This window comes from Janthinobacterium sp. HH106, from assembly GCF_001758725.1.
Taxonomy (GTDB): Bacteria; Pseudomonadota; Gammaproteobacteria; order Burkholderiales; family Burkholderiaceae_D; genus Janthinobacterium.
Window position 1 is genome coordinate 1 of the sequence record NZ_LRIC01000058.1, and the last position, 56,973, is coordinate 56,973.

General features: G+C 65.3%; 50 protein-coding genes (1 of these 50 only partly in view). 15 read left to right on the plus strand and 35 right to left on the minus strand.

The genetic code is table 11. The annotated features are described in order from the left end of the window. Window positions 1–132 precede the first annotated feature (132 nt). Window positions 133–885 carry a class II aldolase/adducin family protein gene (locus JAB8_RS22085; RefSeq protein WP_083287859.1) on the minus strand — a complete coding sequence of 251 codons (753 nt, stop codon included), beginning with the start codon at window positions 883–885 and terminating at the stop codon, window positions 133–135. A 263-nt stretch (window positions 886–1,148) separates the two neighbouring features. On the opposite strand from JAB8_RS22085, the gene JAB8_RS22090 reads away from it, so the two are divergent. Continuing rightward, on the plus strand, window positions 1,149–2,201 hold the full coding sequence (locus JAB8_RS22090) for an ABC transporter substrate-binding protein (protein WP_070291424.1): 1,053 nt from the start codon (window positions 1,149–1,151) through the stop codon (window positions 2,199–2,201). Between the two features lie 114 nt (window positions 2,202–2,315). Here JAB8_RS22090 and JAB8_RS22095 read toward each other — a convergent pair whose 3' ends face one another. The 4 genes from JAB8_RS22095 to JAB8_RS22110 all read right to left on the minus strand — a co-directional run bounded on the left by JAB8_RS22095 (window position 2,316) and on the right by JAB8_RS22110 (window position 8,598). Continuing rightward, entirely contained in the window at window positions 2,316–4,688 is a 2,373-nt protein-coding gene (locus JAB8_RS22095; protein ID WP_070291425.1) for a TonB-dependent receptor, read from the minus strand. 222 nt (window positions 4,689–4,910) lie between these two features. Continuing rightward, on the minus strand, window positions 4,911–6,065 hold the full coding sequence (locus tag JAB8_RS22100) for an LLM class flavin-dependent oxidoreductase (protein ID WP_070291426.1): 1,155 nt from the start codon (window positions 6,063–6,065) through the stop codon (window positions 4,911–4,913). A gap of 26 nt (window positions 6,066–6,091) precedes the next feature. Next, window positions 6,092–7,174 carry an LLM class flavin-dependent oxidoreductase gene (locus tag JAB8_RS22105; protein WP_070291427.1) on the minus strand — a complete coding sequence of 361 codons (1,083 nt, stop codon included), beginning with the start codon at window positions 7,172–7,174 and terminating at the stop codon, window positions 6,092–6,094. Between the two features lie 233 nt (window positions 7,175–7,407). Further along, window positions 7,408–8,598 (minus strand): sigma 54-interacting transcriptional regulator, encoded by a 1,191-nt coding sequence (locus tag JAB8_RS22110; RefSeq protein WP_083287860.1) that lies wholly within the window; start codon window positions 8,596–8,598, stop codon window positions 7,408–7,410. Between the two features lie 160 nt (window positions 8,599–8,758). Between JAB8_RS22110 and JAB8_RS22115 the strand changes: the two genes are divergently transcribed. Continuing rightward, window positions 8,759–10,090 (plus strand): LLM class flavin-dependent oxidoreductase, encoded by a 1,332-nt coding sequence (locus JAB8_RS22115; RefSeq protein WP_070291428.1) that lies wholly within the window; start codon window positions 8,759–8,761, stop codon window positions 10,088–10,090. On the opposite strand, the gene hmgA is transcribed toward JAB8_RS22115, so the two are convergent. From hmgA to JAB8_RS22175, 12 genes are all read right to left on the minus strand, one after another. Continuing rightward, window positions 10,091–11,395, minus strand: a complete 1,305-nt coding sequence (gene hmgA, locus JAB8_RS22120; RefSeq protein WP_070291429.1) for a homogentisate 1,2-dioxygenase — start codon at window positions 11,393–11,395, stop codon at window positions 10,091–10,093. It abuts the gene before it with no gap. Further along, window positions 11,392–11,577: a DUF2783 domain-containing protein gene (locus JAB8_RS22125; protein ID WP_070218444.1), complete on the minus strand. Its 186-nt coding sequence runs from the start codon at window positions 11,575–11,577 to the stop codon at window positions 11,392–11,394. Before JAB8_RS22125 ends, hmgA begins: the two co-directional genes overlap by 4 nt. 118 nt (window positions 11,578–11,695) lie before the next feature. Continuing rightward, on the minus strand, window positions 11,696–13,363 hold the full coding sequence (locus JAB8_RS22130) for an FAD-dependent oxidoreductase (protein ID WP_070291430.1): 1,668 nt from the start codon (window positions 13,361–13,363) through the stop codon (window positions 11,696–11,698). A gap of 21 nt (window positions 13,364–13,384) precedes the next feature. Beyond that, window positions 13,385–14,728 carry an MFS transporter gene (locus tag JAB8_RS22135; RefSeq protein ID WP_254679568.1) on the minus strand — a complete coding sequence of 448 codons (1,344 nt, stop codon included), beginning with the start codon at window positions 14,726–14,728 and terminating at the stop codon, window positions 13,385–13,387. Between the two features lie 175 nt (window positions 14,729–14,903). After that, window positions 14,904–15,722 (minus strand): helix-turn-helix transcriptional regulator, encoded by an 819-nt coding sequence (locus JAB8_RS22140; RefSeq protein ID WP_070291432.1) that lies wholly within the window; start codon window positions 15,720–15,722, stop codon window positions 14,904–14,906. 18 nt (window positions 15,723–15,740) lie between these two features. Beyond that, window positions 15,741–16,250 (minus strand): peptide-methionine (S)-S-oxide reductase MsrA, encoded by a 510-nt coding sequence (gene msrA, locus JAB8_RS22145; protein WP_070291433.1) that lies wholly within the window; start codon window positions 16,248–16,250, stop codon window positions 15,741–15,743. 56 nt (window positions 16,251–16,306) lie between these two features. Further along, entirely contained in the window at window positions 16,307–17,650 is a 1,344-nt protein-coding gene (locus JAB8_RS22150; protein WP_070291434.1) for an MBL fold metallo-hydrolase, read from the minus strand. A 107-nt stretch (window positions 17,651–17,757) separates the two neighbouring features. Then, window positions 17,758–18,732: a porphobilinogen synthase gene (gene hemB / locus JAB8_RS22155; RefSeq protein ID WP_070218449.1), complete on the minus strand. Its 975-nt coding sequence runs from the start codon at window positions 18,730–18,732 to the stop codon at window positions 17,758–17,760. A gap of 112 nt (window positions 18,733–18,844) precedes the next feature. Then, window positions 18,845–19,741: a DUF535 family protein gene (locus JAB8_RS22160; protein ID WP_070291435.1), complete on the minus strand. Its 897-nt coding sequence runs from the start codon at window positions 19,739–19,741 to the stop codon at window positions 18,845–18,847. A 165-nt stretch (window positions 19,742–19,906) separates the two neighbouring features. Beyond that, window positions 19,907–21,259, minus strand: a complete 1,353-nt coding sequence (locus tag JAB8_RS22165; protein WP_070291436.1) for a HAMP domain-containing sensor histidine kinase — start codon at window positions 21,257–21,259, stop codon at window positions 19,907–19,909. Beyond that, window positions 21,252–21,938, minus strand: a complete 687-nt coding sequence (locus tag JAB8_RS22170) for a winged helix-turn-helix domain-containing protein (RefSeq protein ID WP_070291437.1) — start codon at window positions 21,936–21,938, stop codon at window positions 21,252–21,254. Before JAB8_RS22170 ends, JAB8_RS22165 begins: the two co-directional genes overlap by 8 nt. 96 nt (window positions 21,939–22,034) lie before the next feature. Continuing rightward, on the minus strand, window positions 22,035–22,436 hold the full coding sequence (locus tag JAB8_RS22175) for a hypothetical protein (RefSeq protein WP_139143137.1): 402 nt from the start codon (window positions 22,434–22,436) through the stop codon (window positions 22,035–22,037). A 238-nt stretch (window positions 22,437–22,674) separates the two neighbouring features. On the opposite strand from JAB8_RS22175, the gene JAB8_RS22180 reads away from it, so the two are divergent. From JAB8_RS22180 to JAB8_RS22195, 4 genes are all read left to right on the plus strand, one after another. Next, the gene (locus JAB8_RS22180; RefSeq protein ID WP_070218454.1) at window positions 22,675–23,451 is read left to right on the plus strand and encodes a DUF481 domain-containing protein; all 777 of its coding nucleotides are present in this window, start codon (window positions 22,675–22,677) and stop codon (window positions 23,449–23,451) included. 1 nt (window position 23,452) lies between these two features. Next, window positions 23,453–25,330: an alpha/beta hydrolase gene (locus tag JAB8_RS22185; RefSeq protein WP_083287862.1), complete on the plus strand. Its 1,878-nt coding sequence runs from the start codon at window positions 23,453–23,455 to the stop codon at window positions 25,328–25,330. Window positions 25,331–25,438: 108 nt separating this feature from the next. Continuing rightward, window positions 25,439–26,083 (plus strand): hypothetical protein, encoded by a 645-nt coding sequence (locus JAB8_RS29990; protein WP_227741975.1) that lies wholly within the window; start codon window positions 25,439–25,441, stop codon window positions 26,081–26,083. Window positions 26,084–26,089: 6 nt separating this feature from the next. After that, complete coding sequence (locus JAB8_RS22195; protein ID WP_139143138.1) at window positions 26,090–26,770, plus strand: RES family NAD+ phosphorylase; 681 nt, start codon at window positions 26,090–26,092, stop codon at window positions 26,768–26,770. A gap of 11 nt (window positions 26,771–26,781) precedes the next feature. Here JAB8_RS22195 and JAB8_RS22200 read toward each other — a convergent pair whose 3' ends face one another. Continuing rightward, complete coding sequence (locus JAB8_RS22200) at window positions 26,782–27,777, minus strand: HD domain-containing phosphohydrolase (RefSeq protein ID WP_070291440.1); 996 nt, start codon at window positions 27,775–27,777, stop codon at window positions 26,782–26,784. Between the two features lie 13 nt (window positions 27,778–27,790). Beyond that, window positions 27,791–31,498, minus strand: coding sequence for a PAS domain S-box protein (locus JAB8_RS22205; RefSeq protein WP_070291441.1), 3,708 nt, complete (start codon window positions 31,496–31,498; stop codon window positions 27,791–27,793). A gap of 27 nt (window positions 31,499–31,525) precedes the next feature. On the opposite strand from JAB8_RS22205, the gene JAB8_RS29240 reads away from it, so the two are divergent. Further along, window positions 31,526–31,750 carry a hypothetical protein gene (locus JAB8_RS29240; RefSeq protein ID WP_139143139.1) on the plus strand — a complete coding sequence of 75 codons (225 nt, stop codon included), beginning with the start codon at window positions 31,526–31,528 and terminating at the stop codon, window positions 31,748–31,750. Between the two features lie 105 nt (window positions 31,751–31,855). Here the strand turns inward: JAB8_RS29240 and JAB8_RS22210 are convergent, their stop codons facing one another. From JAB8_RS22210 to ppc, 10 genes are all read right to left on the minus strand, one after another. Beyond that, complete coding sequence (locus JAB8_RS22210) at window positions 31,856–32,074, minus strand: hypothetical protein (RefSeq protein WP_070291442.1); 219 nt, start codon at window positions 32,072–32,074, stop codon at window positions 31,856–31,858. A gap of 23 nt (window positions 32,075–32,097) precedes the next feature. Further along, window positions 32,098–32,511, minus strand: a complete 414-nt coding sequence (locus tag JAB8_RS22215) for a hypothetical protein (protein ID WP_139143140.1) — start codon at window positions 32,509–32,511, stop codon at window positions 32,098–32,100. Continuing rightward, window positions 32,508–32,876 carry a hypothetical protein gene (locus JAB8_RS22220; protein WP_070291444.1) on the minus strand — a complete coding sequence of 123 codons (369 nt, stop codon included), beginning with the start codon at window positions 32,874–32,876 and terminating at the stop codon, window positions 32,508–32,510. Before JAB8_RS22220 ends, JAB8_RS22215 begins: the two co-directional genes overlap by 4 nt. Before the next feature lie 75 nt (window positions 32,877–32,951). Beyond that, the gene (locus tag JAB8_RS22225) at window positions 32,952–35,411 is read right to left on the minus strand and encodes a TonB-dependent receptor (protein WP_083287863.1); all 2,460 of its coding nucleotides are present in this window, start codon (window positions 35,409–35,411) and stop codon (window positions 32,952–32,954) included. A 221-nt stretch (window positions 35,412–35,632) separates the two neighbouring features. Further along, complete coding sequence (locus JAB8_RS22230) at window positions 35,633–36,610, minus strand: FecR family protein (RefSeq protein WP_070291446.1); 978 nt, start codon at window positions 36,608–36,610, stop codon at window positions 35,633–35,635. Next, window positions 36,607–37,113, minus strand: a complete 507-nt coding sequence (locus tag JAB8_RS22235) for a sigma-70 family RNA polymerase sigma factor (protein WP_070291447.1) — start codon at window positions 37,111–37,113, stop codon at window positions 36,607–36,609. Before JAB8_RS22235 ends, JAB8_RS22230 begins: the two co-directional genes overlap by 4 nt. A gap of 135 nt (window positions 37,114–37,248) precedes the next feature. Next, the gene (locus tag JAB8_RS22240; protein WP_070291448.1) at window positions 37,249–37,731 is read right to left on the minus strand and encodes a DUF3617 family protein; all 483 of its coding nucleotides are present in this window, start codon (window positions 37,729–37,731) and stop codon (window positions 37,249–37,251) included. A 391-nt stretch (window positions 37,732–38,122) separates the two neighbouring features. Beyond that, window positions 38,123–39,583: a pyruvate kinase gene (gene pyk / locus JAB8_RS22250; protein WP_083287864.1), complete on the minus strand. Its 1,461-nt coding sequence runs from the start codon at window positions 39,581–39,583 to the stop codon at window positions 38,123–38,125. Between the two features lie 90 nt (window positions 39,584–39,673). Next, window positions 39,674–40,684: a type I glyceraldehyde-3-phosphate dehydrogenase gene (gene gap, locus JAB8_RS22255; RefSeq protein WP_070291450.1), complete on the minus strand. Its 1,011-nt coding sequence runs from the start codon at window positions 40,682–40,684 to the stop codon at window positions 39,674–39,676. A 126-nt stretch (window positions 40,685–40,810) separates the two neighbouring features. Next, on the minus strand, window positions 40,811–43,564 hold the full coding sequence (gene ppc, locus JAB8_RS22260; protein WP_217494238.1) for a phosphoenolpyruvate carboxylase: 2,754 nt from the start codon (window positions 43,562–43,564) through the stop codon (window positions 40,811–40,813). A 341-nt stretch (window positions 43,565–43,905) separates the two neighbouring features. Between ppc and JAB8_RS22265 the strand changes: the two genes are divergently transcribed. Then, on the plus strand, window positions 43,906–44,361 hold the full coding sequence (locus tag JAB8_RS22265; RefSeq protein ID WP_070291511.1) for an Rrf2 family transcriptional regulator: 456 nt from the start codon (window positions 43,906–43,908) through the stop codon (window positions 44,359–44,361). A gap of 66 nt (window positions 44,362–44,427) precedes the next feature. On the opposite strand, the gene JAB8_RS22270 is transcribed toward JAB8_RS22265, so the two are convergent. From JAB8_RS22270 to JAB8_RS22285, 4 genes are all read right to left on the minus strand, one after another. Beyond that, entirely contained in the window at window positions 44,428–46,110 is a 1,683-nt protein-coding gene (locus tag JAB8_RS22270) for a cation acetate symporter (RefSeq protein ID WP_070291451.1), read from the minus strand. Beyond that, the gene (locus JAB8_RS22275) at window positions 46,107–46,415 is read right to left on the minus strand and encodes a DUF485 domain-containing protein (protein ID WP_070291452.1); all 309 of its coding nucleotides are present in this window, start codon (window positions 46,413–46,415) and stop codon (window positions 46,107–46,109) included. The genes JAB8_RS22270 and JAB8_RS22275 overlap by 4 nt, the downstream gene beginning before the upstream one ends. A 128-nt stretch (window positions 46,416–46,543) precedes the next feature. Then, window positions 46,544–47,725: an NO-inducible flavohemoprotein gene (hmpA, locus tag JAB8_RS22280; protein ID WP_070291453.1), complete on the minus strand. Its 1,182-nt coding sequence runs from the start codon at window positions 47,723–47,725 to the stop codon at window positions 46,544–46,546. Window positions 47,726–47,759: 34 nt separating this feature from the next. Then, entirely contained in the window at window positions 47,760–48,173 is a 414-nt protein-coding gene (locus tag JAB8_RS22285) for a hemerythrin domain-containing protein (RefSeq protein ID WP_070291454.1), read from the minus strand. A gap of 227 nt (window positions 48,174–48,400) precedes the next feature. Between JAB8_RS22285 and JAB8_RS22290 the strand changes: the two genes are divergently transcribed. The 7 genes from JAB8_RS22290 (at window position 48,401) to JAB8_RS22320 (ending at window position 55,743) form a co-directional block, all read left to right on the plus strand. Continuing rightward, the gene (locus tag JAB8_RS22290; RefSeq protein ID WP_070291455.1) at window positions 48,401–49,279 is read left to right on the plus strand and encodes an STAS domain-containing protein; all 879 of its coding nucleotides are present in this window, start codon (window positions 48,401–48,403) and stop codon (window positions 49,277–49,279) included. Window positions 49,280–49,286: 7 nt separating this feature from the next. Continuing rightward, on the plus strand, window positions 49,287–49,649 hold the full coding sequence (locus JAB8_RS22295; RefSeq protein ID WP_034785745.1) for an STAS domain-containing protein: 363 nt from the start codon (window positions 49,287–49,289) through the stop codon (window positions 49,647–49,649). A 10-nt stretch (window positions 49,650–49,659) separates the two neighbouring features. After that, on the plus strand, window positions 49,660–50,097 hold the full coding sequence (locus JAB8_RS22300; protein ID WP_070291456.1) for an ATP-binding protein: 438 nt from the start codon (window positions 49,660–49,662) through the stop codon (window positions 50,095–50,097). After that, complete coding sequence (locus tag JAB8_RS22305) at window positions 50,094–51,179, plus strand: ATP-binding SpoIIE family protein phosphatase (RefSeq protein ID WP_254679569.1); 1,086 nt, start codon at window positions 50,094–50,096, stop codon at window positions 51,177–51,179. Before JAB8_RS22300 ends, JAB8_RS22305 begins: the two co-directional genes overlap by 4 nt. Continuing rightward, a complete protein-coding gene (locus tag JAB8_RS22310; RefSeq protein ID WP_083287865.1) occupies window positions 51,176–52,999 on the plus strand; it encodes an ATP-binding protein in 1,824 nt (607 codons plus the stop codon). Before JAB8_RS22305 ends, JAB8_RS22310 begins: the two co-directional genes overlap by 4 nt. Continuing rightward, window positions 52,986–54,503: a response regulator gene (locus JAB8_RS22315; RefSeq protein WP_083287872.1), complete on the plus strand. Its 1,518-nt coding sequence runs from the start codon at window positions 52,986–52,988 to the stop codon at window positions 54,501–54,503. Before JAB8_RS22310 ends, JAB8_RS22315 begins: the two co-directional genes overlap by 14 nt. 118 nt (window positions 54,504–54,621) lie before the next feature. Further along, on the plus strand, window positions 54,622–55,743 hold the full coding sequence (locus tag JAB8_RS22320) for a metallophosphoesterase (protein WP_070291459.1): 1,122 nt from the start codon (window positions 54,622–54,624) through the stop codon (window positions 55,741–55,743). A 3-nt stretch (window positions 55,744–55,746) separates the two neighbouring features. Here JAB8_RS22320 and JAB8_RS22325 read toward each other — a convergent pair whose 3' ends face one another. Together JAB8_RS22325 and JAB8_RS22330 are read right to left on the minus strand one after the other, a co-directional pair. Further along, complete coding sequence (locus tag JAB8_RS22325; protein ID WP_083287866.1) at window positions 55,747–56,499, minus strand: DUF4303 domain-containing protein; 753 nt, start codon at window positions 56,497–56,499, stop codon at window positions 55,747–55,749. Between the two features lie 16 nt (window positions 56,500–56,515). Next, on the minus strand, window positions 56,516–56,973 hold the end of the coding sequence (locus JAB8_RS22330) for a LysR family transcriptional regulator (protein ID WP_070291460.1). It continues 466 nt past the right edge of the window; the window shows 458 of its 924 coding nt (coding positions 467–924); its start codon lies off the right edge, out of view; its stop codon occupies window positions 56,516–56,518.

Consider the following 56,973-nt stretch of genomic DNA (forward strand, 5'->3'; position numbering starts at 1 on the left):
AATTGCGCATGAAAGACGTTTTGTTGCGCCAGGGCTGGCGCCAGCAGGCTGGCCGCCATTACGGCGACAGACAGCTTGCGCCAGCTCAAACCTAAGAATTTCAATGACATTGCGGGCCTGTTCTAGTAAGGGTTACACCAGGTCGGTGGCAGGCAATAATGACAAGGCGCGCGCCGTGTCGATCAGCTTGCTCATCTTCCATTGCTGCAGCAGCACGCCGGGACCGAAGTCGCGCGAACCGCCGATGGCTTCGGCCGCGATCTGGATCTGCGCGCCCTCTTCCAGCAGCAGGATGAATTCGGCCAGCTTCAGCAAGCCCTGCTTGCCCCACACGGTGGCGCCGCCATTCGCTTCCAGGATGGCCGTCGCATGCGTATTGCGCGCGATTTCGCCGAGGATGAAATCGACTTCGGGCTGGCGGCGGTCGATATAGATGGGAATTTCACGGATCAGCTGGAAGCGCTGCACGGGCACATAGCGGATCGGCAGGGTGCGGTGCGTCTGCGCCCACGCACCCAGCGACGGCGAGTGCACGTGCGAGATCGACGTGACCTCGGGCCGCTCGCGGAACAGTTTCAGGTAACGCGCGCCGCCGTTGTTGGCGTCGCCCACGAGCACCGTGCCGTCCAGCGCCAGCACGGCCGCCTTCAGGGGCTGGCCGCGGCGGAACGGACCCGGGTCGTTGACCACCACGACCTTGTCGCCGCCAGGGGTACGTTCGACAAAGCCCACCGTGCCATTGGCCGTCAGGCTGCCCGTCTCGCGCAAGCCATCGAAGGCGATCTGCGCATCGCGCCGCACCTGTTCCACGAAGGCCAGTTCGGCCGCCGTCAACTCCTGGGTTTGTACTTGCTCTGGTGCTTGTGCTTGTGCCACGTCCGTCATGTCATGCTCCATTCGGTAAAGAGGTTGAGACCAGGTTTCGTCTACCGTCTACTTCCGCAAGACGCGTGCCAGCGCCGGGGCCGTACAAATGACGGAGCGCTGCTGCCTGTGCAACAGCGGCTGCTGGCATGGCAGCAGTGGTACGGATATGCACTGTCTACCAGCCAGCAAGCGCGGTTCGGGGTCTGACCCGGCGGGTCAGACCCCGGCAGCAGGCATGTTTCGTGCAGCGTTCGGTCTTCCTCACCTTACCAAGGAATCCCATGACCACCGCAACCGCCCCCGCCGTCGATACCGTCTGGTTCACCCGCTGCCCCGTGCCCACGGCCACGGGCCTGGCCTATAAACTGGGCTGGCTGGACGAAGAATTCGCCCGCGACGGCATCGCCTTGAAGACGCTGCAGGAAGTGGGCGGCGAGCTGGCGCGCCACCATTACGACCATGGCCTGTCCACGCTCGTGCGCGAAGGGGGCAACCTGCTGGCCTTGCCCGCGCGCGCGCAAGGAGCGCCCACGCGCCTGATCGGCCTGACGTGGATCGATGAATGGCAAGCCATCCTCGTGCGCCCCGGTTCCGGCATCGCCACGCCCGCGCAGCTGCAGGGCAAGCGGCTGGCGCTGCCCGTGTTCCGCGCTGAAGACTTGCGCGAGAACCGGCGCGGGCGCAGCATCGCGCGCGGCATGAGCCTGGCCGGCTACAAGGGCGTGCTGGCGTCGGCCGGCCTCACGCTCGACGATGTGCGGCTGGTGGAAGTGGGTGCCGACGCCCAGGCATCGGCCAATCTGGGCGCGGGCCTGTGGCAAGGCATAGGCCCGCTCTTGCGCGGCGAAGTCGACGCCGTCTACGTGAAAGGCGCGGCGGCGGCCGAAGCGGCGCGCGCGGCGGGGCTGGAAGTGGCCATCGACATCGACGCCCTGCCCGACCGGCGCTTCCGCGTCAACAACGGCACGCCGCGCCCGATCACCGTGCATGCAACCATGCTGGAACAGCATTTCGAGCTGGTCGTGCGCTTTTTGACGCAGACCTTGCGCGCCGCGCACTGGGCGCGCAGCCACAAAGAAGAGGTGCTGGCCATCCTGCAGGGCGAGACGCGGGCCGGCGCCGACGCCGTGGCCGAAGCCTACCGCGACGGTTTTCACCTGACCCTGGCGCCCGACCTGTCCGACGACAAGGTGGCGCTGTTCCGCCAGCAGAAGGATTTTCAATTGCAGCACGGTTTTCTCGACCGCGACGTCGATATCGACAGCTGGATCGACCGCCGGCCATTGGAAGAGGCCCAGCGGCGGCTGGAGGCGCTGCTGCGGGTGGCGGCGTAGTGGTGTTGTCGGCTTACGCTGCGCTAAGCCGACCTACCGCTGCGCTGAGCCGACCTACTGGAAGAAAAAATGGCCGGCGAGTTTGCCGGCCTTTTTTACCTCAGGCAGTCACGCTCAGAACTGCACCGTGTACGACGCGCCCACCGTGCGGCCCTGGCCGATGATGACGGTGTCGCCGTTGACGGCGCCCGGCACGAAGCTGGTCAAGGTGTGGTTGCGGTAGACCTTGTCGGCCAGGTTGTTCGCATATGCCGTGATCCGCTGCTTACCGCCCGGGAGCACGTACGACAGGCGCGCATTGGCCAGGGCGAAGCCGCCCTGATTCAGCAGGCCGCGCGCGTCGCTTTGCGGGTCGACATAGTAGTACTGCTTCGACGTGTAGCGCACGTCGCCGCTGAAGACCAGCTGCGCGCCATTGCCCAGCGGGTAGCGGTAGTCGGCCGCCAGCAGCGCCGTCACGTGGGGCGAGCGCACGAATTCGTTGCCGGAGCGGTCGCCGCCATTGTTCTGGATGGCGAAATCGTCGAATTCCGTGCGCAGCAGGCCCAGGTTGGCGTTGATGTGCAGGTTGTCCGTCGGCTGCGCCTCGATCTCGAATTCCGCGCCGTTCACGTGGGCCTTGCGCACGTTTTGCAGGTAATTGACGCTTTGCGTGGGGTCGCCGTTGTACACGCCCGTGATATTGACCTGCACGTTCTTGTAATCATAGTGAAAAACGTTGGCGTTGAAATTCAAACGCCCGTCCAGCCATTCGGACTTGATGCCCGCCTCGAACGAGTTCAGGGTTTCCGGCTTCACCGTATTGAGCGCCCGCACGTCCGTGGCGCTCGTGTTGTAGCCGCCCGACTTGATGCCGTGCGCGTATTTCAGGTAGCCGCGCAGGGTGCGGCTGAAGCGGTATTCGGGCGTCACGTCATACGTCAGCGCATTCCACGTGGTCGATGGATTCGACGTGAAATTGTTGTTGGCCACGGAGGCGGCCGTGTAATTGCCGCCCCGGACCGTGTTCCACCAGCTGGCCGCGTCGCCGAACGTCACCGTGTTCGATGCGGCCTGCACGCGCTGCAAGTCCAGGTCCTTGGTTTCCGTGGTCCAGCGCAAGCCAAACGTGGACAGCAGCTGCTCGCTGAAGTTGACGGTGGTGCTGCCGAAGATGGCCGCGCTGCGCGCCTTGTGCTGGTAAATGGTACGGTTGTAGCCAACGGGCTGGGTGCTGCCCGCCAGCGCCGGCACGGTACCGTTGGGCAGGCGCGCGCCGGCCGCATCGGCATCGATCTTTTCATTGAAGTAGAACAGACCCGCCACCCAGCTCACGGCGCCGTTCTGCGGCGACGTCAGGCGCAGCTCCTGCGACACTTGTCGGCTGCTGGCCTTGGAACGGCTGCGGCCCACTTCCAGCGGCGTATTGTCGCTGTCGCCCGTGGCTTCGTTCCTGAAATTTTCATAGCCCGTGATGGAAGTGAGGGTCAGTTCGCCCAGCGCATATTCGAGGTTCAGCTGGGCGCCGCCCTGTTTCACGTCGCTGTCGGCCGGCGCATTCGTGCTCACGTCGTCGGGATTGGTGCTGGGGACGTAGCCGTTGCGGTACATGCCATTGGCGCCATAGCTGGCCACGGTGGTGGTGGCGCCCTTGGTCGTGTAGTCGCGGTAATGCAGGTTCAGATTCGCCGTCAGGTCGCGCCCGATCAGGGCCTTGAGCTGGCCGCGGATGGCGCTGTCCTTGAGTTTTCCATCGCGTTCGCCCGTAAACTGGTTGCGGAAGCGGCCCCTGTCCTGCTGCTCCGTATGGAAGGACAGCCGCCCCGCCAGCACCTCGTCGACCAGCGCGCCGCCGATGGCGCCTTCGGCCACGGTGGTGTCGTAGCTGCCGTAGTCGAGCTTGGCGTAGCCGCTGGACTTGAACGAGGGTTTGCGCGAGATCACGTTGATGGCGCCGCCCGTCGTGTTCTTGCCCCACAGGGTGCCTTGCGGGCCGCGCAGCACTTCCACCCGGTCCAGGTCGAACAGGGGAAAGCCCGTGGCGCTGGAATTGCTGATGTAGACGTCATCGAGGTAGAAGCCGACGGGATTCGGAAAGTCCACCTGCTGCTGGCCCGCACCCACGCCGCGTATCCACCAGCGCGGGCGGCCGTGCTGCTGCGTGCCGGCCGAGGCGTTCGGTACGTAATTGAGGATTTCGCTGGCCGAGCGGCCGATGCCCGTGTCGAGCAGCTCCTTGCCACCCAGGACCGTGATCGCGCTGGGCACCTTCTGCGCCGATTCTTCGCGCTTTTGCGCCGTCACCGTCACCGATTGCAGCGAGGCGCCCTCGCCGGTGCCATTCGCGTCAGCCGCAGCGATGACATCGGCGCCAGGCGTTTCCGCATGGGCCAACCCTGGGGCGAGCATCAGGCCGCCGATGGCGAAGGCCGAGCGCAGCGCGCGGCGCACTGGCGTCAAATGAAGAGGAGATGGGGAGAAGGCGGCAGGGGCAGTCGAACGGCGCATGGGTGATTATCCTTGAGTAAAGTCAAAACGCGAGATGGTGATGACCTATATTGCAAGTGGCGTGCCCGCTGCCGCAGCGCAGCAAAATGGAAGTTAAGTGCTTGATTTCAAAGGGAGACTATCATCATGGTAGTGCTGTTGATTTGGCAGCAGCGCCGCCGCCGCGTGCTGCCTGCGCGACAGCAGTCGGTGGCGCTGCTGTCGCGGCAACAGGGGAAAGGATCAGGCGGCGCGCAGCAGTGCCGCCGTGTGGCCGCGCACGAGCGGCAGCACTTCCTCGCCCACCCTGTACGCTTCTTCCAGGTGCGGCGTGCTGGCCAGGATGAAGGCGTCGGCGCCCAGCTGCACCAGCTCGTCCAGGCGTTCGGCCACCTGCTGGTAGCTGCCGACGATGCCCTGCGTCTGCCCGCCGCGCAGCAGATTGAAGCCGGACCAGATATTCGGCGCCGTGATCAAGTCCTTGTAGCTGTTCAAGGTGGTCGGGCGGTTGCCCCGCTGGCGCGCCGCGCCCACGGAATCGCCGCCATCGGTGCCGAGGAACTGGCGCAGGGTGGCCGCATCGACGGCCTCAAAGCCCTTGCGCACCTCGTCCCACGCTTCTTCTTCCGTGGCGCGGGCGACGATGTCGACGCGCACGGCGCACTTGATCTTGCGCCCCAGCAGCGCCGTCTTTTCCTGCACGCGGGCGAATTTCTCGCGCAGCTGCTCGAACGGTTCCAGCCACGTCAGGTAGTAATCGGCGTGCTTCGAGGCCGAACCGAGGGCCGCGTCGGACGAGCCGGAAAAATAGATCTCGGGGAAGTCCTGTTCGGACAACGGCGTGGCCAGGCCCGCGTCTTCCACCTGGTAGAACTTGCCCTGGTAGGAAAACGGTCCGCCGCGCCACACACCGCGCACCACGTCAAGGAATTCCGTCGTGCGCGTGTAGCGGTCGTCGTGGCCGGCCGCATCGCCCCACCACAGCTGTGCCGGGCCGCCGCCGCCCGTGATGACGTTGTACAGGGCGCGGCCGCCCGTGGCCCGCTGCAGGCTGGCCGTCATGCGCGCGGCCACCACGGGGTTCAGAAAGCCGGGCTGGAACGGGATCATGAAGCGGAAAGTGCGCGTTTCGCGCGCCAGCAGCGCGGAAATGGCCCACGGTTCATCCGTCATGGGAAACGACGGGATCAGGCCGCCCTGGAAGCCCGATAGCTCGGACGCGCGGGCGATCTCCGCCAGGTAGTCGATATACGTAAAACCGTCGGCGCCACCACCACCGAGGCCGGCCTGGCGCAGGTTGTCATTGCCGGGAAACCAGTCGCCGCGAAACGGCGTGCGGGCGCGGTGCGAACTTGGTTCGCCATGCGTGGGGATGCGCCAGAAAAAATCGATTGCCATGTGAAGTACTCCTTGGTAAGTTAGATTCAGGCCGCTTTCAGCGCGGATGCCGTCAACGATGCGCGCACGAGCGGCAGCACGTGTTCGCCGACGCGATAGGCTTCCTCGAAATGAGGGATGGCCGCCAGCACGAAGCTCGACACGCCCGCCTGCGCGTACGCTTCCAGCGCGGCGGCCACCTGCGCATAACTGCCCACCAGGGCGCCGTGGGAGCCCGTCTGCGCTTGCGCAAAGCCGGGCCAGAACGCGGCGGCGCTGCCGTCGGACGGCAGTTCATCTGGCAGGCCCGCGCCGCTGCGGTAACGGCGCGCGTCGCGCAAGGCTTCGTCGAACGTTTCACGGGCCAGCACGTCGATGCGCAAGCCCGCCGCCACGATGCGGCCCAGCTGGCGCGCCTGCGTTTGCAGGCTGCCGATGGAAGGCTGCAAGTCCGCCAGCGGTGCCGCATCGAAGACGTGCACGTCGGCCTGGCGCGCCGACAGGGCCAGCGCTTCGGGCGTCTCGCCCGTCAGGTAGATGCCGTTGACGGGATGGTTCGCCAGCGGGCCCTTGAAGCCGCCGTCCTGCACCTCGAAGAACTTGCCCTTGAAGCTGAACGGCGACGTGTTCTGCACGCCGCGCGCCACCGTGATGAATTCATCGATGCGGGGCAGAATATCGGCGTCCGGCGCCGCATCGCCCTGGCGCCTGCGCGCCGCCGCATCGCCGCCGTGGCCGATCTGCCAGGCGAAGCGCCCGCCCGTGAAGCGCTGGAAGCTGACGGCGTTCTTTGCCGCATACACGGCAGAACCCCAGGCCGCGTCGAATTCGGCGATCAGCTTCAGGTGGCGCGTGCTGCGGGCCAGGTAGCCGGCGACGATCCAGCTTTCATCGCCCTGCGTATCGTGGCGCACCTGGATGCCGTCGAAGCCGGACAGGTCGGCCGCGCGGGCGATCTGGTGCAGGTAGTCGAAGTAATTGAAGGGCGGACGCGCGCCGCGCGGGTCGCTCACGCCCGCCTGCAGGGGACTGGGCGCGCCAGCGGCCCGTTCGCCCCGGCGCGTGATGCCGGGCGCCGCGTAACGGCCGTCGCCGCTGGTGGGCAATTGCCAGATGAATTCGATGGTCATGCGTGGACTCCTGTCGTGGGTCGAAGAAAACACCGCCGCACATTGGCGCGGCGGCCTGCCCTTCCCTCCTCGCAGAAAGCATGCCATGCCCCGTGGGTCCGCCAGCGCCATTCTCTGTTGATTTGGCAGCAATCAGCTGCATCCACGGCAGCAGCGTGCTGCACGCGCAGCAGCCATGAAAAAAGCCGGAGCCGCAGCGCTGCGGGTCCGGCTCCAGGAGATCCATCACGCGCCTAGTCGATGGCGCCCGCCTTTTTCAAAAAGGTGCGCAGGATGTTGCGGCTCAGGTTCAGGTGTTTCGCCGTGCGCACCTGGTTGCGCTCATTGCGCTCCCACGCGGCGCGCACCAGTTCCTGCTGCATCGCTTCGAATTCCACGGCCTCGCCCGAGTCGAGCAAGGCTTGCCAGGCGCGGGCAAAGCGCTCGGCGGCCAATAAATCGTCCTGGCCGGCCGCGCCGTGGGCCGCGTAGGCGATGTCGGCGCCGCCGGCCCACGCGTCCGGCACGGGCACAGGGGCCGATGCAGGCGCCGGAGCGCGGTGCCAGCCCGACAAGCTCAGGTCTTCGGCGCGCACGACGCCGCTGCGGCACACGAGCAGCGCGCGGTGGATGACGTTTTCCAGTTCGCGGATATTGCCCGGCCATGGATAGCCGAGCAAGGCCTCCTGCGCATCAAGGTCCAGCTCCACCTCGCCCAGGTGCAGGCGCTGCGCATAGATGGCCATGAAGTGGCGCGTCAAGGGCATGATGTCGCCCGGGCGTTCTCGCAATGGGCGCAGCGGCAGGCCGATCACCTGCAGGCGGTAATACAGGTCTTCGCGGAAGCGCCCGGCCCGCACGGCTTCGGCCAGGTCCACGTTCGTGGCGGCGATCAGGCGCACATCGATGGGGATGGCGCGCCGCGCGCCCAGGCGCACCACTTCGCGCTCCTGCAGCACGCGCAGCAGCTTGACCTGCATCGCCAGCGGCAAGTCGCCGATTTCATCGAGGAACAGGGTGCCGCCGCTGGCCGTCTCGAACCAGCCCGGCTTGCCCTGCTGCGCGCCCGTAAATGCGCCCTTTTCATAGCCAAACAGTTCGCTCTCGACCAGGGTTTCGGAAAACGCGCCGCAGTTGATCGCCACGAAAGTCTGCTCGGCGCGCCCGCTCAAGCCGTGCACATGGCGCGCAATCAGCTCTTTTCCCGTCCCCGTCTCGCCCGTGATCAGCACCGTCGCCTCGCTGGGCGCGATGCGTTCGATCAGTTCATGCAACTGGCGCGAACGGGGGTCGGCAAAGACAAAGGCCGTGGCGCGCACCAGCAAGCTCATTTGCTGCGGGTCGCGGAAGGCGACGAGCGCACCATCATCGTCGGCGCTGGCGCCGCGGGCCAGGTGAGCGCTGCGCGCGAAATCGCTGCTGAAATTGTGGGCTAAGAGTTCCATGGGCCGACTATACCGCGTGCCATCTGCAGGCGTGAACGAATGGTGCCGCGCTAGCTTATCCGGATTTTGCATATACGGGCGCTGGCCCCTTGCTGGCCCGAAGCTTGCATCAGTATTGTTGACGCAGATCATGTCGCCAACCCACCACGGAGCTTCCCCCATGCCAGCACGCCAGCTCGTCCTGAACGTCTTTTTGCAGCGCCACGGCCACCACCCTGCCGCCTGGCGCCATCCATCGGCCAGCGCCAGCGGACGGCCCGACCTGGCCTGGTGGCTGCGCGCCGCCAGGCTGGCCGAGGCGGCCAGGTTCGACAGCTTTTTCATCGCCGACTTCATCGGCCGCGCCGGCGACGTCATGCCGGACACGGGCCGCGCCGCCATCGGCCTGCCGTTCGAACCCTTCACGCTGCTGTCGGCGATTGCCGCCGTCACGCGCCACATCGGCCTGATCGCCACCGTCAACACGAATTACGAGCACCCGTATCACGTGGCGCGCAAATTCAGTTCACTCGACCACCTGAGCGGCGGGCGCGCGGGCTGGAACGTCGTGTCCTCGTTCGCCGAGCATACGGCGCGCAATTTCGGCATCGATGCGCCGCGCAGCCACGCGCAGCGCTATGCGCGCGCCGATGAATTCGTCGCCCTGTCCAAGGCCCTGTGGGATAGCTGGGACGACGATGCCTTCGACCGGCCAGACCGCGCCGGCGGCCGGTTCTACCAGCCGGCAGCCGGCCATGCGCTCGATTTCCGGGGCGAGTATTTCGCCTCGCAAGGCTTGCTGGACTTGCCCCGTCCCGTGCAGGGCCACCCCGTGCTGGTCCAGGCGGGCAATTCCGAAACGGGCCGCGAATTTGCCGCGCGGCTGGCCGAGATGGTGTACTGCTCCGCCACCTCGCTGCCCGTGGCGCAGGCGTATTACGCGGACGTGAAAGGACGCATGGCGACATACGGACGCACGGAAGATCAATTGAAAGTCACGCCCGGGCTGTCCGTGGTGGTGGCCGAATCGGACCAAGAGGCGCAGGACCAGTTCGGCGAGCTGCAGGCGCTGGTCGACTTCAGCAAGCTGGAATTTGGCGGCTTCGACTTGTCCGGCTATCCGCTCGACGGCCCCCTGCCCGACCTGCCCTACCAGGCGGGCGACAATGGCAAGGGGCGCTTTCAACAGCAGCTGGAGCTGGCCCGCCGCGAGAATCTGACCTTGCGCCAGCTGGTGCTGCGCTTTCGCGTGGCGCGCGGCCACCTGCAAGCGATCGGCTCCGTCAAGACGGTGGCCGACGTGATGGAGCAGTGGTTCGTGGAACGGGGCGCGGACGGCTTCAACGTCGTGCCGCCGCTGCTGCCGCAAGGTTTCGATAACTTTACGCGGCTGGTGGTGCCGGAACTGCAGCGGCGCGGCCTGTTCCGCACCGAGTATGCCAGCAGCACCCTGCGCGGCCACCTGGGCCTCGACCGGCCCGCCAACCCGCATACGCGGGCGCGGGCCGCCTGATCAATCAGGATCCGGATCGAAATGCTTGCGCAAGCCTTGCCAGCACTCGAAATAATCGTGTTGCAGCAGGCCGCCGTCCAGCGCGAACGGCGTGGGCTTGAGGATGGTGCGCGTCTCGAACATGAAGGCCATGGTGTCGGCCACCTTCGCGGGCGCGGACGTGTCGCTGTGCGAGGCTTTTTCGAACGTCTGCGCATCGGGACCGTGGCCGGACATGCAGTTGTGCAGGCTGGCGCCGCCCGGCACGAAACCGGCCGCCTTGGCGTCGTACACGCCGTGGATCAAGCCCATGAATTCGCTGGCCACGTTGCGGTGGAACCAGGGCGGGCGGAACGTGTGCTCGGCGGCCAGCCAGCGGGGCGGGAAGATGGCGAAGTCGATGGCGCCGAACAGCGGGTTCTCGCTCGGCGCCTGCAGCACGAGGAAGATCGACGGATCCGGATGGTCGTAGCTGATCGAGCCGATGACATTGAAGCGGCGCAAATCGTATTTGTACGGTGCGTAATTGCCATGCCAGGCGACGACGTCGAGCGGTGAATGGTCGAGCGTCGTGCGCCACAGGTGGCCGCCGAACTTGGCCACCAATTCGCAATCGCCGTCGATATCCTCGTAGGCCGCGTGCGGCGTGAGGAAGTCGCGGCTGTTGGCCAGGCCATTCGAGCCGATGGGCCCCATGTCCGGTAGGCGGAAAGCCGTGCCGAAATTTTCGCAGACATAGCCGCGCGCCTTGCCGTCCGGCAGGGTCACGCGGAAGCGCACGCCGCGCGGGATCACGGCGATTTCCTGCGGTTCCAGTTCGATCAAGCCCAGTTCCGTGGCAATCGCCAGCCGCCCTTCCTGCGGCACGACCAGCAATTCGCCGTCGGCCGAATAAAAGAAGCGCTGCATGGAGCGGTTGGCCGCGTACACGTGGATGGCGCAGCCGCTCATCGCTTCGGCGCTGCCGTTTCCCGCCATCGTTTGCCAGCCATCGATGAAATCGACCGGCGTGGCGTCGTCGGGCAGCGGCAGCGGGTCCCAGCGCAGCTGGTTCGGCGGCGTCGGCGGCATGGCGTGGAAATCGCTGACGATGCGCGTGTTTTCAGCCAATGTAAACGGCGGATGCTGGCTGGCGGGACGGATGCGGTACAGCCAGGAACGCCGGTTCTGCGCGCGCGGCGCCGTAAACGCCGTGCCCGACAATTGTTCCGCATACAGGCCCAGCGGCGCTTGCTGCGGCGAATTTTGCCCCTGCGGCAAGGCACCGGGGATGGCTTCCGTGGCAAACTCGTTGCCGAAGCCGCTTTGGTAGCCGGCGCCTATCATGCGCGCTCCGCCAGGCCGTCGGCCGCGTCGCGCAGCAAGCCTTGCACCACGTCGGCCTGGCCGATGGCGCCCATGGCCAGCAAGGCGAAGCGGGCCAGGAACAGCGGCGAGCGCTGCTCGCCCAGGCCGCCCATGGTGTGGCACAGCTCGGTGTATAAATTATCGAGTTCGATGTCGGTCATATGATCTCCTGATTTACTGTGCTCTTCCTTCGTTAACCCAAAAAGCGGAAGAGCTGGGGTCGGACCCTCAGGGACTCGGCGCCCCCGTCCGACCCCGGAATTTGCCACTGGGTTTGGTTCAAGACAACGCGCGTTTCAATGCATCCGCCACCTGCCCCACCCTCACCTGGCGCCAGCGCCCCAGCACGTGCCCATCCGGGCGCACGAGATAAAACGTGCCGGGCTGCGCGTCGAACAGCGAGCATACCTGCGCCGTATGGTCCCAGGCGCCCCCTTGCGCCCCGCTGCGGGCGATCGCCACGGTCGTCAACGGCAAGCTGTCGCCCAGCGCCAGCAGTTCCGCTGGCACCGCGCCATCGTCGCTGAAATACAGGCCCGTGAAATGGCCATCCGCGCGTTTGAGCAAATCGGTAATATACCGCGCTTTTTGACCGCCGTTGTGCGGCAGCGCGAGCGGGCACTCGGGCAAGACCGTGCCCGGCGCGGGACCGGCCGTGAACACGTCCAGCTCAGGCGCATTCAAGGCCGATTGCGCATACGCGATGGCGCTGGTCTGGCGCGGGTTGATCAGCGAGCGCACGTGCGCATGCTTGCCCGCCAGGCCCAGCACGGCCGTGCGCATCAGCTCGAAGGCAAACGTGGGCGGCGCCATGAATTCCGTGCTTTTCGTGCCGTGACGCAGGTTTTCGCGGGCGGCGTACACGCGTTCGTCCGAATAGCTGTCCAGCAAGCTATCCGGCGCCTGGCCCTTGACGACGTAGGCGAGCTTCCAGGCCAGATTGTCGGCGTCGTCGATGCCGGAATTGGCTCCGCGCACGCCGAAGATCGGTACCAGGTGGGCCGCATCGCCCGCGAACAACACGGCGCCGTGGCGGTATTTTTCCAGTGTCAGCGCGTTGGCCTTGTAGATGGTGATCCACACGGGATGCCATGGCTGTGTCTCCCCCATCATGGCCAGCAGGCTGTCGACGCGGGGCGCCACGTTTTCCAGCAGCACGGCCGCCTGCGCATCCTCGTCGTCGCGCAACTGGTAATCGATGCGCCAGATGTCGTCGGGCTGCTTGTGCACCAGCACGGTGGAGCCGGGGTTCGACGGCGGATCGAAATAGGCGAGACGCTCCGTCGGACGGTCGCTCTTCAGGTGGATATCGACGATGACATAGCGCCCTTCGTAGCTGGTGCCCTGCAATTTGAGGCCCAGCGCCTCGCGTACCGCGCTGCGCCCGCCATCGGCCGCCACCAGCCAGTCCGCGTCGATGGTGTAGGTGTCATCGGGCGTGGCCAGCGTGACGGTGGCGCCATCGGCGCGCTGCTGCACGCCAGTGACGCGCGTTTGCCAGCGGATATCGATCAGCTCGCTCTGGCGTTCGGCCGCATCGAGCAGGAATTGCTCGATATGGTATTGCGCCAGGTTGACCATCGGCGGCAATTTCTGGTTCGCGTCTTGCGGCATCGTAAAGTGCAGCACTTCCTCGTCGCGGTAAAAGCTGCGCCCGCCCGCCCACGGCAAGCCTTTACTGATAAAACCGTCGAGCGCACCGAGGCGGTCGATGATTTCCAGGCTGCGCCGCGAGATGCAGATGGCGCGACTGCCCGTGCAGACGCCATCGTCCGCCTCGATCAGCACCGAACGCACGCCGTGGCGCGCCAGGCCCAGGGCCGTGGCCAGCCCCACGGGACCGCCGCCGACGATCAGGACCGGGACGTGCTGCGTGCCGGCGCCAACAGCCTTGCCGGGCGGATACACTTTCGGCACATGGGGATAAGGGTGGAATGTATCGCTCATAATGTTCCCTCTTCAACAATATTATTTGCTGCTGCTCGCGATGGGCAGGGTCAGCACGATGGCCGCGCCCGCCACCAGCAGCACGCTGGCATACAGCAAGCCCGTGGCAAAGCTGTGCGTGAAATCCTTCAGCCAGCCCACGACGACGGGGTTCAGGGCCGAGCCGATATTGCCCGTGGCATTGATGACGGCGATGCCGATGGCGCGTGCGCCCAGGCTCAGGGCCCGGTCCGGCGTGGTCCAGAAGATCGACATGGCCGTGTAGGCGCCCGTCGAGGCCATGCACACGCCCAGCAACTGCAGCACGGGTTTGCCAGAATAGGCGGTCAAGAGCCAACCGCCGGCCGACAGCAGCATGGGCCAGACGATATGCCAGCGGCGCTCCTGCAAGCGGTCCGAGCGGCGGCCCCAGACGATCATGCCGATCACGGTGCACACTTGCGGTATCGCCGCCAGCAGCCCGATCTGGGTGTTGCTGGCGCCGCTATTGAAACTTTTCACGATCAGCGGCGTCCACACGGCCACCATGGCCAGGGTATTCACCAGGCAAAAGTAGGCGATGCCAAATTTCAGCACGGTGGGCGACAGCATTTCCGCCAGCACGGAGACTTTTTGCCGGGGCGCATCAGGCTTGTGCTCGGCCGCCAGCATGCGCGCCAGCACCTGCTGTTCCAGCTTGCCCAGCCAGTTTGCCTTGTTGGGCGCGTCGTCAAGGTAGCCGTAGACGGCCAGGCCCAGCAGCACGGAAGGCATGCCTTCGAGCAAGAACAGCCATTGCCAGCCCTTCAAGCCCCAGTGACCGTCCAGCCCCAGGATCAGGCCCGACAGGGCCGAACCGATGGCGGCCGTGACGGGCATGGCGATCATGAACAGGGCATTGGCCCGTGCCCGGTAGGCGCTGGGAAACCAGTACGTGAGGTAGAGCAGCATGCCGGGCAGAAAGCCCGCCTCCGTCACACCCACTAAAAAACGCAGCGCATACAGGCTGGCCGGGCCGCTGGCGAACAGGGTCGCCGTCGAGGCCAGGCCCCAGGCGATCATCATGCTGCCGATCCATTTACGGGCGCCGATACGCGCCAGCACGATGTTGCTGGGAATGCTGCAGGCGATGTAGGCGATGTAAAACAGGGTGGTGGCAAAGCCGAACTGGGTGCCGGACAGGCCCAGGTCTTGCATCATGGTCAGGCCGGCAAAGCCGATGTTGATGCGGTCAAGAAAGGAAAACACGAACAACAGGAATAAAAATCCCAGCAGATGGCGCGATACCTTGCGCATCACCTGCTGTTCCAGTTGCACGCTGGCCGCGTCGAGGACGGGCGCCGGGGTGGCGGCGATGGCGGGGGTGGCCCCTTGGGCGATGGTCATGCTTGTCTCCATAAGGTGTCGCCCTCCCCTTGTTGATTTTATTGGGTGAGGGCGGCCGGGTGATCCCGGCTTGCAACACAGTATGCAGACGCGCGCCGCGAACCCTGTCCCCATTTTGGGGACATTTCGCGGCGAACACCGTCAAAAAGGCGGAGCCGTCCCTACGTCCAAGGGACTAGACAGGTGCTGGCGCCATGCACAGGGCAAACAACTGGCGCTGGCTGGAAATGCCCAGGCGTTTATACGCGCGCTTCTGGTAGGTGATGACGCTTGATGGCTGCAGGCCCATGGTCTCGGCGATTTCCACGGCCGTGAAGCCTTCGAGCACGCAGCGCAGCACGTCCAGTTCGCGCTTGCTCAAGGCGGGACAATGCTGGCGCAGCCTGGCCAGCATCATGGGCGCGACACCCTGCGCGGGCTGGCCGTTCAGGCTGTAGTGGTGCCTGGCCGCATGGGCGAACAGCGGTGACAGGGTTTCGATGGCGGCGATTTCGCCAGGCCGGAACTGGCCCTGGCTGCTGTCGCGGTAAAAATTGACGGACAACCAGATATCGCCGGCCGGCTGCACCAGCAGGGACAGCCGGTCCGAGACATTCGGTTTTTGATAGCAGGTGGCGCGGTAGCCGGGATGGTCGATCTCGTCGCTCGCTTGCTGGTGCAGCACGATGGCGGGATCGATTTTCCGCCCGGGCGCGGGCGCGATCACGCGCTGGTTGCCGTCGAGCGCATAGTAATGGCGCGCGTAGCTGTCCGCGATATCCTGCAGGAAACGCCCGCCGCGCCGGTCGGCCACGGCCACCGTGCGGGGCCGGTTGCCGAATTCATAGGCAAAGATCGTGCACTGGGAAATGGGCGCGGCCGTGCTGACCGTCTTCAGGATGGCCCCGGCGACGGCATTCACGTCGGCATGGCCGATGGCGGCCACCAGGTCGAGGGCGCGCCCCAGATCCAGCTGCCCTTCCGCCTGCCGCCGTTCGACCTGCCAATAGCGCATGGCCGTCTCCCGTGACGCTTATTGTTGACGCTGCGGCAAGACCCAGTCCGGCCGGATGTAGTGGCAGGTGTAGCCGTGCGGCAAGCGCTGCAGATAATCCTGGTGCTCCGGTTCCGCTTCCCAGAACGGGCCGGCCGGCGCCACTTCCGTCACCACCTTGCCGGGCCACAGGCCGGAGGCGTCGACGTCGCGGATGGTGTCTTCGGCCACGCGCTTTTGCTCGTCGTTCGTGTAAAAGATGGCCGAACGGTAGCTGGTGCCGCGGTCGTTGCCCTGGCGGTTCTCCGTGCTGGGGTCGTGGATCTGGAAGAAGAATTCCAGGATCTTGCGGTAGCTGATGGTGCTCGGGTCGAAGATGATCTCGATCGCTTCCGCATGCGTGCCGTGGTTGCGGTAGGTGGCGTTGGCGACGTCGCCGCCGCTGTAGCCCACGCGCGTGGCAAGCACGCCCGGATAGCGGCGCAGCAAGTCTTGCACACCCCAGAAGCAGCCGCCGGCCAGGATCGCGGTTTCGTTGTCTTGTGCCATGGTGTCTTTCCCGTTCTAGTCAGAAGCAGCTATCTTACTCTGTCGCGCGACTTTCTTCAGCGGGCCAGCAAGCGCTTGAGCTGCGCCGCCTGGTAGGCACCGATGGCGTCATTGAACAGGCAGCGTATCAGGGGATCGTCGACGATGTCGGCCTCCGCCAGTGCGGCCCGCGCCCCGGCATCGAAAGGACCGTCGTTGATGCGCATGTACATCGACGTCAGCGATTCGCCCAGCACCAGCGCCGCATGGCATTTCACCAGCGGCACTTCGGTGGTCCAGCCGGGCGCTTCGTTCGTCTCCGGCACCAGGTCGATCAAGTCGCCATGCGTGCGGTAATGCAGGACCGTGGCCGCGCCGTCATGGCCGTACAGGGCCAAGCGCCACAGGCGCGGTTGCTGGAAGTAGCTGTCCTCGGGCAGTTCCATGTCGCGGTAGCGTTCAAGCAAACCGTTCCGGCAAAAATCGAGCACCAGCGCCGCATCATGGGCACTCAAAGGCGAGAAACGGCGGGCGATGTCCGCCGTGGCGGGCGGCGGCGCGTCGGGACGGTAGTCGAAATCCACGTCTTGCGGACCCACGGGGAGCACCCAGGGCAAGGGTTCGGCGCTGCTCACTCCGTGCGCGTCGAGCAGCACGGCCGTCGACGGGTCGAGGCGGAAAATATGCGCCTCGGGCAGCGCGGCGCCGATTTCATCGGCAAAGCGGCGGTAGGTAACGGGGAACATCGCGTGGTTGTACCAGGACCAGTCTTCCTGCACGAACTGGCAGGAGCTGGGCACGAGGTAACGGGGCGCCAGCGCGCGCAGCTGCGGCACCCAGTCGTCGGGAAGTTCGACCGGGCCTCGCGCTGCCAGCGACGGCGCGATGACGGCGATCTCGCGCATGGTCTGGAACGGCCACAAGACCATGTCCCAGGGCGCGAACGCGGCCAGCTGCGCCAGCGTCTCGGGGCCGATCCACGAGTCGACGACGTTGAGCACGTTCACGCCGGCGGCGCGCACCTGGAACAGCGAGTCGACATCGTCGTCGAGCGCGCGGCGCGGGATCACCTCGATGGCGCCCACGCGCACGGGCACGTCGACGTGCAGGCGCTGCACTTGCGTAAAGCCGAGCGCGCGCAGCATCGCGAACAGTTCGTCGAAGACGCAGTACAGATAGATGGGCGTGGCGCGGTCGAGCACGTCGAGGCTGTCGAGCGAGCAGTGGTCGTCATGGAAGTGCGAAATGAAGACGGCGTCCCAGCGCAGCCGGCGCACGGCGTCGAGGTCGAAGCGCACGGACGGAAACGCGTGGCAGTTGCGGCTGAAGGGGTTTTCAACGATGGGGTCGAAGGCGATGGCCGTGCCTTCGCATTCGAAGACATAGCCGGCGTGCAGGATGCGGGAGATTTTCAGGGGCATGGGCGTGAGGAATGCAGAGAGAACCCCTGCAGCGTAAATGCTGGGGTCAGACCCGCCGGGTCTGACCCCGGAATTTGCTTTCGGGGTGAGAAAAACGCCGGGAATGCTCAATACGGATTATTCAGCACATCCATCGCAAAATACGTAAAGATCATGTCGGCGCCCGCGCGCTTGATGGCGCCCAGGGTTTCCTGCACCACGCGGCGCTCGTCGATGGCGCCCGCCTGGGCGGCGAACTTGATCATCGCGTATTCGCCGCTGACCTGGTAGGCGCCGATCGGCAAACGCGTCACTTCGCGCAGGTCGCGGATGATGTCGAGGTAAGCACCGGCAGGCTTGACCATCAGCGCGTCCGCGCCTTCGGCTTCGTCGATCAAGGATTCGCGCACCGCTTCGCGACGGTTCATCGGGTCCATCTGGTAGGTCTTGCGGTCGCCCTTCAGGGTGCTGCCGGCCGCGTCGCGGAACGGGCCGTACAGGCCCGAGGCGAACTTGGTCGAATACGCCATCACGGGCGTGTCGTGGAAGCCGGCCGCATCGAGCGCGCTGCGGATCGCCGCCACCTGGCCATCCATGGCGGCCGAAGGGGCGATGATGTCGGCGCCCGCCTGGGCCGCGATGACGGCCTGCTTGCCCAGGTTCAGCACCGTGCTGTCATTGTCGACCGTGTCGCCATGCAGGATGCCGCAATGGCCGTGGTCCGTGTATTCGCAGAAGCAGGTGTCGGACATGACGACCATTTCCGGCACGGCGTCCTTGATGATGCGCGACATGCGCGCCACCAGGCCGTCCGGGTTCAGGGTGTCCGTGCCGTGGCTGTCCTTGTGGTGCGAAATGCCGAAGGTCATGACGGAGCGCAGGCCGGCGCGCGCGTAACGCTCGATTTCCTGCGCCAGCTTCGCTTCGGGAATGCGGCGCACGCCGGGCATGGACTTGATGTCGATGAAATCGCTGCTGCCTTCGTCGACGAAGATCGGCAGGACCAGGTCGCGCGGATTGATCTCGGTTTCGCGGAACAGCTCGCGCAGTTGCGGGGTCGCGCGCAGGCGGCGCATGCGCGAAGTGGGGAATTGTGCTGGCATGGGGTGACTGGCTTCAGGTTAACAACGCCAGCAAGTATACGCCGATCGCGCCGCTTGCGCCGGGCCGCCCGGCAAAAAAGCCGCGCAGGTCAAAAAATGCCGCCCTGCCCCGTCATTGCGGCTGCAACAGGGCCGCCACTTGCCAGCGCATGTCCGCCGCCAGCTGCACCAGCATGGCGCCGCGGCGGCGCGCATCGGCGCGTTTTTTCGACGGCACCAGTTCCAGGTCCGGCATCCGGCAAGGGCCGCATGGCAGCCTGTAATTGCCGTCGCCGGCAGGCAGCGCATGCAGCTCGCGCCACGCCAGGTCGTAGTCGCACGAGATGTGGCGGCGCCGGCGCCAGTTCAGCGCGATGCGGTTGGCGTTGCTGACCAGGTCCAGGTGGCCGCAGCCGAAAAAATCGCCCAGGTCGCGCAAGGCGGCCACCATCAGGTTCTTCGGCCGGCAGCCGTGCAGCGCCCGCGTCGCTTCCTTCACCGCCTGCGCGCCCGCCTGCGAGCGCAGTCCCTGCAAGGCGCCCAGCTGGATGACGGCGCCTCCGGGCTGGGGACGGAACAGGAAACTGGCCAGGTACAGCGACACGCCGTCGCGCGTCAGGCGCAGGCACAGGTCGCCCTCGCGGTGGCTGTCATGGATGGCCGTCAGCTGCAGGCGGTAGGTGGCGCCATCCTTGCCCTCGATGGCGGCCAGCACCAGCGCGCGGCGCGCCGCGTATTCCACCAGCGGCCGCGCGCCCGCCTGCCACAGGAAACGGTAATGCCCGCGCAGCAGCTCCACCCGCGCCGCGCAACCGAGCTGGCGGCTGGCGTAAGGACGGTAAATCTTGTACAGCAGGCTGGGATGGGCGTGCGCGAGCGCCGCCAGGCCAGGCGTGCCTGCGACAAAGGCTTGCCAGCGCGCGCGCTGCACGGGAAAGACAACGGCGCCCAGCGCGGCCTTGAGGCGGTGGCCATGCTGGCGCAGTGCAGGCAGCGCGGCGCGCTCCTCGATGATGGCAAAAGTATGCATGCGTATGCTTCTACAACAGGTCTCGGCAAACAGAACGCGGCAGGACCGCGGCAGCCCGAAACAGGCGGCAGCACGCATGCAGCCGCTCTACGCCGGGTAGAGCGGATGATAGGTGGGAGCTAAAACAATGGGGGTTACAAGTTGGTAATGTGCTGCCTGCCTACGCTAGCGCAGCAGGTGCAGGCGCAGCCGCAAGCCCGGCGCCGCATCCTCGATTTCCAGACTGCCGCCATGCAGGGCCGCGATGGCCGCCACGATGGACAGGCCCAGGCCATTGCCGGGCAAATGGCGGCTCTTGTCGAGGCGGTAGAAGCGCTGCGTCAGCTTCGGCAATTCCTCGGCCGGCACGCCGGGGCCGTTGTCGCGCACGGCCAGCCAGCCGCCCTGCGCGTCGCTGCCGGCCGACACTTCCACCGTGGCACCCTGCCCCGCGTACTTGATGGCGTTGTCGACCAGGCTGGCCAGGGCGCTGCCCAGCAGGTTGCGGTCGCCCCGCGCCGGAACGCCCTCGCCATACATCTGCACCAGCAGCACGCCCTGCTCGTCGGCCGTCGCTTCATACATTTCCACGATATCGGCGCCGATCTGGTGCAGGTCGATGTCGTCGAAATTCTCGGGACGCATGCCCGATTCGGCCGCCGCGATCTGCAGCAGCTTGTCGAACACGCGCGTCAGATCGTCGATGTCGTCGATGGCCGCCTGCGCCGCGCTCTCGTAGCCGGCCACGCCCTGCTGCTGGCGCAAGGCGCCATCGAGCTTGTTGCGGATGCGCGCCAGCGGCGTGCGCAGGTCGTGCGCGATGGCGTTCGACACGTGGCGCACGCCTTCCATCAGGTGTTCGATGCGGTCGAGCATGCGATTGATGTCGCGGCTCAGCAAGCCGAATTCATCCTCGCTGGAGACGGGAATGCGCCTGCTCAGGTCGCCCGCCTCGATCTCGCCCGCCGTGCGGCGGATCTGCCCGATGCGCGCCTCGAGCTGGCGGCGGAACAGCCAGGCGCCCGCCACCACCAGCACGATGGCCACCCCGCCGCCATAGGCCAGCGAGCGCAGCACCAGCGTGCGGATCGACTTGCCCTCCTCCATGTCGCGTCCGACGAACAGGCGCGCGCCGCCCGTCAGGTCGCGGATCAGCATGCGCGCGGGCACCCGGCGCCCTTCGCGCGTGACGTCGCGGTGCAGCAGGCGGCCCACGGGGCTGCCCAGGTCGGGCCAGGACGACAGATTGCCCGCCACGCGGCGGCCATCGGCATCGACCAGCAAAAAGATCTCCGTGTCGCTGTCGGTGCGGTCGGTCAGCAGATGGGCGATTTCCGCCGTCGTGCGGCTGCTGCCGCCCTGCTCGTACAGCGCGGCGAGGCGCTCCGAGAGCAGGGTCAGCTTGCGGTCCACGCTGCGATCGAGCACGCCGATGGTGCCGAAATAGAACACGGCGCAGACGATGCTGATCGACACGACCACCAGCACGCCATAGCCGAGCGCCAGCCTGGCCGCGATCGAGCGGTGCAGCTTACGCACTGTCGAGCACGCCCAGGGTGTAGCCGACGCCGCGCACCGTGTGGATCAGCGGCGGAGAAAACTCCTTGTCCACCTTGGTGCGCAAACGGCTCACCTGCACGTCGATGACGTTGGTCTGCGGGTCGAAATGGTAGTCCCACACGGCTTCGAGCAGCATGGCGCGCGTGACGGACTGCCCCTGGTGGCGCATCAGGTATTCGAGCAGGCGAAATTCGCGCGGCTGCAGGGCGATTTGCCGGCTGGCGCGCGTCACGCGCATAGTGCGCATGTCGAGCACCAGGTCGGCCACCTGCAGCTGCGTCGATTCGGGCACGGGCGCGGCGCGGCGCAGCAGCGCCTCGATGCGCGCCAGCAGTTCGGCGATGGCGAACGGTTTCGACAGGTAATCGTCGCCGCCGCTGCGCAAGCCGCGCACGCGCTCGTCGACGCTCGACAGGGCAGACAGCACCAGTACGGGCGTGTTGCGGCCCATGCCGCGCAGGCGCGCGACGATGGCCAGGCCGTCGATCTCGCCGGGCAGCAGGCGGTCGAGCACCAGCGCATCCCAGTCTTCGCCGCAGGCCAGGCGCATGCCGTCGATGCCATTGTCGCAAGAGGTGACGTCGTGACCCGCTTCGCGCAGGCCGGCACAAATGTAACGGGAAGTTTCGGCTTCGTCTTCGATGACCAGGCAGCGCACGGGGATTCCTTGTAAGATCAGGCAGCAAATACGCGCAGCATACGCCAGGCGCGCGCCACTTGCCAGCCCCGGCGTGCGCCGCCAGGCGGCGGCCGGCTAGTTACATTTGCCGCGCAGCTTGGCGATCGCCACGAAGGGCAAGGCATACACGCCGCCGATGCCGATCGGGCCGATGCTGGTGGGCTGGCGCTTCAAGCCGTCGGCGTGCAGGCAGTCGGGCACCTTCGCCTCGGCGAAGGCGGCGGAGAACTGCTCGTATTTCCGGTCGGCGCGTATCGTCACCTGCTGCATGGCCGGCTGCGGAAGTGCGTCGCGCGCCTGCGCCTCTTCCGCCAGTACGGCGCGCACGGCGTCGCGTATCATCGATTGCGTCAGTGGCGGTGCCGCTCCCGCTCCCGCTCCCGCTCCCGCTCCCGGCGTCGTCTCCAGCGCCTGGCCCCCGGCCTGCACCGCCGCGCACAGCCAGACCGCGGTGACAAGCTTGCAAGCTATTTTCATCGTCATCATCCACACATGCCAGGTTTGCAATATTTCCATCAATATAGCAGCATTCGTGCGCGCCGGGGCGTGCGGCGAACGTTGACGGGGTCGGGTACAATACAGCCTCGACAATGTTTGGCCGCGCCCGCGCGCGCATGTTTTATCGGCGCTTCCCGGCTTGCCGCGGCCAGCATCGCCACCACTGCCACTAACGAACATCAGGCGCGCCTGGCGCGCGCCACAGACCACTACAGCCATGAAATCGACCCACTCTCTCGCACTGGCGCTGGCCATGGCCATCACTTGCGGCAACGCCGCCGCAGCAGACACCAAACAAAGCATGCTGTTCGATGAAATCCCCATCGGCAGCTGGAGCACTTCCGCCGAACTGGGCGCCATCACCACCTCGGGCAACACGGTCGGCACCTCCGTCACGGGCAAGATCGACGCGCGCCAGGAACTCGACGACTGGAGCAACCAGTACATCTTCAGCGGCTACTTCAAGGAAGACGAAACGACGAACGACGAAGGACAAAAGATCCGCGAACGCTCGGCCGAACGCTTTTCCGCCTCCGCCAAGGCCGCCTACAAGCTGATGGCCGACCATGAAAAACTGTTCGTGCTGGCCTCGCACGTGAACGACAAGTTCGGCGCCTACACCAAGTACTCGACCCTGGCCGTCGGTCACGGCTCGCGCTGGTATCAGTCGAGCGACAAGAGCGTCGACGTGGAATTCGGTCCTGGCTATTTCAGCGGCACCAATGACGCGGGCGAATCGGAACACGGCCTGACGGTGCGCGGCGCGGCCGCCATGAAGTGGAAGATCAGCCAGTCGGCCATGTTTACGCAGACGGTCAGCGTGGAACGGGGCACCTCGAATACTCACTCGATCGCCGAAACGGCCCTCAGCACGAAGATCAACGGCACCATGCAGATGAAGGCCGCCTTCAGCGCCCGCAACGATACGCGCGTACCGGACGACAAGAAGAACACGGATACGCAGACCTCGCTGACCCTGGTCTACTCGTTCTGAGATGCCGGCCACGCTGATGCGGCGCTTGCGCCTGGCCGCCCTGCTCTGTGCCGCGGCGCTGCTGAGCGGCTGCGCCGCCGTCACCGTCAGCGCCATTTCTCCAGCCGACTACCTGCAGCAGCGGCGCGGCGACATCCTCACCACGGGCAAAATCAGCGCCTCGGCCAGCGAAGTGCTGCGCATCATCGGCAGCGATATCGCCGCCTGCGAAGCCAATACGGGCAGCTGCCGCGCCGACCTGGCCCGCTCCGAGCTGCTCAGCGACGAACAGCGCCTGGCAACCCTCTCCGAATTATGGCTGGAAAGCGCCCTGGCCGAAGAAAAACAGGGCGGCCACCCCAGCGCCGAGCTGCTGGCCGCGTGGCTGGAATCGGCCCGCTACGCCTACGCCTACCTGTTCTACACGACGCGCACGCCGGGCCAGCGCGCCTTCGAGGAACGCCAGACGCAAATCCGCGACTACTATAACTATGCCGTGCAAAAAGCCGTCGGCAACCTGTTCCGCCACCGCGGCGAGTACCGCCCGGACGGCCACGTGATCCGCGTCGCCGGCTGGCAGATCGACAGCGAACTGTCTGCCCTGCGGCTGCCCGCAGACGGCACCCTGCCGGAAGAACTGCTGCCGGCCACCTCGCTGACGTTTTCCGGCCTGCGCAATGTGTACCGGCGCGACGGCTTCGGCGCCGACCTGGTGGCCGTCATGCCCAAGCCCGCGCAAGCGGGCAACGCACCGTTCCAGGAAACCCGCTTCCCCGTCGTCACGGCGCTGATCCGCTTCGACGGCAACAGCCTGCAGGAAGTCCTGGCCACGCAACAGCTGCTGGTGATGCTGGTCGACCCGACGCGCAGCGAATCGACGCGCATGGCAGGCCAGGAACTGCCCGTGGCAGCCAACTTCACGGCCGGCTATGGCCTGTGGCTGGCCCGCTCCGGCTTCGGCGTGCAGGCGCTGCGCACCCTGTTCGGCCGCGCCGACGGCATTTCGCGCCCGCAGGTGCACCTGATGCAGCCCTACGACCCGAACAAGCGCACCATCGTCATGCTGCACGGCCTGGCCAGCAGCCCGGAAGCGTGGATCAACGTGGCGAATGAACTGATGGGCGACGAACAGCTGCGCCGCCGCTACCAGATCTGGCAGGTTTACTACCCGAGCAATGCGCCGCTGGCGGCCAATAACGCCGCCATCCGCAAGGCGCTGGCCGCGACGCTGGCGCAGTTCGACCCGGCGGGCAAGGCCGACGCGGCAAACGAGATGGTCTTGATCGGCCACAGCATGGGCGGCGTGCTGGCGCGCCTGATGGTGTCCGACGCCAGCAACACCCTGCTCGACGCCATCACGGAAGAATATAATTTAAAAGGCAAGAAGGCGGAAAAAGTGCGCGCCGGGCTGGCGCCCTACCTCAATTTCACGGCCATGCCGCAGGTCAACCGCGCCATCTTCATCGCCGCGCCGCACCGCGGCACCTCGTTCGCCAACCACAAGGTGGCGCGCTGGATCGCCAATCTCGTCACCTTGCCCATCACCATGCTCGACCAGCTGTCCGACGCGGCCGGCAGCCTGGCGCAGCTCGACACGGGCAGCAGCGAGCCGCTGCGCATCCCCAACAGCATCGATAACCTCAGCGACAAGGACCCGTTCGTGCGCCTGGTGGCCGACTTGCCCATCAGCCCGAAAGTGCGCTACTACTCCATCATGGGCAACGACACGCCGGACCTGCCCCTGGCGGAATCGAGCGACGGCGTGGTGCCCTACGCCAGCGCCCACCTCGACGGCGCTCTGTCGGAAAAAGTCATCCCCTCGTGGCACAGCGTGCAGGAAAGCCCGCAGGCGATCCTGGAGATACGGCGGATCTTGCGGCTGCCGGACAGCTTGCCCTGATATACAGCGCTGCCTGATGCAGAAAAGATGCGCTTTTCGCTTGATAAAGTTGCGAAACATGATAATCTTGTGTGTAAGACGCCTGGCGCATATACCCGAGGAGCGAACATGACAGCGCATCTGCATCACGACACTCTGGCGCCCGCGCGCCGGGAATGGACCGACAACGACCTGCGGGTAGTGGAACAATTCTCGCAATTGGTGAGCGCACAGCTCGACCTATTGGCGCAAGGTCCCGAGCGCGAGCGCCTGATCGACTTGGCCACGCGCGCGCTCGATGCGGCGCGCGCCTCTCTGCGCGCCACCCCGCCATCGATACCGCTGCAGCTTCCCGTGTCAAAACTCAAGGTGTCCGATGTCATTGGGCAAGGATGGGTGGAACTGTCGCAGGCGTCGCTGTATCGCGCAGTGGAAAGCCAGCGGTTTTATTGCGTGACACCCAAGGGGCGCAGTATCGGCAAGGAGTTTCCCGCGTGGCAATTTGTCCAGCCCGTGCCGGAACTGATCGCGCCCGTGCTCGCCATTCTCGCCGGCCAGCCCGGCAGTGACATTCATGCCTTCTGGGTCAGCAGCGCAGACGAACTCAACGAACTGTCGCCGGCAGAGCTGCTTGCAGGCAAATCGTTCGAAACGCGGGCCGAAGTGCATCCCAGTCAGCAGGCGCTGCTGGATCTGCCAGCCAGCGAGAGATTGCGCAAGGTGCTGGCGGCGGCGAAGTGGCAGCATAGGGGCATGGCCGATATCGTAGGCTAGCCTCGCATGACGCTACAACTGAAAGATACGCCTGTCCCGCCAGAAATGATCACGCGCCTGCCGGCGCTGGCATTGCTGCGCGCTGAATTATTGAGTCATATCATCACCCATCCAGCAGGCCAGGCCCTGGTGCGCGCGGCGTGGAACACGGCATCGATCTGGCCATTGAAAGTCCAGCGCACCTACCGCTTCGGCCCACCCGCCGAACTGGCAGATGCGGGCGGCTTCCCCTATCACTGGGCGTATCTTGCGGACGATGCCTATACGGCGGCCTGGGAAGCCCAGCTTTGCCGTAACGACGTCACGCGCCCGGGCACCTTTTACATAGATCACAACGCGCAACAAGCGCTGATTGCAACCCTGTCGTTCAGCGCCCCGCTGCAATTGCTTGATCTGACCGGGCTGGCCGCCAGCCGCCTGGGTATCTACGATCAATTGCGCAGTTCCGACCACGGCTGGTGCCAATGGCTGGGCTGGCAGCTGGATCAGATCATTGCGCAGGAGGCAGGCGCGATTCACGGTTTCGTGTATCCATCGCGGCGACAACCCGGCAAACTTGCCTATGCGATATCCTCTCGCCACATGGCAACCTTGGGCACAAGCATGGCATGCGCCCATGTGCAATTCGGCAGCACTGAAGCATATGCGCGCTTGCTGGCCGACCGCCTGCGCGTGGACCCGCCCTGAGCAGATGCTCCCTACGCCGGCTCGCGCCACTTGTCCTTGATCTCCAGCATGGCCGGCAGCTGCTCGATGAACAGCGCCAGCAGCGCGGGATCGAAATGCGTGCCGCTGTCGCGCTGCATGGTGGCGATGGCCTCTTCGATCGTCCAGGCGCGCTTGTAGGGGCGCTCGCTGGTGAGCGCGTCGAAGACGTCGGCGATGGCGACGATGCGGCCTTCATGCGGGATTTCTTCGCCTTTGAGGCCTTGCGGATAGCCGCTGCCATCCCATTTCTCGTGGTGCGTCAGGGCGATGGTGCGCGCCATTTTCAGCAGTCCGCCCGCGTGCTCGCCGATGATGGCCGCGCCGATTTCCGCGTGGCGGCGCATGACTTTCCATTCTTCCGCATCGAGCTTGCCCGGCTTTTGCAGGATGGCGTCGGGGATGCCGATCTTGCCCACGTCGTGCATCGGTGCCGCATTCAATAAATCTTCCGCCCTGGCCGCGCTGTAGCCGGCCGCCAGTGCCAGCTGGCGCGCGTAATAGCTCATGCGGATGACGTGCATGCCCGTCTCGTTGTCCTTGTATTCGGCCGCCTGGCCCAGGGTCTGGATCACCTGCAGGCGCGAGCGGCGCAATTCCTCGGCATCCACCAGCGACAAGTGCGTACGCACGCGGGCGCGCACGATGGGCGGGCTGACGGGCTTGGTGATGTAGTCGACGGCGCCGGCGTCGAAGCCGTCCGCCTCGTCCTTCACGTCGCACAGGGCGGTGACGAAAATGACGGGAATCGCGGCAGTGACCGGCATGGCTTTCAGCTGGCGGCACACTTCATAGCCCGTCATGGCCGGCATCATGATGTCGAGCAGGATCAGTTCGACGGGGTTGTTCTGCGCCAGTTCCAGCGCCTTCTCGCCATCCTTGGCGTACAGCAGGCGGTAATCGTCCTGCAGGATCTGGCGCAGCACCTGCAGATTCGTCGCTTCGTCGTCAACGAGCAGCAGGATCGGTTTGTCTTCGTGTAAGGTCATCGTTAGCCCAGTATCAGGAAAGGTCGGCAGCCGTAGGAGCCTCGAGCCACGCCAGCAGCTGGCGCAGCACGCCCACGGCGCGCGCAAATTCAAAGTCGTCGATGGCGCTGGCCAGCGCCTGCAGGCGCTGCTGCTGGCCATGCGGCGCCAGGATGGCGGCGATCTGCGCCATCAGGGCGTCGTCGAGCTGCCCGCCCTCCAGGCTGGCGATGGCTTGCCGCAGCAAGGCACCCACGGCCGATGCATCGAGGGGCGCGCTGGCGGCCGGCGCTTCCATGGCCACGGCCGGCATACCCATTTCTTCCAGTTCGCCGGCCAGCGCCATGAAGGCGGCGGCCAGCTGCACCAGCAATTCGGTGGCCGGCAGCTGGCGCGCGATCGCTTGTTCGATGCGTCCCAGCAGGCTTTCGACCTGCACCAGGCACAGATTGCCCGCCGCGCCCTTGATACGGTGCAGCAGGTGGCCGGCCACGCTGCCGCCGCCGCGTTCCAGTTCCGCCGCCAGCATGGCGGCGCAGTCGCCATTGGCCTGCACGAAGCGGCCGATCGCCCGCTGCAAGGCTTCGCGGCCGCCCCACAGGGCGATGCCGCGCTGCCAGTCGACCTGGCCGGCGGCCGCACGCGCCGCCGCGCCGGCGGCCGGCGGCGGCATGGCCACGGCGATATCGAGCAGGCGCGCGATTTCCGCCGTCAGCTTGTGCATTTCCAGCGGCTTCGAGGCAAAGCCGTTCATGCCCGCCGTCTGCGCGGCGCGGCGGTCCTGTTCCAGCACGCTGGCCGTCAGGGCGATGATGGGCGTCGCCTTCAGGCCCTGCTCGCGCTCGTACACGCGGATCAGGCGCGTCGCTTCCAGTCCATCCATGCGCGGCATCTGCACGTCCATCAGGACGATGTCGAAGCTGCCCTTGCTGAACTCGCGCACGGCGCTCTCGCCATCGCTGGCGGCGATCACCTGGTGGCCGGCCGCGCCCAGGCTGATCAAGAGCAGCTCCACGTTCTGCGGCACGTCGTCTGCCGCCAGGATGCGCAGCGGCGGCAAAGCCGCCACGGGCTGCTCGCTGCGGCGCGCCACGGCCTTGCCCGGCGCCAGCGGCAGCAGCACGTGGAACACGCTGCCCACGCCCAGGGTGCTTTCCACCGTGATGGTGCCACCCATCAGCTCGACCAGCTGCAGCGAAATCGTCGTGCCCAGGCCCGTGCCGCCAAAGCGGCGGCTCATCGAGGAATCAGCTTGCGTGAATGGGGCGAAGATCTTGTCCAGGCGGTCGGCCGGAATGCCGATGCCCGTGTCGTGCACGGCGATATGCACTTGCTCGCCCTGCATGCCGACGGCCACGCGCACATGGCCCACTTCCGTGAACTTGACGGCGTTGCCGATCAAATTCGTCAGCACCTGCTGCACCCGGCGCGCGTCGCCGAGGAAGAACTGGCCCATGCCGGGATCGACGTCGACATGCAGCACCAGGTCGCGCGCGTGCGCCGTGACGCGCAGGGAGGCGGCCACGTGGTCGACCAGGTCGGGCAGCGAGAAGTCCACCAGTTCCAGCTCGGTGGCGCCTTTTTCCAGCTTGGCCGTGTCGAGGATGTCGTTGAGCAGCTCGAGCAGCGAACGGGCCGACTGGCGCACGGTACCCAGGTGGCGGCGCTGCAGGCTGTCCAGGGCCGTCCCCAGCAGCACTTCCGTAAAGCCGATGATGGCGTTCATCGGCGTGCGGATTTCATGGCTCATATTGGCCAGGAAGCTGGTCTTCGATTCGGCGGCCAGCTCGGCGCGGTCTTTCGCCGCGCGCAGGTTTTCCTGCATGGCGCGCCGCTCGCTCACGTCGGTGGCCAGCTTGACCACCTTGAACGGCTTGCCGTCCGTGTTGAAGATCGGATTGTACGACGCCTGTATCCACACTTCGCGGCCATCCTTGCCGATGCGCTTGTACTCGCCCGTATTGAATTCGCCGCCCGCCAGGTGCTGCCAGAACGCGATGTAGTCGGGCGAGATCACGTGGGCGGGTTCGCAGAAGATGCTGTGGTGCAGACCCAGCACGTCGTCGAGCTGGTAGCCGACCAGGTCGAGGAAGTTCTGATTGACCGCCAGGATGCGCCCCTGCAGGTCGAATTCCGCCACGGCCGTCGCGCGCGAGATGGCCGTCACCTTGCCTTCGTATTCGGCGTTGCGCAATTCGCTTTCCGTGATGTCGAGGATGACGCCGTCGATCCAGCGCACCACGCCGTCGTTGTCGAGCACGGGGCCGCTGCTCTCGCGCACCCAGCGCTCGCGCCCGTCGCGGTGGATCAGGCGGTAGACGTTCTCGAAGTCGCGCTGTTCGCCGGCCGCCTGCACGCAGGTGTCGTTGACGCGCTGGCGGTCGTCCGGATGCACGAGGTCGAACAGCCTGACCCGCCCTTCGATGAAGTCCTGCGGCGTCCAGCCCGTCAGGTTGAAGACGGCGTCGCTGATGAAGATCATCTTCCATTCGGGCGCGAAGCTGCAGTGGAAGGACACGCCCGGGATATTGCGGATCAGGGTACGGTACTGGCGCTCGCTGTCCTTGAGCGCCTGCTCCATGCTGCGCGACGAGCGCATGTCCGTGACAAACGCCACGAACAGGGGCTGGCCCGGCGTATCGATCTTGCCGATCGCCACGCGCATGGGCAGCACCGCGCCGTCCTTGTGGCAGCCATCGAGTTCGCGTCCGCTGTCGAGGATGCGCGAAGCGCCCGTTTCCAGATAGTCGCGCAGATAGCCCTCGTATTCGGCCGCATCGGCCGGTTGCAGCAGCACGCTGGCGTCGCGCCCCACGATCTCCGCTTCGCGCCAGCCGAACAGGCTTTCCGCGGCGGGATTGAAGGAGCGCACCTTGCCCTGGCCATCGATGGTGATCAGGCCATCGGCCGCCGTGTCGACGATGGCGCGCAGGCGCGATTCGCTGGCGCTGGCGTGGCGCAGCAGCTGGCGGTAGCGCAGCAAGCCATTCGCTGCGGCCACAAAGACGGTCAGCGTGACGGTAATCAGGGCCACGGCCAGGGCGACGAACGAGGCTTGCACCGTGATCGTGTTCTCGCCCGCCGTGGGCGTGCCCGAAAAGCGCGCCGCCAGCATGCCCGTGTAGTGCATGCCAGAAATGGCCAGGCCCATCACCACGCTGCTGATCAGCAAGGATGCCAGCGGACTGAGGCGCTGGCGCATGGCGTTCAGGCCGAAGCGCACCCACAGCGCCAGCATGGCCATGGTGACGGCCACCAGCAGCGAGAGCACAAACAGCCAGGGTTCGTAGCGCAGGGCCAGCGACGTCTGCATGGCGGCCATGCCGCTGTAATGCATGGAGCCGATCCCAGCTCCGACGAGCACGCCTCCGACCATCAATTGCCGCCAGTTGATGCTCGGACGCGCCAGCAGGTGCAGCGCCACCCACGAAGCGGCCATGCCTGGCAGCATCGACAGCAGGGTCAGGCCGGGCGCGAAGGACACGCGCGTGCAGATATCAAAGGCCAGCATGCCGATGAAGTGCATCGACCAGATGCCGCCGCCGAGCGCGATGGCACCCGTGATGATGGCCGTCTGGCGCTGGAAGCCGCGCTCGCTGCTGCGCGCCATGCCGGCGATCTGCAAGGCCATGAACGAGGCAAAAATGGCGATGCCGATAGAAAACAACACCAGCCAGGCATTGTGCGTGCCATAGATGTACGGCAAGGTATCGTTCGATACGGCAAAGATGGAACTCAGCATACTGTCGTGAACCGAATAGAGTGAAACGTGACGTCGCAAAACATGACGGCGCACCGCGCGCCGGCGCCCGGCTTTTTAGTAAAGCGGCAACACAGCGAAAATGACAACGGCAGCAGTCGACCAGGGCAAGGCTCGGTCATCACGCCCGCGCCTGCCGCGCGGGGGAAAGGTGCTTTTTACAGAGGGAAAAAGCGGAATGCGTACGAACTCTGGCGCGGATATCTGGCCGCCAGCGTGACGATGATTTCTTAAAGAATGATGAGTATAGTTGCTTTGCGAACATATTCATAGGACTTCAGCAATATAGTTGCCAAAAGAAAAATATTCCGCAGCCCTGATGCGACAATTCCCGGCCGCTCAGCCTGGCGGCCACTGCGCGCGTATCGCGGCAGATTCCTGATAGGTGGGACCGGCCCGCACGGCGACAGGAATACCGGCCAGTTTGCAACGGCGGCTCAACTCGTCCTTGATCTGCCGCAACGACCAGCGCTGCGGCACGGGCAGATCCATGCCAATCACGCGAATCAGCGGGCAGTCGTCGAGGGTCGTGTGCAGCAACAGCTCCAGGCGCGCCATCGGTGGCCCGCCCCGGTAGACGGTTACCGCGCCCGCGTAGGCGACCACCTCGAGCGCGCGTATCTGCGCAGTCCCAGCTGCAGCGCCTTCTCATGACCGGGCAAACGCCGCGCCAACCGGCGCAGCAACAGGCCGGCGTCGTTGATTTCGACATCAAAGGACAGATGGCGATCCGGCAGCAGGACCAGGCCGACGGTCCAGGCGGCCAGCGCCGGCAGGAGCAGCAGCACCGCATCGCCCGCGTATGGCACGTCGCGCCAGACGGCTTGCAGGACAAAGGCGAGGATCAGGGCGCAGCCGCCCAGCAGCACGCTGCGCCACAGCACGGGACGCAGATTGGCCATCATCGCTGCCTGGGAACTTGCATCGTCGGCCGGCGCAAAGCGTATCCATTCGGCGCGTGCCCCTTTGAGCTTGCGAGACGGCGCTGCGCTCAAGCGGTCGGCGCCAGCATGCCGCGGAACCACGCCAGCTGTTCGCGCGTCAGGTAGTTGGCACCATCGCCGTGCAGGATGACGATCTCGATCTCGGGAGGAATCGACGCGATCAGTTGCGCGCCCGTGACGGGAATCTTGGGAAAATTGATGCCGGCCAGGAAGGCCGGGTCTTCCGCCACCGTCACGCACTGGCGCTCGGGATTCGGCGACGGCACGAGGAACAGGTCGATCTGCTCGCTTTGCCCGCCGATCACGACGTGCAATTGCGCGGCCAGCAGTTCGGGCAGGATCAGCTCGATGTTATTCTCGGCGCGCGATTGCTGGAAAGCGCTTTTCAGGGGCGTGAGGACAGGCGTGGCGGACATGGGAACCGTGTAAAAGTGAAGACGGCGGCAGTGTAGCAGAGGCGCCCGGCCGGGCGCGCTCCGCTGGCGTCCCCCCTACAGCTTGTAGTTCAGGGACAGCAGCACGCTGCGCGGCGCGCCGTAGCGTTCCAGCCCGCCCGACCACGCATAGCCGAGGCCCTGGTAGTAGCGGCGGTCCAGCACGTTGTCGACGCTGACGCGCAGCTGCACCTGCTCGCTCAGGCGGTAGCCGGCCGTCAAGCCGACGATGGCGTAGCCGCCCTGCTGCGTCAGGTAGCCCGTGTCGCGGCGGTAGATCTTGTCCTGCGCGTACACGGAGCCGCCCAGATTCCACCGCGCCAGGCTGCCGCGCAGCTGTACAGTCGTGTACAGCTTGAACAATTGCTTCGGCTCATCCGTGGCGATGCGCTGGCCGATGTTCGCCGCCACGCTGTCTTTCGTATATTTGGCCAGCACATAGGTGTAGCCGCCCGCGATCTGCCAGCCCGGCAGTGGCGAGCCCGACAATTGCAGATCGACGCCTTCGCTCTGCACCTGCCCGGCCGCGCGGGCGCAATAGATGGCACCGCCCGTGGGGCAATTGACTTCATCGGCCATCGCGCGGTTATTCTGCTTGATGCGGAACAGCGCGCCGCCGGCATTGAGGCGGCCGCCGAAGTACTCGCCCTTGACGCCCACTTCCAGGTTGGTGCCGCTCAACGGCGGCAAAGTATTGCCGCGCACATCCAACGAGCTTTGCGGCTGGAATATCTGCGTGCCGCTCGCGTACACGGAGTGATGCTGGTCCAGGTCGTAGACGAGGCCCGCATACGGCGTAAACTTCGCGTTTTCCGTCAGGCCGCGCCGCCACGTGGGGTTACTGGCATACCAGCCCGTCACGTCCTGCGCATACCAGCCGAGGCGCCCGCCCAGCACCAGGCGCAGCGGATCGGCCAGACTGAAGTTGCCGGCCGCATAAATTCCCTTCTCATCCGTCTTGCGGCCCCAGTTGTACGGCTCGAACGGCGCGCCGTTCATGCGATAGGCATGGGGATTCCAGTGGCGGATGTCGATCACGCGCGTCCCGGCGCCCTCCCAGCTCTGGCCCGCATCCGAATCGTCGTGGCGGTAGCTGGCGCCGACGATGACGTCGTGCTGGCGGCCGAACCAGGTGACGGGGCCGCTCAGGCGCCAGTCAGCCACCACCTGATCCGTGTTGTACTTCCAGCCCGTTTCCGACTGGCTGAAGCGATAGATCTCGCCATCGATGCGGCTATTGGTGGTGTTGCGCGTGCTGGAAGAGGCATCGATGCGCGTGACGGCAAAGCGGCTGCGCCAGCCCTTCTCCAGCCTGGTTTCCAGGTCGGCGAAGACGACGTTGTTGTCGCGTTTCTGGAACGAGTCGGCATTATTCAGGAAGGTCGAGCGCGGCAAGTCCATGTGGCGGCCGTCGGCAAACGTCGGCAAGCCGACAAACACGCCATCGGTGCGGCTGTGCTGGCGCGAAAAGCCGATGCCGGCCGTGGTGGACGGCGTCAGGTCCGCTTCGACGATCGCATACACGGTGCCATTGGTGTTGTTGACCACGTCGACGAAACTGTCGCTGTCGCGCCAGCTGGCCGCCACCCTGCCGCGCACGCTGCCCGAGGCGTTCAAGGCATTGCCGGCGTCCACCGTCAATTGCCGGTCCTTCCAGCTGCCCAGGTGAGCGGACGCGTTCAGCAGGGGCGTGGCCGTGGGGCGTTTGCGTATCATGTTGATGCTGCCCGACGGCGCGCCCGCCCCTTCCATCAAACCCGTGGCGCCGCGCACCACTTCCACCCGGTCGTACATCAGCATGTCGGCCGAGACGTTGCGTTCATTGAAACCCGTGACATCGAGCGGCAAGCCATCGACGTTGACGTGGCTCAAGGCAAAACCGCGCGCAAAATACGTGGTTTCCTGGTCGGACACGCCCTGCGTCTTGCCATAGATGCCAGGCGTGGCGCGCGCGACGTCCTGCAAGGTGGTCAAATCGAAATCTTCCATCTGCTGGCGCGAAATCACGCTGACCGTTTGCGGCGTGTGCCGTTGCGACAGGTTCAAGCCCGTGGCCGTCGACATCGCGCGCGCCGTATATAAACCCGTGCCTTCCGTAGCGCGGTCCGCCTCGGCGCTGACGACCACGGCCGGCATGCTGGCCAGGCCGCCATCGGCCGTGCTGGTATTGATCTTGCGCAACAGGTAATTGCCGCTGCCGCCGTCCACCACGTCCAGGCCGCTGCCTTGCAGCAACGTTTGCAAGCCGGCCGCGACGCCATAACGGCCCTGCAAGCCCGGCGTCGCCAGGCCGTCGAGCGCCACGCCCTGCGTGGACAGGTTCACGCCGGCGGCGATGGCAAACGAGGCCAGCGCATCGCGCAGGCTGCCGGCGGGAATGCTGTAGTCGCGTGTGCTGGCTGCCTGGCTGGCCTCGGCCGCCAGCGCCAAGTGCGGCAAAGTGGCGCCGGCGCCGCCCACGGCGAGAAACAAGACCAGCGCGGCGCGCACGGCGCCGGTGGTGGGATGGAGCGTCATGCGTGCTGCTGTCAAAGTGCGGTGCTGCAAAGCCATGTAAACCCTTTCGATGGTTCGGATTGTTCGTTCTCTACCTTGTATGACGAAGCAATCTGCAAAAAGGGACAGGCAAGAAGTAAATTGGAGCACGTCGGCTTACGCCCTGCGGGCTAAGCCGACCTACCATACCCGACAGGCGTAGGTCGGCTTAGCGTGGCAAGGCCACGCGTAAGCCGACAAGCTCAAGCCGCCTCGACACTGATCCAGTAGCGCGTGCGGCGCGCCAGCCGGATCGGCAAGGCGCGCTGCAGCAAGAGCAGGATGTTGTCCGGGTCGTGCAACTGGAAGATGCCGTCCACGGGCATGGCGGCGAGCGCCGGATCGCAGCGCAGCACACCATAGCGGTAGCGGGCCACCTGCACAAGCACCTCGCCCAGCGGCATGCGCTCGGCGATCAGTACGCCCCGCAGCCAGGCGTCCGCATGCGGCGCCAGCGGCGTCAAGGCGGAAACGGCCGCTTCGTCAAAACTGCCCTGCCGGCCCGCATCGACCCTGCGCAAGGCGTCGGTAGCTTCCCTTGGCCGGATCTCGACGGCGCCCTCGCTGACGCTCACCTGCGTACGCGGCGCCAGCACGCTGCCGCCGTGGCGCACGCTGAAGTGCGTACCGAGCGCGCGCACGACGCCATTGCTGCTGCGCACGAGGAACGGGCGCGCCGGCACGGCCCCGTCGTGCGCCGTAGCGACGTGGATTTCCCCGACATGCAAAACCACCAGCCGCGCGGCGCCGTCAAAGCGCACGTCGATGGCCGTGTCCGTATTGAGTACCAGTTGCGTGCCATCGGGTAATGTCATGTGGCGGATTTCGCCCCTGGCCGTGCGGATGGCCGCGCGCCACGCTTGCCACGGCGCCGACTGGCTGGCCAGCCACAGTGCCGGTCCGGCCACGATCAGCCCGGCCAGGCCATAGAGCACGGCACGCCGCTGCGGCGACTGCGGCGCCCCGTCCGCCGCCTGGCGCAGCACCGGCGGCACGCTGGCCAGGGTGCCGCACACGAGCTCGGCCCGTTTCCACGCCGCTTCGTGCGCGGGATCGCTGGTGCGCCAGGCCTGGAAGGCTTGCTGTTCGTCAACGTTCAAAGGCCCCCCGTGCAAGCGCACCAGCCATTGCGCCGCCGCGCGGGCGGCGCGCGGGTCGATGGCAGCCGTGCTGGCGTTCACAGGATCAAGAGGATGCAGCGCTCGAACGCCTGCACCATATAGCGCTTGATGCTGCGCTCGCTCACGCCCAGGCGCCGGGCGATTTCTGCATAGGCGAGGCCATCGACATGCGCCAGCAGGAAGGCGTTGCGCACCAGCGGCGGCAAACCATCGAGCATGGCATCGATGCGCTGCAAGGCTTCCAATACCAGCAAACGCTCTTCCGGCGACTGCATCAGCAATTCAGGCTGCTGCGCCAGGGTTTCCAGCCACGCCTGCTCCAGCGACAGGCGCCGGTAATGGTCGATCAGCAGGCGCTGCGCCACGGTGGTGAGATAGGCGCGCGGTTCGCGCAGGCTGTACCGGCCCTCGGGCGGCGCCGTCAACAGGCGGACGAAGGTATCCTGCGCCAGGTCGGCCGCATGGTCGGCGCACTGCAGCTTGGCGCGCAGCCAGCGCATCAGCCAGCCGTGGTGGCTGCTGTAGATGCCTGCTATCGACTCGCTGGACTGCGCAATGTTCACTCGGGACTCCAATGCGCGCAAGGCAAGGCGCGACTAATTGATAATAATTCTCATTATCACAAATCCTGGCCTCCGGCGTCAATGCCGGCGCCTGCCTATCGCTGGAAACCGTTGTTTCAGCGCGCTTGCCGGCACTTAGCGGCTGAGATACAAGCTATTCATGACCATGCCGCCGCGCATTTTCTTCGCGCCCGGCGCCAACCCGGCGGGACAGGCACCGAGGAATACGCCCGCCAGTTCCGTGCGTTGCACCTCGGTCTTGCCGTTCAGTTCGATAGTGGTATCCGCGGTCAGGGTATAAGCCTTGGCCAGGTCGCCCTTGAAACTGCCCGCCAGCTTGGCGCCAGGACAGCTGGACTGGAAAGTATAGCTGTCGCCCTGGCGGCTTTGCGACGCGATCTGGCATTCCTGCTCGAAATCGCTCCACAAGTCGTCGTCGATCAGGCGGTCGCGTTGCTGATCAACGCAAATTTCCCAGGAAAACGGCGAGGTGGCGGGCGTCACCTTCCACAGCCCCGTGGCACGCTGCAAGCGCTGCGCCGGTTCCGCCGCCGAGGCGGACGCGGCTGCGCACAGGGGAAGGATCATCGTCAGGAACAGGGACGCGCTGCGTTTCATGGGCATTCCATTCGCTAAAAGTTTAAATATAGCAAAGAGGAACGCGCGCAGGCCGCACGCTTAGCCGTGCATCCCGGGCCTGGCGACCAATACGAAGGGAATGGCAAACGGCCCCAGGAGCACCACCAGGATGGCCCTGACAGACGTAGTTTTCAAGGAGCGGCGTTTGGCAATGAAGAGGCAAACGAAAGCCGACAGCGACCAGATCAAGGCAGGCAAGTATGCAGTCATCATGCACTCCGGATGCGCCTTGCAAGGCAGGAGAACCATGCTGACACGGAAACGCGGGCATCGCAATGGCAGATTGGGCATCTGCCATTGCGCCTTGCGGCCAGCGGCCTCTTTTTCAGCCGTTCTTAAGGCTGCAGGCAACTGGCGGCGGGCGAGACGGTCAGTGCTGACCGATCTTCATGATCTTCAACGCATTCGTGCCGCCCACCTTGCCCATCGGCTCGCCCCAGGTCAGCACGACGGTGTCGCCCTTGGTCACGACTTTGTGTTCCACCAACAAATCTTCCGCCTGCTGCAAGACCTTGTCGCGGTCCGTGCCGGACGTCAGTTCCAGGGTGCTGACGTTGCGGTACAGGGCCAGCTTGCGGCGCGTGCCCACGCTCGGGGTCAGCGCGACGATGGGGATGTCGATGTTGCAACGGCTCATCCACAGGGCTGTGGAGCCCGATTCCGTCAGGGTGGCGATCGCTTTCACGCGCAGGTGGTGGGCCGTAAACAGCGCGCCGTAGGCGATCGACTGGTCGATGCGCGAGAACGTGGCGTTGAGGAAATCGGCATCGAGCTTGCAGGTATCCCACTTTTCCGCGTCCAGGCAGATGGCGGCCATCGCTTCCACCGTTTCGATCGGGTAGCGGCCCGAGGCCGTTTCCGCCGACGTCATGACGGCATCCGTGCCATCGAGCACGGCATTGGCCACATCGGACACTTCCGCGCGCGTCGGCACGGCGTTGACGATCATCGATTCCATCATCTGCGTGGCCGTGATCGCCAGCTTGTTGGACGCGCGCGCCATCTTGATCATGCGCTTTTGCAAGGCCGGCACGGCCGCGTTGCCCACTTCCACGGCCAGGTCGCCGCGCGCCACCATGATGCCGTCGGAAGCATCGAGAATTTCTTGCAGCGCGGGAATGGCTTCCGCCCGTTCGATCTTGGCGATCATCATCGGCTTGTGGTCCCACGCTTCGCCGGCGATATTGGCCAGCTGGCGCGCCATGACCATGTCCGTGGCGTTTTTCGGGAAGGAGACGGCCACGTAATCGGCCTGGAAGCTCATCGCCGTTTTCACGTCTTCCATGTCTTTCGCCGTCAGGGCTGGCGCGGACAAGCCGCCGCCCTGGCGGTTGATGCCCTTGTTGTTCGACAATTCGCCGCCGATTTTCACGGTCGTGTGGATTTCGCTGCCGACGACCTTGTCCACCGTCAGGACGATGAGGCCATCGTTGAGCAACAATACGTCGGCGGTGCGCAAGTCGCGCGGCAATTCCTTGTAGTCGAGGCCGCAGCGCTCGATGTTGCCCAGTTCGCCGTTTTCGCCCCATTTCGCGTCGAGGATGAACTTGGCGCCGTTTTCCAGAAAAATCTTGCCTTCTTCAAACTTGCCGACACGAATCTTCGGACCTTGCAAGTCGGCCATGATGGCCACTTCGCGGCCGCACAGCGCTGCCGCTTCGCGCACCATGCGGGCGCGGTCGATATGGTCTTGCGCCTTGCCATGCGAAAAGTTCAGGCGCACGACGTCGACGCCGGCCTTGAACATGCGGACCAGGGTATCGATATCGTTCGAAGCGGGGCCAATGGTGGAAACGATCTTGGTGGCGCGTTGCTGTACTTGCATGGTCATGGTGTGCTGCTTTCTATAAAGTTCGTGCTGCTGCAAGGGCCGGCCTTGTGGGCCGGCTGTCCTGGTGCGCTGGATCAGCGCTGGTTCTTGTTACTTGGCCGCCATCAGGGCGACCGTGGTGTCGAGCATGCGGTTCGAGAAACCCCACTCGTTGTCGTACCACGACGACACTTTCACGAGGCGGCCCGAGACCTTGGTCAAGGTTGAATCGAAGTTCGACGAGGCCGGGTTGTGGTTGAAGTCGATGGAAACGAGCGGTTCCGTCTGGTACGTCAGGATGCCTTTCAGCGCGCCTTCCGACGCCGCTTTCAGCAAGGCATTCACCTCTTCCACCGTCGTATCGCGCTTGGCGATGAAGGACAGGTCGACCAGCGAGACGTTGATGGTCGGCACGCGGATGGCGAAACCATCGAGCTTGCCATTGAGTTCCGGCAAGACCAGGCCGACAGCGGCGGCCGCACCCGTCTTGGTGGGGATCATCGAATGCGTGGCCGAACGGGCGCGGCGCAAGTCTTCATGCATCACGTCGGAGAGTACCTGGTCGTTCGTGTAGGCGTGCACCGTGGTCATCAGGCCCGATTCGATGCCGATGGCGTCGTTGAGCGGTTTTACTAATGGCGCGAGGCAATTCGTCGTGCACGAAGCATTCGAGATGACCGTGTCCGTGGCTTTCAGCACGTGCTGGTTGACGCCGAACACAATGGTGGCGTCCACATCCTTGCCGCCCGGCGCGGAAATGATGACTTTCTTTGCCCCACCCTTCAGGTGGGCCGAGGCTTTTTCCTTGGTGGTGAAGAAACCCGTGCATTCAAGCACGACGTCCACGCCCAACTCTCCCCATGGAATCAGGGCCGGATCGCGCTGCGCGAACACGCGGATGCGGTCGCCGTTGACGAGCATGTTCTCGCCGTCGATGGTGACGACGCCGGGAAACTTGCCGTGCACCGTGTCGTAGCGCGTCAGATGCGCGTTCGACTTGGCGTCGCCCAGGTCGTTGATGGCGACGATTTCGATATCCTGCTGCTTGCCGCCTTCATAAAACGCGCGCAAGACGTTGCGGCCGATGCGGCCATAGCCATTGATGGCAACTTTGATGGTCATGCTGTCTCCTTGTTGTTTTCTACTGAGTTCGTAAAGCCAACCCAAGTGCAAAGCTGGGGTCAGACCCGGCGGGGGAATACGCCCCAGTGGGGCGCATTCCGATCACGCAGTGACTGACCCCAAAAATTAACCGCTGTTGCGCAACCCCGCCGCAATGCCATTGATCGACAAATGTATCCCTGTGCGCGCCGCCGCATCCTGCTTACCTTCGCGGAAGCGTTTCAACAGTTCCACCTGCACGTGGTTGAGCGGGTCGATATACGGGAAACGGTTACGTATCGAACGCTGCATCAGCGGGTTGGCTTGCTGCAACTCTTCCTGGCCCGTGATCAGTTTCAAGGCGTCCAGGGTGGCCGCGTATTCGGTGCGGATGCGCGTAAAGATGGCGTCGCGCAGGGCCTTGTCCTTGACGAGCTCCGCATACTTGCCGGCGATGGCGATGTCGCTCTTGGCCAGCACCATATCCATGTTCGACAGCAGGGACGTGAAGAAGGGCCAATCCGTGTACATGCCGCGCAGCACGTCCGCCCCATCGGTAGGATGGGCGGCCAGGTAGGCTTGCACGGCGGAACCAAAACCGAACCAGCCCGGCAGCATCAAGCGGCATTGCGCCCAGCTCAAGACCCAGGGGATGGCGCGCAAATCCTCGATCGAGGTCGATTTCTTGCGCGAGGCGGGACGGCTGCCGATGTTCAGGGCGGCAATTTCCGCGATCACCGTCGATTCCCAGAAGTACTGTTCGAATCCGTCCGTGCCGTAGACGAGGTCGCGGTAGGCGTTCAGGGCCGTGCCGGACAGCTCTTCCATGGCGGCCAAATGGCCCGCGCCGGCCGAAGCCTTCGGCTGCAGCTGCGCCTGCGGCAGCAGGGTCGACTGGATGGTGGCGGCCACCAGCACTTCCAGGTTGCGGCGCCCTACTTCCGGGTTCGCATACTTGGCCGTGATGACTTCGCCCTGCTCCGTCAAACGGATCTGCCCCTGCACGGCACCTGCCGGCTGGGCCAGGATGGCTTCGTAGCTGGGTCCGCCGCCGCGGCCCACGGAACCGCCGCGGCCGTGGAACAAACGCAGCTTGATCTGGTATTGCTTGAACACGGTCACCAGCTCGATCTCGGCCTTGTAGAGTTCCCAGCCGGAGGTCAGAAAGCCGCCGTCCTTGTTGCTGTCGGAATAGCCGAGCATGACTTCCTGCTGGTCCGCGCGCGAAGTGAGCAAGTCCCGGTAGAACGGCAAGCCGAAGGCGCGCGCCATGATGGCGGGGCCGGCGCGCAAGTCGTCGATGGTTTCGAACAGGGGAATGATGTTGACGTCCACTTCGCGGCTGTCCTGGCGCAGCAAGCCCACTTCTTTCAGCAGCAAGGCCACTTCCAGCAAGTCCGACACGCTGGCCGCCTTCGAGATGATGCAGTTCGGCACCGATTCCTTGCCGTATTTGACGTGGGCTTGGCGCACGGCGCGGAAGATGTCGAGTTCGGACGTCGTTTCTTCCGAGTACTGTGCATACGGCGACGTCAGCAGGCGTGGCGATTCCAGCTCGGCCAGCAGCAAGCTGATGCGCTGCTCTTCATCGAGGTCCAGGTAGACGAGGCCCGGCTGGGCGCCGGCGAACAGTTCGCCCACGACGCGCTCGTGCACGTCGGAATTCTGGCGCAAATCGAGCGGCGCCAGCGAAAAGCCGAACACCTTGACGGCACGGCGCAGCTGGCGCAGCCGGCCCCGCGCCAGCGCGCGCAAGCCATTGCTGACGAGCGAATGCTGGACCACGTCCAGGTCGGCCAGCAGTTCGGCGGCGGCCGCGTAAGGCTGCACGCCGTCCGCTTGCTTGCCCTTGCCAGAGAGCACCACGCGCGTCGCATCGAGGCGCGCATGGATGCCATGCAGGGCGCGGCGGTACGGTTCGTCGACCCGGTGCGGCGAGGCATCGGCCGAGCGCTCGGCCAGCGCGCGCAGCGGCTCGCTGCAGGCGTTCAGGATTTGTGCCAGCGACAGTTGCGAAGCGAGCTTGCGCAATTCGCCGAGGTAAAAGTCGAGCACCTTGTCGGCTTGCGTCTGCAGGGTGCTGCGCAGGATGTCGGCCGTGACGAAGGGATTGCCGTCGCGATCGCCACCTATCCAGCTGCCGACTTTCATGAAATTGGGCAATTCTGCATCTTCCCAGCGGGCATCGCGCTGGGCCAGCATGGTTTCCAGCGAGGAATACAATTTCGGCAATTCGCGCAAGATCGTGTGGTCGTAGAACGACAGGCCGTTGGCCACTTCATCCATGACGGACAGCTTGCTCGTGCGCAACAGGCGCGTTTGCCACAGGGTCACGATGCCGCGGCCCAGCGCTTCTTCGTTCTGCTCCGCCTCTTCCGGCGTCATTTGCACGCGGTCGCGCTCGCTCAACAGGCGCGCGATGGCCATCTGGCAATTCTGGATGCTCTTGCGCTGCACTTCCGTCGGGTGCGCCGTGAACACGGGGCTGACGAAGGCATCTTCAAAGAACGTTTCCAGCGCATCGGCCTTGCCCGCGTCAAACACATTGCCGACGGCATGGCTGAGACTGCCCTGGCGCGGCGGCGAACCGGCGATCAAATGGGCGCGCGTGCGGCGGATGTGATGCTGATCTTCCGCAATGTTGGCCAGCAGCGAGAAATAGCTGAAGGCGCGCGTCAATTGCGTGGTTTCTTCCTGCGACAGCGCTTGCAGCGCGTCCGACAGCTGCGCGCGCGCCGCTTCATCATTGTCGCGGCGGAAACGGATGGCCAGCTGGCGCACATGTTCGATGCGCTCGAAGGCGGGGTCGCCCAGGTGGTTGCGGATGGCGTCGCCCAGCAGACGGCCCAGCTGGCGGATATCGCTGCTCAGCAGCTCGTCTTTCACTTCATTCATTTGCATGGTATGTATTTCCTGGGGCGGCCACGGTGGCACCGCACAGATTGCGTAGTACGCGCTCCCCGGCCGGGAAACGCCCATCATCCGATTTTTGTAGTAAATTTACCTTATCGCTTCACCATCCTCTTGATTTTCATCAATAAAATCCATGCTCAAAGGGCCGACAAGGGCCTGCAAGCTATTTAGCAGGGCAACAATATGAAAATTTACTACGCATTTAAGCGAAAGGCAATCAACTTTTGTCTTTCGAGGATCAAAAGTGACGGCGCAACACACAGGGCCGGCGCTCTCCTGTATGCTGCGGATGAAACAAGGATGTAATCCACATCTTATGAACGATGCCCATGCGACTGACTGCCTACACTGACTACACCCTGCGCACCCTGATGTACCTGGGCGTGCACCGCGACCGCCTTGTCACCATCCAGGACATCGCCGACCTGCATGCGATTTCCAAGAATCACCTGATGAAGGTGGTGCACCAGCTGGGCCTGTCGGGCATCGTGGAAACCGTGCGTGGGAGGAATGGCGGCCTGCGCCTGGCGCGCGACCCGGCCGAGATCAATATCGGCACCGTGGTACGCGAAACGGAAAATGACTTTTTTATGGCGGAATGTTTTAACAAGGAAAACAATACCTGCCCGCTGACGCCCGATTGCCTGCTGAAGGCCAAGCTGGGCCAGGCCACGGCCGCCTTCCTGGCCGTGCTCGACACGGTAACCCTGGCCTCGATACTCGAAGCGACGCCGGGCGCGCCAGCGCTGGCGGCGGGCGTGATTCCCCTGCGCGTGGCCAAATAAGCGCGTGCCACAAACAACAATGCCCGGCGAACCGGGCATTGTTTCCTGCAGTAACTACCTAAAACATCAATGCGCGCTGGCGCCTGCCGCGCCGATGCCCGTTTCCGAACGCATTTGCTGCGCTTCATAACCGGCGCGGTCGATGCGCGCGCGGGGGCTCTTGTCGAGCACCGAGAACAGCCAGATACCGACGAAGCCCGCCGTCATCGAGAACAGCGCTGGTGAAGCGTACGGGAACAGCGCTTCGCCATGGCCGAGCACGTCGACCCACACGGACTTCGACACCACCGTCAGCGCCACGGCCGTGATCAAGCCCAGGAAGCCGCCGATGGTGGCGCCCCGCGTGGTGCAGTCTTTCCACAGCACCGACATGAACAGGACGGGGAAGTTGGCCGAAGCGGCAATGGCGAAGGCCAGCGAGACCATGAAGGCGATGTTCTGCTTTTCAAAGGCGATGCCCAGCACCACGGCGATGATGCCCAGCACGATCGTCGTTACGCGCGACACCTTCAATTCGTTGGCGCCCGTGGCCTTGCCCTTCTTGATGACGGTGGCATACAGATCGTGCGACACGGCCGACGCGCCCGACAGGGTCAGGCCGGCCACGACGGCCAGGATGGTGGCGAACGCGACCGCCGACATGAAGCCCAGGAAGACGTTGCCGCCCACGGCCTTGGCCAGGTGCACGGCCGCCATGTTGTTACCACCCAGCAATTTGCCGGCCGCATCCTTGAACTCGGGATTGGTGCTGACCAGCACGATGGCGCCAAAGCCGATGATGAAGGTCAGAATGTAGAAATAGGCGATCCAAGTGGTGGCCCAGAACACGGACTTGCGCGCTTCCTTGGCGCTCGGCACCGTGAAGAAACGCATCAGGATGTGCGGCAGGCCGGCCGTGCCGAACATCAGCGCCATGCCGAACGAGATGGCCGAGATCGGGTCCTTGATGAAGGAACCGGGGCCCATGATCGCTTCCTTGGTGGCATGCACGTCCACGGACTTGGCGAACAGCGCTTCCGGGCTGAAGTTGAATTGCGCCAGCACGGCCACGGCCATGAAGGTGGCGCCGCCCAGCAGCATCACGGCCTTGATGATCTGCACCCAGGTGGTGGCCGTCATGCCGCCGAACAGCACGTAGATCATCATCAAGGTACCGACCAGGACGACGGCGATCCAGTATTCGAGGCCGAACAGCAGCTTGATCAGCTGGCCCGCGCCCACCATCTGCGCGATCAGGTAAAACGCCACGACGACGAGGGTGCCGGACGCCGAGAAAATGCGGATCGGCGCCTGCTTGAAGCGGTAGGCGGCCACGTCGGCAAACGTGTAGCGGCCCAGGTTGCGCAAGCGCTCGGCCATCAAAAAGGTGATGACGGGCCAGCCGACGAGAAAGCCGATGGCGTAGATCAGGCCGTCATAGCCGTTCAGGAAGACGGCGGCGGAAATGCCGAGGAACGATGCGGCCGACATATAGTCGCCCGCGATGGCCAGGCCGTTCTGGAAGCCCGTGATGCCGCCGCCGGCCGTGTAGAAATCGGAAGCCGACTTGGTCTTCTTGGCCGCCCATTTGGTGACGAACAGGGTAAAGATGACGAAGACGGCGAACATGATGATGGCCGTCCAGTTGGTGGGCTGCTTGACTGCCTGGCCCAGGTCGGCGCCGGCCGCGAACACGGCATTGCTGGCACCCAGCAAGGCCAGCGCGCTCAGGCCGGACGCGCAGCGCAGCGCATGCTTGGCGGCGCTCATGCCTGCACCCGTGCCTGGATGGCGCTGGTCAGGTCGTCGAATTGCTTGTTGGCGCGGCGCACATAGATGCCCGTGATCACCACGGTAAACACGATGACGAACAAGCCGATCGGCATGCCCCAGGTCATCACGCCCGCGCCCGTTTTAGCGGCCAGAAATTCCTTGTCGAACGCGATGAGCAGGATGTAACCATAATACACCAGCATCATCAGGCCCGTCAGGGCCCAGCCGAAGCGCGAGCGCACCTTGACCAGCTGATGATAATTGGGGTCGCGCTTGATTTGTTGCACAAGATCGTCATGCATGGTGTTGCCTCCGTTATGTAAAAAACTGCTCTTTTCTTGTCGAGCTTGCATTCACGATACGGCGCGAGGCTTACCCGCCCCTTACGGCGGCGGTTTTTTCTCGCAGGGGCAACACACGGCAGTAGAAATCAGTTCAAGGCGGCTGCCGGTCCGAAGAATTCATGGTGCGTCTGCCGTTCCGGCACGCCCAGTTCGCGCAGGTATTGCTTGACGGCCCGCATGAATGGCTGCGGCCCCAGGAAGTAGGCGTCGACGTCGCGCGAGGCCGGCAGCCAGCGATTCAACTGCTCTTTATTCAACATGCCGACGGCATCGGGCGCATCTTGCTCGCCGGCATGTTCCGCGTAGCAGTAATAGCGCTGCAGCTGCGGGTGCTGCGCGGCCAGTTCGTCGATCTGCGCGCGGAATGCATGCACGCCGTGGTGGCGCGCCGCGTGGATGAAATGCACGGGACGCGTGCCGCGCAGGGCCGCCGTCAGCATGGCCAGGGTCGGCGTGATACCCACGCCGCCGCTGATCAGCACCAGCGGCTTGTCGCTCTCGGTCAGGACGAAGTCGCCCGAGGGCGGCGTCAGCTGCACCGTGTCGCCCGCCTGCACGTGGTCATGGAAGAAATTCGACACCTTGCCGCCCTCTTCCCGCTTGATGCTGATGCGGTAGGTCTGGCCATTGCTGGCGGCGGACAACGAGTACTGGCGGCGCATGGGCACGCCATCGACGTCGACCAGCACGCCGATGTATTGACCTGGCGCAAAGTCGAGCACGGGCTGGCCATCGGCGGGCGCCAGCAGGAAGGATGTAATCTCGCCGCTTTCCACCGTCTTGCTGCGCACGGTAAAGTCGCGCGCGCCGCTCCAGCCGCCCGGCGCGGCCGCTTGCGCCTTGTAGATGCGCCCTTCCTCGCCGGCCAGGATGTCGGCCAGCTGGCCGTAGGCCGCACCCCAGGCGTCGATGACGGCGTCGCTGGCCACCTCTTCGCCCAACACTTCACGGATCGCCTGCAGCAGGCTGGCGCCCACCAGCGGATAGTGCTCGGCGCGGATCTGCAGGGCCACGTGCTTGTTGACGATGGTGGCCACCAGGTCGCCCAGCGCGGCAAGCTGATCGATATGTTTGGCATACATCAGCACGCCATTGGCCAGCGCGCGCTGCTGGTCGCCGCTGTGCTGGTGCGCCTGGTTAAAGTACGGCAGCACTTCGGGATGGTCGCGGAACAGGTTCTTGTAGAAATGACGGGTCAGCGCTTCGCCGCCCTGCTCGAGGATGGGGACGGTGGCCGTGATGATGGCGCGTTGTTCTTGGGTCAGCATGTGGAATTCCTTTAGATAGATGAGCAGGCGGTTTTCAGGCCAGTGATTCAATGGCGGGATAAAGATCGCGGTCTTCGCGGCGCATGCGCTGGAACAGCGCGTGCAACACGGTATTGGCTTCGCTGCGGAAGGCGTCCGGTTCGGCTGCCAGGCGCACGGGCGTATTCCAGCGGCCGGCGAAATCGAGGTAGGCGCCGGCGATGCCGTGCATCTCGTGTTCGTACTGGCGCCCCAGCTGGGCCACCGTGGCCACGCCGGACGCCTGCGCGGCCGGATACAGGTAGCGCTGCTCGACGGCCAGGTGCAGCTTGATCAAGCCGCTCATGGCGACGATCTGTTCGGCGATGGCCTGCGCCTGCGCGGCGACACCGCCGCGCGCCAGCCGGCGCAAGTCATCGATGGCGGCCAGGATGGCCAGGTGCTGCTGTTTGAATTTGTCGATATTCATGGCGTGATTCTCTTGTTGAGTGCTGCCAGTGTAGCGGAATTCGCTTAAACATGCAAATTACATGCATCTTTAAAATTCGCAAATGTTTCCCATAGGAATGTACATCGACATGCGCCACTATGTGCGGCACAGAACACAAGCCATGGCCATGTCTGCCTATAATTTATTCATCACAGCGCGTGCCCGTTTGCGGCCGTGCCGCACCCTCCACTCAGCGAAGGATCAGCATGAACATCAAGACGGGCATGGGCCAGGCGCAACAACTGGCCGGCATCATCAACGAACACCACACGGAACTGCTGGACGGCTGGATGGCCGGCCTGATCGCCCGCCTGGTGCGGCGCGACAAGATCGCCGAAAACGAGCTGCGCCAGCAGGCATCGCAATTCCTGCCGCTGCTGGCGGGCGCGCTGGATAGCGGCGACTCGTTCGACATCGAGGGCGGCGCCTGGGACGACACGCGCCAGCTGCTGGCCGAAATATCGCAGTCGCGCGTACGCCAGGGCTATTCGCCGATCGACACGGCCAGCTTCATGTTCGCCCTCAAGGAACCGCTGTTCGCCTACCTGCGCAAGGCAATCACGGCGCAGCCGGAGCAGCTGGGCGACGCCATCGTCAGCACCAGCAAATTGTTCGACGAGCTGGGCCTGCTGACCATCGCCGTCTACCAGAAGGCGCGCGAACAGGTGATATTGCGCCAGCAGCAGGAATTGCTGGAGTTGTCCACGCCCGTGGTGCAGCTGTGGCAAAACGTGCTGGCCCTGCCCCTGATCGGCACCCTCGACAGCGCCCGCACGCAGGTGGTAATGGAAAGCCTGCTGCAAAAGATCGTCGATACGGGCGCCCTGATCGCCATCATCGACATCACGGGCGTGCCCACCGTCGACACCCTGGTGGCGCAGCACCTGCTGAAGACCATCGCCGCCGCGCGCCTGATGGGCGCCGACTGCATCATCAGCGGCATCCGCCCGCAGATCGCGCAAACCATCGTGCACCTGGGCGTCAACCTGGAAGACGTGATGACCAAGGCCACCCTGGCCGACGCCTTCGTCGTGGCCCTGAAACGCACGGGTTCCAGCATCACCTACCAGCAGCAACAACACTGAGGCGCCTATGGAAAGAATCCCCATTTTACGCATGGGCCGGCTGTTGCTGGTGACGATACAGGTGGACATGCACGACCGCCTGGCGATGACCCTGCAGGACGACCTGACCACCCGCATCGTGACGGACCGCGCCACGGGCGTGCTGATCGACATTTCCGCGCTCGACATCGTCGACTCCTTTATCGGCCGCATGATCAGCAACACGGCGGCGATGGCGAAAATCCTCGACGCGCGCACCGTCGTCGTCGGCATGCAGCCGGCCGTCGCCATCACCCTGGTGGAACTGGGGCTGACCCTGGAAGGCGTGAGCACGGCGCTCAACGTGGAGCTGGGCATCAAGCTGCTGGAACGGGGCGGCGCATGCGCATGACGGGGGCGCCATGCTAGGCGCGCAGGCACAGGAGCGGGCGCAGCCGGGGGCGCAACAGATCCTGCCCCTGCATAACGACGAAGACGTCGTGCGCTTGCGCAAGCAGGTGCGCGACAGCATGGTCGCCATGGGTTTTGGCCTGATCGAACAGACCAAGATCATCACGGCGGCCAGCGAACTGGCGCGCAACACCCTGCGCTACGGCGGCGGCGGCGAGGCGCGCATCGCGCGCGTCAGCGATGGCGCGCGCCAGGGCCTGGAACTGCGCTTCGTCGACGCGGGACCGGGCATTGACGATATTCCCCTGGCGCTGACCGATGGCTATACCAGCGGCGGCGGGCTGGGATTGGGGCTGGGCGGCGCCAAGCGCCTGGCCGACGCATTTCACATCGACACGGCGCCCGGCGCGGGCACCACCGTCACCATCGCGAAATGGAAGCTGTTTTGAACCACCAGGAACCACAGCCTGACATTCTCAGGCAAAGAAGTTTTCCCATCGGCGAACCGAGCGAGATCGCCGCGGCCCGCCGCGCCGGCAACGAGCTGGCGCGCCGCATCGGCTTCGACGACGTGCGCACGGGCCAGCTGGCCATCATCATCAGCGAGGCGGCCACCAATATCGTCAAGCACGCGCAGCGCGGCGAGATCCTGCTGCGCAAGGTGCTGCGCGGCGGCACCAGCGGCATCGAAGTGCTGGCCATCGACAACGGCCCCGGCATGGCCAATGTGCGCCAGCACATGCAGGATGGCCATTCCACCACGGCCACCTACGGCGTGGGGCTGGGCGCGATACGCCGCCTGAGCCAGGAATTCGACCTGTACACGGGGCCCGGCAAGGGCACGGTGCTGATGATGGTGGTATGGGGACCCAACGCCAGCAGCGCCATTCCCGCCCATCCGAACTGGCGCATCGGCGCCGTGTGCCTGCCGCTGGCCTCGGAACAAGTGTGCGGCGACGCGTGGAACGTCGTGTGCGAAGGCCATGAACTGAGCCTGATGGTGGCCGATGGCCTGGGCCACGGCCCGCTGGCGGCGCGCGCGTCGGAACGCGCCAGCGCCCTGCTGGAACACGACACGCCCGGCTTGCCACCCCTGCCCGCCCCCTTCATCGAACTGGCCCACGGCGCGCTGCGCACCACGCGCGGCGCGGCCATGGCGGTGGCGCATATCGACAGCGCGCGCCGCGAATTGCGCTATGCGGGCGTGGGCAACATCGCCGCCTGCGCCTTCGACGCGCAGCAGCGCCGGCATCTGCTGTCGCATAACGGCATCGTCGGCAGCAATCTGCGCAAGGTGCAGGAATTCTGCTATCCGTGGCAGCTGGGCACGACCCTGATCATGCACTCGGACGGCTTGCACACGCGCTGGGACCTGGAACAGTATCCGGGCCTGGCGCAATGCCACCCCAGCCTGATCGCCGCCGTGCTGTACCGCGATTTTTCGCGCGGGCGCGACGACGTCACGGTGGTGGTGCTGCGCGAACATGAGGAACATCAGGCTGTAACGGCAGAAAGGACAGGTGGGGCATGACGCAACGCATATTGACAGCCCATATCGGCAGCGAACTCGATGTGGTGGGGGCGCGCCAGCGCGCGCGGCAGATCGCCGCCCTGTGCGGCTTCGGCGTGCAGGATCAGGTGCGCATCGCCACGGCCGTGTCGGAACTGGCGCGCAACGTCTACAACTACGCGGGCAGCGGCAAGGTGCATTTCGCCATCGATGGCCAGACGGCGCCGCAGGTGCTCAGCATCCGCATCGAGGACCAGGGTCCCGGCATCGCGCAGCTCGACCGGATACTGGCCGGCACCTACCGCTCGCCCACGGGCATGGGCCTGGGCATCCTGGGCGCGCAGCGCCTGATGGACCGCTGCTATATCCACAGCGCGCCCGGCGACGGCACGCAAATCACGCTGCACAAGCTGTTCCCGCGCGACGCGCCCCTGCTCGACGGGCAAAGCATCGGCGCGCTGTCCGGCAGCCTGCAGGCGCTGCCCTCGGATATCACGCTGTCCGAGGTGCAGCAGCAGAACCGCGAACTGCTGAGCACCCTGGCCGAACTGAAGACGCGCCAGGACGATTTGCTGCAGCTGACGCGCGAACTGGAAGACACCAACCGGGGCGTGGTGGCGCTGTTCGCGGAACTCGATGAAAAAGCCGACCACCTGCGCCGCGCCGACCAGATGAAGTCGCGCTTCCTGTCGAACATGAGCCATGAATTCCGCACGCCGCTCAGCTCCATCCGCGCCCTGTCCAAGCTGCTGCTCGACCGCATCGACGGCGAACTGTCGGAGGAACAGGAAAAGCAGGTGCTGTTCATCCTGCAAAGCGCCGTCAGCCTGAGCGACCTGGTAAACGACCTGCTGGACCTGGCCAAGATCGAGGCGGGCAAGGTCGACGTGCACGCCAACAGCTTCCAGGTGGCCGACCTGTTCAGCGCCCTGCGCGGCATGCTGCGCCCGCTGCTGGTGTCCGATACGCTCACGCTCACCTTCATCGACCCCGACCCGGCGCTGCAGATCCATACGGATGAAGGCAAGCTGTCGCAAATCCTGCGCAACTTTATCTCCAACGCCCTCAAGTTCACGGAGGCGGGTGCCATCGTCGTCAGCGCCACGCCCTTGCCGGAGCAGGACGCCATCCGCTTTTCCGTCTCCGACACGGGCCTGGGCATCGATGCCGAAGACGTGCAGCTGATCTTCGAGGAATTCAGCCAGGTGGAAAACCACATGCAGCGCAAGGTCAAGGGCACGGGCCTGGGCCTGCCCCTGTGCCGCAACCTGGCCACCCTGCTCAATGGCACGGTGTCGGTAGACAGCACGCCGGGCCACGGTTCGCTGTTTTCCGTGGTCCTGCCCACCAGCTACCATGCGCCCGAAGGCAGCCTGCCGCCGAGCGCGCCGGCCAACGACAACGGCAACGACCAGCGCATCGGCGTGCTGGTGGTGGAAGACAATCCGCCCGTGCGCCTGCTGTATGAAAAATTCTTGGCCGGCAGCGAATTTCGCGTCGTCCCCGCGCGCAGCGTGCGCGAGGCGCAGGAACGCTGGGAACAGCAGCGCCCCGCCGCCGTCATCCTCGACATCCTGCTGCACGGCGAAACGGCCTGGCACTGGCTGGCCGAGCTGAAAAACGACCCGCTGCGGCGCCAGGTGCCCGTCATCGTCGCCACCGAGATCGACGACGTGCGCAAGGGCCTGGCCCTGGGCGCCGACGCCTATTACGTCAAGCCGCTGTCGCGCCAGCAATTGCTGGCGACCCTGCGCGCGCTGATCGGCAACCAACACCACCGGCAAGAGCCGGTTCCGCCGCAAGGCACAACCACCTGGGACAATGCGCATGCTACCGGATAACAACAGCGATGCTCTGATCCTGAACGTCGATGACAGCGATGGCGCACGCTACGCCAAATCGCGCATCCTCAAACGCGCCGGCTTCAAGGTCATCGAAGCCTCGAACGGCGGCGACGCGCTGCTGCGCGCGCGCCAGGACCGCCCTAACCTGATCCTGCTCGACGTCAAGCTGCCCGACATCAACGGCCTGGAAGTGTGCCGCCAACTGAAGGGCGGCGCCGAGACGAACACCATTCTGGTGCTGCAGACGTCGGCCTCGTGCATCGGCACGGCCGACAAGATCCGCGCCCTCGATGGCGGCGCCGACAATTACCTGGTCGAACCGATCGAGGCCGATGAACTGATCGCCAACGTCAAGGCGCTGCTGCGCCTGGGCCGGGTCGAGCGCGCGCTGCGCGACGTGGACCGCCGCAAGGATGAATTCCTGGCCACCCTGGCCCACGAATTGCGCAATCCGCTGGGCCCCATCCGCACGGCGCTGGCCCTGTTGTGCAAGCTCGACCCCGTCGTGCCGGCCGTGCAGGACAATGCGCGCCGCACCATCGGCCGCCATACGGACCACCTGGTGCGCCTGGTGGACGACCTGCTCGACGTGTCGCGCATTTCGCAGGGCAAGATCTCGCTGCAATGGGAAAGCGTGAGCCTGCTCAGCGTCATCCGCAGCGCGCTGGAAACGAGTTCGCACAGCATCGAGGCGCGCGGCCATGCGCTCGACGTGCATCTGCCCAAGGAAGAACTGTGGGTCTGCGGCGACGCCGTGCGCCTGTCGCAGATCGTTGCCAACTTGCTGCTGAACGCGGCCAAGTTCACGGCGCCGGGCGGACGCATCGCGATTTCCGCCGCGCGCGAAGGCGACAACGTGCGCATCCGCCTGAGCGACAACGGCATCGGCATCGCCGCCGCCAGCATCGACAGCATCTTCGGCCTGTTCGAGCAGAGCGGCCATTCGCCCGACCGGGTGCAGGACGGCCTGGGCATCGGCCTGTCGCTGGTGCGCAACCTGGTGACCTTGCACGGCGGCCAGGTCAGCGTGCACAGCCCCGGCGTGGGACTGGGCAGCACCTTCGAAGTGATGCTGCCCCTCGACGCCAACGTGCCCGTGCCGGCCGCCGCGCCGGCGCCCGAAGCGGCCAGCGGCGGCAGCCAGCGCATCCTCGTGGTCGACGACAACAGCGATGCGGCCGACACCCTGGCCGAACTGCTGGAGATGTACGGCCACACGGTGCGCACGGCCTACACGGGCGCGCAAGCGACCGAGCGCACCCTGGAATTCAAGCCCGACATCGTCTTTCTCGACATCGGCCTGCCCGACATGAGCGGCTACGACGTGGCCGGCAAATTGCGCCAGCTGCCGATACCGCAGCAATTCCAGCTCGTGGCGCTGACCGGCTATGGCCAGGAACACGACCGCCAGGCGGCACTGCAGGCCGGGTTCAACGAGCACTTCGCCAAGCCTGTCGATTTCGGCAAGCTGGCCATGCTGGGGCTGCATATCACGCCATGAGCGCAGCATGAGCGGGGTGGCCGGCTGCCGGTTGCCAAGGCGTCGGCTATAATCGGCGGCCGGCGATGGCGCCGCATCGCATCCGCCGCGCCGGGTACCCCACCATTGGAACGATCACATGAAAACCCGCACGCCGCTGCTGCGCATCACCATGATACTGGGCGCCCTGCATGCCCTGCTGGGCTGGCTGCTGCTGCCAGCGCTGCCCGTCGGCCTGGCCGGCTGGCTGCTGGGCGGCGCCGTCCTGCTGGCGTCGACCATGCTGATGCCGATGACCATCTTCGCCCGCGCCGTCACCAACGATGCGCGCCTGGCCGACCGTTTGAGCTGGGCCGGCTCGCTGTGCATGGGCTTTTTTTCTTCGCTATTCGTGCTCACCGTGCTGCGCGAACTGCTGATGCTCGTTCCCGCCACCCGCCCCCACGCCCAGGCCTCCGCCGTGGCGGCGCTCGCCCTGGCGCTGCTGGCCACCGTCCTTGGTTTCATCAACGCCCGCCGTGTGGCGCGCGTGCGCGAAGTGACGGTGCCGATTACCGGCCTGCCGGCCGCCCTGCAAGGTTTTAACATCGTGCAGCTGAGCGACATCCACGTGGGCGCCACCATCAAGCGCGCCTACGTGGACGCCATCGTCGCGCGCGCCAACGGCCTGCAAGCGGACGTCATCGCCATCACGGGCGACGTGGTCGACGGCACGGTGGCGCAACTGGGCAGCCATACGGCGCCGCTGGGCGAGCTTCGGGCGCGCCACGGCGTCTTTCTCGTCACGGGCAACCACGAATACTATTCGGGCGCCGCGCCATGGGTGGCGGAATTTCGCCGCCTGGGCTTGCGCGTGCTGATGAACGAACATGCGGTGCTCGAGCACGACGGCGCGCGCCTGGCGCTGGCCGGCGTCACCGATTTCAATGCCGGCGCCTTCGATCCGGATCAACGCAGCGACCCGCAGGGCGCCATCGCCGGCGCACCGGCCGATATCCTCCGCATCCTGCTGGCGCACCAGCCGCGCAGCGCGCCCGAGGCGGAAGCGGCCGGCTACGACCTGCAATTGTCGGGCCACACCCACGGGGGCCAGTTCTGGCCATGGAATCTGTTCGTGCCGCTGCAGCAGCCTTACGTGGCGGGCCTGCACCGGCAAGGTCGCCTGTGGATTTATGTCAGCCGCGGCACGGGTTATTGGGGGCCGCCGAAGCGCATCGGTGCGCCGGCGGAGATCACGCTGTTGCGGCTGGTGGCGGCGTAGAACCTAGTCGGCCCAGCTGGCCATCCACGCCTCGAAACGCGCCGCCACGGCTGGCGGATTCAAGCGCGCCAGCGCGCCTTCCACCGGCTCGCTGTCGCTGACCTCGAACAGCAGCACGGTTTGATCGCGCTGCGCGCCCGTGCCAAAACAGCCTTCGGCATCGAGCTGCGCCAGCGCCGCGATGCAGGCGTCGAACACGCCGGTGCGGAAGGTGGCGAATGCGACGTCGAACGGCAAGCCACGGTGCGCCTGCAGCAGCAAACGGTAGGCGCTGTCGAAGTAGGCGCCGCCCTCGTCAAACGCCCATTCGGCCGGGTTCCACAGCATCTCTTCGCCATATTCCGAGGCGGCCAGCGCTTCGCGGCTGTTCGCCATGGGACCGATGGTCATGGCGCTGTCGTCGCTGACCAGCGCGAAAGCGTCGATGTGCTGCTCCGGATGCGCACGGCGCACGCAGTCGAAAGCCAGGCGCGCGGCCTGCGCCACCAGGGTTTGCAGCAGCGCGAAATCGAAGACGGCCGGGTCGATGACCATGGCGCGCGCCAAGATATAGCCATCGGCCAGCGCCGCCTGGCAACGGGCTAAGTAGGCGGCGTGCGCCTCGGCATCGCTGGCGTAGTGCGTGCGCGTCTCCGCGCCCCAGGTCATGGCCGCGCCGCTGGCCGTCCAGACGGTCGTACCGAATACGCGCGCTTCCTGGAAGCGGGCCGGCTGATCGCCGTCAAAGGTGTAAAACAGACTGTAGTTATCAGGCATGAGAATTTTTCTTTGTTTAATCGGGCCGCATCTGCGCGGCGAAATCGCGCTGGCGGAACTGCTCCAGCAAAAAATCGACGAAGACGCGCGTCTTCGCGGGCAGCAGCTTCTTGCTGGGATAGTACACGGACAGGGGGCCGGAATCGGCATGCCAGCCGGGCAGCAGGCGGATCAACGCGCCGCTGCGCAAATGGGCCAGCGCGTGCGGCATGGGCAGCAGCGCCACGCCGACACCCATGAGGGCTGCCTGCGCCATCGCTTCCGGATCGTCGAAGATGGCGCGTGGCCGGCATTCGGCCACGCCTTCGCCGCCAGAACCATCGCGCAATATCCAGCTGCGCAGTCTGCCGCTGCCGGCCGAGCGGCGCGCCACGCCGTCGAATTGCGCCAGGTCCGAAGGATGCGCGGGCATGCGTTTCCCCTGCATGAAGGCGGGCGACGCCGTGGCGACGACGTGGGCGTGACCCAGTTCGC

Excerpts from the sequence above, each read along its gene's own strand:
- JAB8_RS22205 (WP_070291441.1), bottom strand. The coding sequence starts at position 31,498 with ATGCTGAGTTCCATCTTTGCCGTATCGAACGATACCTTGCCGTACATC.
- JAB8_RS22180 (WP_070218454.1), top strand. The coding sequence starts at position 22,675 with ATGAAATCGACCCACTCTCTCGCACTGGCGCTGGCCATGGCCATCACT.
- JAB8_RS22300 (WP_070291456.1), top strand. The coding sequence starts at position 49,660 with ATGCTAGGCGCGCAGGCACAGGAGCGGGCGCAGCCGGGGGCGCAACAG.
- JAB8_RS22290 (WP_070291455.1), top strand. The coding sequence starts at position 48,401 with ATGAACATCAAGACGGGCATGGGCCAGGCGCAACAACTGGCCGGCATC.
- JAB8_RS22195 (WP_139143138.1), top strand. The coding sequence starts at position 26,090 with ATGACGCTACAACTGAAAGATACGCCTGTCCCGCCAGAAATGATCACG.
- JAB8_RS29990 (WP_227741975.1), top strand. The coding sequence starts at position 25,439 with ATGACAGCGCATCTGCATCACGACACTCTGGCGCCCGCGCGCCGGGAA.
- JAB8_RS22150 (WP_070291434.1), bottom strand. The coding sequence starts at position 17,650 with ATGCCCCTGAAAATCTCCCGCATCCTGCACGCCGGCTATGTCTTCGAA.
- JAB8_RS22320 (WP_070291459.1), top strand. The coding sequence starts at position 54,622 with ATGAAAACCCGCACGCCGCTGCTGCGCATCACCATGATACTGGGCGCC.
- JAB8_RS22130 (WP_070291430.1), bottom strand. The coding sequence starts at position 13,363 with ATGAGCGATACATTCCACCCTTATCCCCATGTGCCGAAAGTGTATCCG.
- JAB8_RS22270 (WP_070291451.1), bottom strand. The coding sequence starts at position 46,110 with ATGAGCGCCGCCAAGCATGCGCTGCGCTGCGCGTCCGGCCTGAGCGCG.
- JAB8_RS22185 (WP_083287862.1), top strand. The coding sequence starts at position 23,453 with ATGCCGGCCACGCTGATGCGGCGCTTGCGCCTGGCCGCCCTGCTCTGT.
- JAB8_RS22225 (WP_083287863.1), bottom strand. The coding sequence starts at position 35,411 with ATGACGCTCCATCCCACCACCGGCGCCGTGCGCGCCGCGCTGGTCTTG.
- JAB8_RS22200 (WP_070291440.1), bottom strand. The coding sequence starts at position 27,777 with ATGACCTTACACGAAGACAAACCGATCCTGCTGCTCGTTGACGACGAA.
- hmpA (WP_070291453.1), bottom strand. The coding sequence starts at position 47,725 with ATGCTGACCCAAGAACAACGCGCCATCATCACGGCCACCGTCCCCATC.
- ppc (WP_217494238.1), bottom strand. The coding sequence starts at position 43,564 with ATGCAAATGAATGAAGTGAAAGACGAGCTGCTGAGCAGCGATATCCGC.
- JAB8_RS22220 (WP_070291444.1), bottom strand. The coding sequence starts at position 32,876 with ATGTCCGCCACGCCTGTCCTCACGCCCCTGAAAAGCGCTTTCCAGCAA.
- JAB8_RS22325 (WP_083287866.1), bottom strand. The coding sequence starts at position 56,499 with ATGCCTGATAACTACAGTCTGTTTTACACCTTTGACGGCGATCAGCCG.
- JAB8_RS22275 (WP_070291452.1), bottom strand. The coding sequence starts at position 46,415 with ATGCATGACGATCTTGTGCAACAAATCAAGCGCGACCCCAATTATCAT.
- JAB8_RS22090 (WP_070291424.1), top strand. The coding sequence starts at position 1,149 with ATGACCACCGCAACCGCCCCCGCCGTCGATACCGTCTGGTTCACCCGC.
- JAB8_RS22175 (WP_139143137.1), bottom strand. The coding sequence starts at position 22,436 with ATGAAAATAGCTTGCAAGCTTGTCACCGCGGTCTGGCTGTGCGCGGCG.
- JAB8_RS22115 (WP_070291428.1), top strand. The coding sequence starts at position 8,759 with ATGCCAGCACGCCAGCTCGTCCTGAACGTCTTTTTGCAGCGCCACGGC.
- JAB8_RS22135 (WP_254679568.1), bottom strand. The coding sequence starts at position 14,728 with ATGACCATCGCCCAAGGGGCCACCCCCGCCATCGCCGCCACCCCGGCG.
- pyk (WP_083287864.1), bottom strand. The coding sequence starts at position 39,583 with ATGACCATGCAAGTACAGCAACGCGCCACCAAGATCGTTTCCACCATT.
- JAB8_RS22210 (WP_070291442.1), bottom strand. The coding sequence starts at position 32,074 with ATGGCGCGCCTGGAGCTGTTGCTGCACACGACCCTCGACGACTGCCCG.
- JAB8_RS22160 (WP_070291435.1), bottom strand. The coding sequence starts at position 19,741 with ATGCATACTTTTGCCATCATCGAGGAGCGCGCCGCGCTGCCTGCACTG.
- JAB8_RS22295 (WP_034785745.1), top strand. The coding sequence starts at position 49,287 with ATGGAAAGAATCCCCATTTTACGCATGGGCCGGCTGTTGCTGGTGACG.
- JAB8_RS22125 (WP_070218444.1), bottom strand. The coding sequence starts at position 11,577 with ATGACCGACATCGAACTCGATAATTTATACACCGAGCTGTGCCACACC.
- JAB8_RS22085 (WP_083287859.1), bottom strand. The coding sequence starts at position 885 with ATGACGGACGTGGCACAAGCACAAGCACCAGAGCAAGTACAAACCCAG.
- JAB8_RS22315 (WP_083287872.1), top strand. The coding sequence starts at position 52,986 with ATGCTACCGGATAACAACAGCGATGCTCTGATCCTGAACGTCGATGAC.
- JAB8_RS22310 (WP_083287865.1), top strand. The coding sequence starts at position 51,176 with ATGACGCAACGCATATTGACAGCCCATATCGGCAGCGAACTCGATGTG.
- JAB8_RS22105 (WP_070291427.1), bottom strand. The coding sequence starts at position 7,174 with ATGACCATCGAATTCATCTGGCAATTGCCCACCAGCGGCGACGGCCGT.
- msrA (WP_070291433.1), bottom strand. The coding sequence starts at position 16,250 with ATGGCACAAGACAACGAAACCGCGATCCTGGCCGGCGGCTGCTTCTGG.
- hmgA (WP_070291429.1), bottom strand. The coding sequence starts at position 11,395 with ATGATAGGCGCCGGCTACCAAAGCGGCTTCGGCAACGAGTTTGCCACG.
- JAB8_RS22240 (WP_070291448.1), bottom strand. The coding sequence starts at position 37,731 with ATGAAACGCAGCGCGTCCCTGTTCCTGACGATGATCCTTCCCCTGTGC.
- JAB8_RS22110 (WP_083287860.1), bottom strand. The coding sequence starts at position 8,598 with ATGGAACTCTTAGCCCACAATTTCAGCAGCGATTTCGCGCGCAGCGCT.
- JAB8_RS22095 (WP_070291425.1), bottom strand. The coding sequence starts at position 4,688 with ATGCGCCGTTCGACTGCCCCTGCCGCCTTCTCCCCATCTCCTCTTCAT.
- JAB8_RS22285 (WP_070291454.1), bottom strand. The coding sequence starts at position 48,173 with ATGAATATCGACAAATTCAAACAGCAGCACCTGGCCATCCTGGCCGCC.
- hemB (WP_070218449.1), bottom strand. The coding sequence starts at position 18,732 with ATGCCAGCACAATTCCCCACTTCGCGCATGCGCCGCCTGCGCGCGACC.
- JAB8_RS22100 (WP_070291426.1), bottom strand. The coding sequence starts at position 6,065 with ATGGCAATCGATTTTTTCTGGCGCATCCCCACGCATGGCGAACCAAGT.
- JAB8_RS22265 (WP_070291511.1), top strand. The coding sequence starts at position 43,906 with ATGCGACTGACTGCCTACACTGACTACACCCTGCGCACCCTGATGTAC.
- gap (WP_070291450.1), bottom strand. The coding sequence starts at position 40,684 with ATGACCATCAAAGTTGCCATCAATGGCTATGGCCGCATCGGCCGCAAC.
- JAB8_RS22140 (WP_070291432.1), bottom strand. The coding sequence starts at position 15,722 with ATGCGCTATTGGCAGGTCGAACGGCGGCAGGCGGAAGGGCAGCTGGAT.